At 60.8% G+C, this 54,685-nt stretch carries 58 protein-coding genes and 2 pseudogenes (1 of these 60 cut by a window edge); 16 read left to right on the forward strand and 44 right to left on the reverse strand.

What is annotated here, in order from left to right; translation table 11 throughout:
• A pseudogene (locus D0N36_RS19440) lies at positions 1–131 on the forward strand (IS481 family transposase); the annotation flags it as partial.
• Positions 132–366: 235 nt separating this feature from the next.
• Positions 367–1,542, forward strand: a complete 1,176-nt coding sequence (rffA, locus tag D0N36_RS01150) for a dTDP-4-amino-4,6-dideoxygalactose transaminase (protein ID WP_242478761.1) — start codon at positions 367–369, stop codon at positions 1,540–1,542.
• Positions 1,543–1,564: 22 nt separating this feature from the next.
• Here rffA and D0N36_RS01155 read toward each other — a convergent pair whose 3' ends face one another.
• From D0N36_RS01155 to D0N36_RS01245, 19 genes are all read right to left on the reverse strand, one after another.
• The gene (locus D0N36_RS01155) at positions 1,565–2,698 is read right to left on the reverse strand and encodes a glycosyltransferase family 4 protein (protein ID WP_116939225.1); all 1,134 of its coding nucleotides are present in this window, start codon (positions 2,696–2,698) and stop codon (positions 1,565–1,567) included.
• A complete protein-coding gene (locus tag D0N36_RS01160; RefSeq protein ID WP_116939226.1) occupies positions 2,698–3,948 on the reverse strand; it encodes a glycosyltransferase in 1,251 nt (416 codons plus the stop codon). The genes D0N36_RS01155 and D0N36_RS01160 overlap by 1 nt, the downstream gene beginning before the upstream one ends.
• Positions 3,949–3,950: 2 nt before the next feature.
• Complete coding sequence (locus D0N36_RS01165) at positions 3,951–5,183, reverse strand: glycosyltransferase family 4 protein (RefSeq protein ID WP_116939227.1); 1,233 nt, start codon at positions 5,181–5,183, stop codon at positions 3,951–3,953.
• A 31-nt stretch (positions 5,184–5,214) separates the two neighbouring features.
• Positions 5,215–6,435 (reverse strand): glycosyltransferase family 4 protein, encoded by a 1,221-nt coding sequence (locus D0N36_RS01170; RefSeq protein ID WP_116939228.1) that lies wholly within the window; start codon positions 6,433–6,435, stop codon positions 5,215–5,217.
• A gap of 3 nt (positions 6,436–6,438) precedes the next feature.
• Complete coding sequence (locus tag D0N36_RS01175) at positions 6,439–7,611, reverse strand: glycosyltransferase family 61 protein (RefSeq protein WP_190242466.1); 1,173 nt, start codon at positions 7,609–7,611, stop codon at positions 6,439–6,441.
• A 37-nt stretch (positions 7,612–7,648) separates the two neighbouring features.
• The gene (locus D0N36_RS01180) at positions 7,649–8,263 is read right to left on the reverse strand and encodes a polysaccharide biosynthesis protein (RefSeq protein WP_116939230.1); all 615 of its coding nucleotides are present in this window, start codon (positions 8,261–8,263) and stop codon (positions 7,649–7,651) included.
• Positions 8,260–9,048 (reverse strand): HesA/MoeB/ThiF family protein, encoded by a 789-nt coding sequence (locus D0N36_RS01185; protein ID WP_116939231.1) that lies wholly within the window; start codon positions 9,046–9,048, stop codon positions 8,260–8,262. Before D0N36_RS01185 ends, D0N36_RS01180 begins: the two co-directional genes overlap by 4 nt.
• Before the next feature lie 125 nt (positions 9,049–9,173).
• Positions 9,174–9,593 (reverse strand): hypothetical protein, encoded by a 420-nt coding sequence (locus D0N36_RS01190; RefSeq protein ID WP_116939232.1) that lies wholly within the window; start codon positions 9,591–9,593, stop codon positions 9,174–9,176.
• Positions 9,594–9,916: 323 nt separating this feature from the next.
• On the reverse strand, positions 9,917–10,240 hold the full coding sequence (locus D0N36_RS01195) for a hypothetical protein (RefSeq protein ID WP_116939233.1): 324 nt from the start codon (positions 10,238–10,240) through the stop codon (positions 9,917–9,919).
• Positions 10,241–10,329: 89 nt separating this feature from the next.
• Entirely contained in the window at positions 10,330–11,862 is a 1,533-nt protein-coding gene (locus tag D0N36_RS01200; RefSeq protein WP_116939234.1) for a bifunctional GNAT family N-acetyltransferase/carbon-nitrogen hydrolase family protein, read from the reverse strand.
• A 246-nt stretch (positions 11,863–12,108) separates the two neighbouring features.
• Positions 12,109–12,429, reverse strand: coding sequence for a hypothetical protein (locus tag D0N36_RS01205; protein WP_116939235.1), 321 nt, complete (start codon positions 12,427–12,429; stop codon positions 12,109–12,111).
• 227 nt (positions 12,430–12,656) lie between these two features.
• Complete coding sequence (locus D0N36_RS01210) at positions 12,657–13,076, reverse strand: hypothetical protein (RefSeq protein ID WP_116939236.1); 420 nt, start codon at positions 13,074–13,076, stop codon at positions 12,657–12,659.
• 95 nt (positions 13,077–13,171) lie between these two features.
• Positions 13,172–13,456, reverse strand: coding sequence for a hypothetical protein (locus D0N36_RS01215; RefSeq protein ID WP_147320703.1), 285 nt, complete (start codon positions 13,454–13,456; stop codon positions 13,172–13,174).
• A 77-nt stretch (positions 13,457–13,533) separates the two neighbouring features.
• A complete protein-coding gene (locus D0N36_RS01220; RefSeq protein WP_147320704.1) occupies positions 13,534–13,917 on the reverse strand; it encodes a hypothetical protein in 384 nt (127 codons plus the stop codon).
• 278 nt (positions 13,918–14,195) lie between these two features.
• Positions 14,196–15,776, reverse strand: a complete 1,581-nt coding sequence (locus tag D0N36_RS01225; protein WP_116939239.1) for a M56 family metallopeptidase — start codon at positions 15,774–15,776, stop codon at positions 14,196–14,198.
• Positions 15,773–16,138: a BlaI/MecI/CopY family transcriptional regulator gene (locus D0N36_RS01230; RefSeq protein ID WP_116939240.1), complete on the reverse strand. Its 366-nt coding sequence runs from the start codon at positions 16,136–16,138 to the stop codon at positions 15,773–15,775. The genes D0N36_RS01225 and D0N36_RS01230 overlap by 4 nt, the downstream gene beginning before the upstream one ends.
• Before the next feature lie 163 nt (positions 16,139–16,301).
• The gene (locus D0N36_RS20030; protein WP_116939241.1) at positions 16,302–17,891 is read right to left on the reverse strand and encodes an OmpA family protein; all 1,590 of its coding nucleotides are present in this window, start codon (positions 17,889–17,891) and stop codon (positions 16,302–16,304) included.
• A 186-nt stretch (positions 17,892–18,077) separates the two neighbouring features.
• A complete protein-coding gene (locus tag D0N36_RS01240) occupies positions 18,078–18,407 on the reverse strand; it encodes a chaperone modulator CbpM (protein ID WP_116939242.1) in 330 nt (109 codons plus the stop codon).
• A 75-nt stretch (positions 18,408–18,482) separates the two neighbouring features.
• Positions 18,483–19,415 carry a DnaJ C-terminal domain-containing protein gene (locus D0N36_RS01245; protein ID WP_116939243.1) on the reverse strand — a complete coding sequence of 311 codons (933 nt, stop codon included), beginning with the start codon at positions 19,413–19,415 and terminating at the stop codon, positions 18,483–18,485.
• Positions 19,416–19,567: 152 nt separating this feature from the next.
• On the opposite strand from D0N36_RS01245, the gene D0N36_RS01250 reads away from it, so the two are divergent.
• Complete coding sequence (locus D0N36_RS01250) at positions 19,568–19,969, forward strand: DUF6799 domain-containing protein (RefSeq protein WP_147320705.1); 402 nt, start codon at positions 19,568–19,570, stop codon at positions 19,967–19,969.
• A gap of 113 nt (positions 19,970–20,082) precedes the next feature.
• Here the strand turns inward: D0N36_RS01250 and D0N36_RS01255 are convergent, their stop codons facing one another.
• From D0N36_RS01255 to D0N36_RS01265, 3 genes are read right to left on the reverse strand one after another with little or no spacing between them, the layout of a single operon-like run.
• The gene (locus tag D0N36_RS01255; RefSeq protein WP_116939245.1) at positions 20,083–20,274 is read right to left on the reverse strand and encodes a hypothetical protein; all 192 of its coding nucleotides are present in this window, start codon (positions 20,272–20,274) and stop codon (positions 20,083–20,085) included.
• Positions 20,275–20,301: 27 nt separating this feature from the next.
• A complete protein-coding gene (locus D0N36_RS01260; protein ID WP_116939246.1) occupies positions 20,302–20,676 on the reverse strand; it encodes a septal ring lytic transglycosylase RlpA family protein in 375 nt (124 codons plus the stop codon).
• A gap of 41 nt (positions 20,677–20,717) precedes the next feature.
• Positions 20,718–21,554: a glycoside hydrolase family 25 protein gene (locus D0N36_RS01265; protein ID WP_116939247.1), complete on the reverse strand. Its 837-nt coding sequence runs from the start codon at positions 21,552–21,554 to the stop codon at positions 20,718–20,720.
• Positions 21,555–21,684: 130 nt separating this feature from the next.
• On the opposite strand from D0N36_RS01265, the gene D0N36_RS01270 reads away from it, so the two are divergent.
• Together D0N36_RS01270 and D0N36_RS01275 are read left to right on the forward strand one after the other, a co-directional pair.
• Positions 21,685–21,963 carry a VF530 family protein gene (locus tag D0N36_RS01270; RefSeq protein ID WP_116939248.1) on the forward strand — a complete coding sequence of 93 codons (279 nt, stop codon included), beginning with the start codon at positions 21,685–21,687 and terminating at the stop codon, positions 21,961–21,963.
• Between the two features lie 152 nt (positions 21,964–22,115).
• Complete coding sequence (locus tag D0N36_RS01275; RefSeq protein ID WP_116939249.1) at positions 22,116–22,439, forward strand: hypothetical protein; 324 nt, start codon at positions 22,116–22,118, stop codon at positions 22,437–22,439.
• Between the two features lie 289 nt (positions 22,440–22,728).
• Here D0N36_RS01275 and D0N36_RS01280 read toward each other — a convergent pair whose 3' ends face one another.
• Entirely contained in the window at positions 22,729–23,109 is a 381-nt protein-coding gene (locus D0N36_RS01280; RefSeq protein ID WP_116939250.1) for an Hsp20/alpha crystallin family protein, read from the reverse strand.
• A gap of 233 nt (positions 23,110–23,342) precedes the next feature.
• On the opposite strand from D0N36_RS01280, the gene D0N36_RS01285 reads away from it, so the two are divergent.
• Positions 23,343–23,990, forward strand: coding sequence for an alpha/beta hydrolase (locus D0N36_RS01285; protein WP_116939251.1), 648 nt, complete (start codon positions 23,343–23,345; stop codon positions 23,988–23,990).
• A 32-nt stretch (positions 23,991–24,022) separates the two neighbouring features.
• Entirely contained in the window at positions 24,023–24,781 is a 759-nt protein-coding gene (locus tag D0N36_RS01290; protein WP_116939252.1) for a PPK2 family polyphosphate kinase, read from the forward strand.
• Positions 24,782–24,955: 174 nt separating this feature from the next.
• Here the strand turns inward: D0N36_RS01290 and D0N36_RS01295 are convergent, their stop codons facing one another.
• From D0N36_RS01295 to D0N36_RS20040, 6 genes are all read right to left on the reverse strand, one after another.
• Complete coding sequence (locus tag D0N36_RS01295) at positions 24,956–25,528, reverse strand: GNAT family N-acetyltransferase (RefSeq protein WP_116939253.1); 573 nt, start codon at positions 25,526–25,528, stop codon at positions 24,956–24,958.
• Between the two features lie 90 nt (positions 25,529–25,618).
• Positions 25,619–25,891: a phosphopantetheine-binding protein gene (locus D0N36_RS01300; RefSeq protein ID WP_116939254.1), complete on the reverse strand. Its 273-nt coding sequence runs from the start codon at positions 25,889–25,891 to the stop codon at positions 25,619–25,621.
• A 38-nt stretch (positions 25,892–25,929) separates the two neighbouring features.
• Complete coding sequence (locus D0N36_RS01305; RefSeq protein ID WP_116939255.1) at positions 25,930–26,490, reverse strand: efflux RND transporter periplasmic adaptor subunit; 561 nt, start codon at positions 26,488–26,490, stop codon at positions 25,930–25,932.
• Between the two features lie 248 nt (positions 26,491–26,738).
• Complete coding sequence (locus D0N36_RS01310) at positions 26,739–27,188, reverse strand: Rrf2 family transcriptional regulator (protein WP_116939256.1); 450 nt, start codon at positions 27,186–27,188, stop codon at positions 26,739–26,741.
• Positions 27,189–27,289: 101 nt separating this feature from the next.
• A complete protein-coding gene (locus D0N36_RS20035) occupies positions 27,290–27,754 on the reverse strand; it encodes a pirin family protein (RefSeq protein ID WP_317191423.1) in 465 nt (154 codons plus the stop codon).
• Positions 27,755–28,147 carry a pirin family protein gene (locus D0N36_RS20040; RefSeq protein ID WP_317191424.1) on the reverse strand — a complete coding sequence of 131 codons (393 nt, stop codon included), beginning with the start codon at positions 28,145–28,147 and terminating at the stop codon, positions 27,755–27,757.
• A gap of 146 nt (positions 28,148–28,293) precedes the next feature.
• On the opposite strand from D0N36_RS20040, the gene D0N36_RS01320 reads away from it, so the two are divergent.
• From D0N36_RS01320 to D0N36_RS01330, 3 genes and pseudogenes are all read left to right on the forward strand, one after another.
• The gene (locus D0N36_RS01320) at positions 28,294–29,364 is read left to right on the forward strand and encodes an NADH:flavin oxidoreductase/NADH oxidase (protein ID WP_116939257.1); all 1,071 of its coding nucleotides are present in this window, start codon (positions 28,294–28,296) and stop codon (positions 29,362–29,364) included.
• 238 nt (positions 29,365–29,602) lie between these two features.
• Positions 29,603–31,717, forward strand: a complete 2,115-nt coding sequence (locus D0N36_RS01325) for a M13 family metallopeptidase (protein ID WP_116939258.1) — start codon at positions 29,603–29,605, stop codon at positions 31,715–31,717.
• Between the two features lie 321 nt (positions 31,718–32,038).
• Positions 32,039–34,008: pseudogene (locus tag D0N36_RS01330) on the forward strand (M13 family metallopeptidase).
• 169 nt (positions 34,009–34,177) lie between these two features.
• On the opposite strand, the gene D0N36_RS01335 reads toward D0N36_RS01330, so the two are convergent.
• The 7 genes from D0N36_RS01335 to D0N36_RS01365 form a co-directional block, all read right to left on the reverse strand.
• Positions 34,178–34,918, reverse strand: coding sequence for a ZIP family metal transporter (locus tag D0N36_RS01335; RefSeq protein WP_116939259.1), 741 nt, complete (start codon positions 34,916–34,918; stop codon positions 34,178–34,180).
• Positions 34,919–34,964: 46 nt separating this feature from the next.
• Positions 34,965–35,705 (reverse strand): class I SAM-dependent methyltransferase, encoded by a 741-nt coding sequence (locus D0N36_RS01340; protein WP_116939260.1) that lies wholly within the window; start codon positions 35,703–35,705, stop codon positions 34,965–34,967.
• Positions 35,706–35,804: 99 nt separating this feature from the next.
• Positions 35,805–36,089 carry a heavy metal-binding domain-containing protein gene (locus D0N36_RS01345; RefSeq protein WP_116939261.1) on the reverse strand — a complete coding sequence of 95 codons (285 nt, stop codon included), beginning with the start codon at positions 36,087–36,089 and terminating at the stop codon, positions 35,805–35,807.
• A gap of 21 nt (positions 36,090–36,110) precedes the next feature.
• On the reverse strand, positions 36,111–36,482 hold the full coding sequence (locus D0N36_RS01350) for a hypothetical protein (RefSeq protein WP_116939262.1): 372 nt from the start codon (positions 36,480–36,482) through the stop codon (positions 36,111–36,113).
• Positions 36,483–36,613: 131 nt separating this feature from the next.
• Entirely contained in the window at positions 36,614–37,207 is a 594-nt protein-coding gene (locus D0N36_RS01355) for a hypothetical protein (protein WP_116939263.1), read from the reverse strand.
• A 135-nt stretch (positions 37,208–37,342) separates the two neighbouring features.
• On the reverse strand, positions 37,343–38,203 hold the full coding sequence (gene nadC / locus D0N36_RS01360; protein ID WP_116939264.1) for a carboxylating nicotinate-nucleotide diphosphorylase: 861 nt from the start codon (positions 38,201–38,203) through the stop codon (positions 37,343–37,345).
• 166 nt (positions 38,204–38,369) lie between these two features.
• Positions 38,370–38,768: a DUF4783 domain-containing protein gene (locus tag D0N36_RS01365; protein WP_116939265.1), complete on the reverse strand. Its 399-nt coding sequence runs from the start codon at positions 38,766–38,768 to the stop codon at positions 38,370–38,372.
• Positions 38,769–38,915: 147 nt separating this feature from the next.
• On the opposite strand from D0N36_RS01365, the gene gpmI reads away from it, so the two are divergent.
• Both gpmI and D0N36_RS01375 read left to right on the forward strand, forming a co-directional pair.
• A complete protein-coding gene (gpmI, locus tag D0N36_RS01370; RefSeq protein WP_116939266.1) occupies positions 38,916–40,466 on the forward strand; it encodes a 2,3-bisphosphoglycerate-independent phosphoglycerate mutase in 1,551 nt (516 codons plus the stop codon).
• Entirely contained in the window at positions 40,459–41,046 is a 588-nt protein-coding gene (locus tag D0N36_RS01375; RefSeq protein ID WP_116939267.1) for a hypothetical protein, read from the forward strand. Before gpmI ends, D0N36_RS01375 begins: the two co-directional genes overlap by 8 nt.
• A gap of 124 nt (positions 41,047–41,170) precedes the next feature.
• Here D0N36_RS01375 and D0N36_RS01380 read toward each other — a convergent pair whose 3' ends face one another.
• From D0N36_RS01380 to prfA, 3 genes are all read right to left on the reverse strand, one after another.
• Entirely contained in the window at positions 41,171–41,593 is a 423-nt protein-coding gene (locus D0N36_RS01380) for a secondary thiamine-phosphate synthase enzyme YjbQ (RefSeq protein ID WP_116939268.1), read from the reverse strand.
• Positions 41,594–41,689: 96 nt separating this feature from the next.
• Complete coding sequence (locus tag D0N36_RS01385) at positions 41,690–43,213, reverse strand: right-handed parallel beta-helix repeat-containing protein (protein WP_116939269.1); 1,524 nt, start codon at positions 43,211–43,213, stop codon at positions 41,690–41,692.
• Between the two features lie 197 nt (positions 43,214–43,410).
• The gene (prfA, locus tag D0N36_RS01390; protein ID WP_116939270.1) at positions 43,411–44,481 is read right to left on the reverse strand and encodes a peptide chain release factor 1; all 1,071 of its coding nucleotides are present in this window, start codon (positions 44,479–44,481) and stop codon (positions 43,411–43,413) included.
• 240 nt (positions 44,482–44,721) lie between these two features.
• Between prfA and D0N36_RS01395 the strand changes: the two genes are divergently transcribed.
• Both D0N36_RS01395 and D0N36_RS01400 read left to right on the forward strand, forming a co-directional pair.
• The gene (locus D0N36_RS01395; RefSeq protein WP_116939271.1) at positions 44,722–45,399 is read left to right on the forward strand and encodes a c-type heme family protein; all 678 of its coding nucleotides are present in this window, start codon (positions 44,722–44,724) and stop codon (positions 45,397–45,399) included.
• A gap of 110 nt (positions 45,400–45,509) precedes the next feature.
• Complete coding sequence (locus D0N36_RS01400) at positions 45,510–46,805, forward strand: protoporphyrinogen/coproporphyrinogen oxidase (RefSeq protein ID WP_116939272.1); 1,296 nt, start codon at positions 45,510–45,512, stop codon at positions 46,803–46,805.
• Positions 46,806–46,855: 50 nt separating this feature from the next.
• Here the strand turns inward: D0N36_RS01400 and D0N36_RS01405 are convergent, their stop codons facing one another.
• The 3 genes from D0N36_RS01405 to D0N36_RS01415 all read right to left on the reverse strand — a co-directional run bounded on the left by D0N36_RS01405 (position 46,856) and on the right by D0N36_RS01415 (position 48,571).
• On the reverse strand, positions 46,856–47,629 hold the full coding sequence (locus D0N36_RS01405) for an exodeoxyribonuclease III (RefSeq protein WP_116939273.1): 774 nt from the start codon (positions 47,627–47,629) through the stop codon (positions 46,856–46,858).
• A gap of 199 nt (positions 47,630–47,828) precedes the next feature.
• The gene (locus tag D0N36_RS01410) at positions 47,829–48,191 is read right to left on the reverse strand and encodes a hypothetical protein (protein ID WP_116939274.1); all 363 of its coding nucleotides are present in this window, start codon (positions 48,189–48,191) and stop codon (positions 47,829–47,831) included.
• Positions 48,192–48,193: 2 nt separating this feature from the next.
• Positions 48,194–48,571 carry a carboxymuconolactone decarboxylase family protein gene (locus D0N36_RS01415; protein WP_116939275.1) on the reverse strand — a complete coding sequence of 126 codons (378 nt, stop codon included), beginning with the start codon at positions 48,569–48,571 and terminating at the stop codon, positions 48,194–48,196.
• 188 nt (positions 48,572–48,759) lie between these two features.
• On the opposite strand from D0N36_RS01415, the gene D0N36_RS01420 reads away from it, so the two are divergent.
• The gene (locus tag D0N36_RS01420) at positions 48,760–49,458 is read left to right on the forward strand and encodes a ComF family protein (RefSeq protein ID WP_116939276.1); all 699 of its coding nucleotides are present in this window, start codon (positions 48,760–48,762) and stop codon (positions 49,456–49,458) included.
• Positions 49,459–49,661: 203 nt separating this feature from the next.
• On the opposite strand, the gene D0N36_RS01425 is transcribed toward D0N36_RS01420, so the two are convergent.
• Positions 49,662–50,915, reverse strand: coding sequence for an SUMF1/EgtB/PvdO family nonheme iron enzyme (locus tag D0N36_RS01425; protein ID WP_116939277.1), 1,254 nt, complete (start codon positions 50,913–50,915; stop codon positions 49,662–49,664).
• 68 nt (positions 50,916–50,983) lie between these two features.
• Positions 50,984–52,051 (reverse strand): PorP/SprF family type IX secretion system membrane protein, encoded by a 1,068-nt coding sequence (locus D0N36_RS01430; protein WP_116939278.1) that lies wholly within the window; start codon positions 52,049–52,051, stop codon positions 50,984–50,986.
• 300 nt (positions 52,052–52,351) lie between these two features.
• Here D0N36_RS01430 and D0N36_RS01435 point away from each other — a divergent pair, with 300 nt between their 5' ends.
• Positions 52,352–54,685: the 5' portion of an AsmA family protein gene (locus tag D0N36_RS01435; RefSeq protein ID WP_116939279.1), read on the forward strand. The gene runs 783 nt beyond the window's last position; 2,334 of the gene's 3,117 nt are visible here — the first part of the coding sequence; it begins with the start codon at positions 52,352–52,354; its stop codon lies beyond the right edge, outside the window.

The following is a 54,685-nucleotide window of genomic DNA, read 5'->3' on the forward strand; positions in this document are numbered from 1 at the left end:
ACAACCACGCCAAACGGCTTAAGACCTTGCGCGGCCTCACGCCACATGAATTTGTCTGTGCCGAGTGGCAGAAAAACCCCGTTAACTTTACCCAGGACCCGACCCACCTCACGCTGGGACTATACACCTAGACTGATAGCAACCTAACGTCGCAACTTAGAAAACGACTTTTCCGCTCCCGGTTTGCTCTGGTAACTTCGGGCCAAAGCACCTGCTTGGCTAGAAGTTACCTCTCTATCTTAAATGGCTTTCGGCTGCCACAGCAACTTCTGATTCGTCTCTTTTAGTCTCGAATGCGCCACTGCTGGATGGGTGCATTTTGCTGCGGATTTGGCGTGACCTTACATCAGTAATTGCTAAGGCAGTATGGAAAATCAAAAGACCATCATGATAACCTCTGATTTGCCTCCCGATTTCATTCCGTTCAACCGTCCGCATCTGGCCGGCCCGGAGTTGGAGTATATCCGGCAGGCGGCAGCATCCGGCAAGCTCTCCGGAAACGGCATGTTTACTCAACGCTGCCAGCAGTTTTTCGAGCAGGACTATGGCATCCCTAAAGTACTGCTAACCACCAGCGGTACCGACGCGCTAGAAATGGCCGCTCTGTTACTCAACCTGCAGCCTGGCGATGAAGTAATTGTCCCCAGCTACACCTTCACTTCCACCGCCAACGCCTTCGTACTGCGCGGGGCTCGTATTGTATTTGCCGACAGCCTCTCCGACCATCCGAACTTGGATGTCGCGCGGTTGGAGGCTCTCATCACCCCGCGTACCCGCGTCATCGTGCCTGTGCACTACGGCGGTCAGCCCTGCAACATGGTCGCTTTACTGTCTCTGGCTCGCCAATACAAACTGTGGGTAGTAGAAGACGCTGCGCAGGCCATAGAGGCCCGCTTCCTGAATCGGCCTTTAGGCACCTTCGGCCATTTAGCAGCTTTTTCCTTCCACGAAACAAAAAACCTCAGTGCTGGTGAGGGTGGTATGCTGGCCATAAATGACGCGGACCTAGCTACCCGTGCCGAAATAATCTGGGAGAAAGGCACCAACCGCGCTGCTTTTGCCAGGGGTGAGTCCGCCCGCTACGAATGGGTAGATATAGGGTCCTCCTTTCTGCCCTCAGAACTGAACGCAGCCTATCTGTGGGCGCAGGTAGAAGCCCGGACCATCATTCAGCAGCAAAGGCAGCAGCTTTGGGAAACGTATGCCAAGGCACTCGCGCCGCTGGCTGCCGCCGGCGCTTTTGGATTACTGCCCGCACTGCCCGACAGTCAGCCTAATTGGCACATTTTTGCGCTGCTATGTAATTCACAAACCGAGCGCGACGACCTGCTGGCCCATTTGCGGGAGCAACACATTCTGGCCGTTTTCCACTACCTACCCCTACACCGCAGCCCCTACTACACCCCCCGCCATGATGGCCGTCCCCTCCCCCACGCCGACCGTTTCGGCCAGACATTGGTGCGGTTGCCACTTTATCACGAATTGCAACCCGAACAGCAGGAACGGATAATCGAGGCCATCCGGACATTTTACGAAGCCTAACGCCGGAAGTCGGGGCTACGAGCTACGCCAATAACTCGTCGTATAGCTGGCCCAGCTGCTCGTAGCTAGCGGCCGCCCGAAACTTGTGGCGCACGAATTCCCGACCCGCCGCCGCAAACTCCTGCCGCAGATCAGCATCAGCGGCCAGCCGGAGCAACGCCTGGGTCATGGCGGGCACGTCGCGGTTGGGCACCAGAAGGCCCGAGCGGCCCGATTCAAATAGCTCAGCCGGGCCACCGCAATCTGTAGCAATAAGGGGCGTACCGAAGTAAAGCGCGTCGAGACAGGTGAGAGAAAAGGATTCTGATTCGGAGAAATTCAGTACTATATCGGCCTGCTTAATGGCCGCTTCCACATCATGTACGAAGTTGCCGAAAGTGACAACCTCACGCAACCCGGCTGTTTCCACGGCAGCTTCGAGTTGTCGTCGATAGATACGGTTTTTATCCAGACCCATGTCACCGCCAGCAAAGTGCAGGCGTAGGTTGGGCTGCTGTAAGTACGCGGTCTTGAATGCCTGCACGGCGAAATTCTGACCTTTCCCCGGGATATAATTACCCAGAAACAGCACCCGTACGGTACCGTCGATTCGGGGAGCCAAGCTAGTGGCCGGGTACTTTTCGCCTTCCGGAATCGGGTCGAAAATGACCTTTATATGAGATAGTGGTTGAAAGTACGAGTATACCGCCTGCGATACGCACACCACCCGTTGGGCAAGATGCTCGGCCACCCAGCGCCAGGTGCGGGCCAAGGGCTGCATCTGGGTATGAGGAAGGAACCGCACATGCGTTACCAGCGGCCGGCCAGTGAGCAGCCGCGCTACTACACCCGTTAGGTTGTAGAAGTCATTCATATGTACCGCGGCGGCCTGCTCCTGTCGTATTAGTGCCGCCAATCGCCAACCATTAAGTAGCAGCATCGGTCCGTATAGCAGCAGGTTGCGTACCCGCTTGCTTATTTCCACGAAGGGAAGCTCGTACACCCGATAGCCTGCTGTTTCCAGCACTGCCCGCCCCCGACTCCCGCTCGGTAGTACGTATACAAACTCATACCGACCGCGCAGCCGGTCAGTGGCGTTACGAATGGCCATCAGAGCCCCGGTTACGGCCGTGGAGTTATCAGCAATCAGAATGACGGGCTTGGTTGGCTGGGGCATTATTTTGCTAATACATCTTCGAGCACGGCCACCCACTGACGGAAAATCTTTTCCCGGGTGAAATCCTGCATGCGTTGGCTGGCGAGCTTACCCAGCCGCTCCCGCTCGGCCGCATCGCCAAGCAATTGATCGAGCGTTTCCGTCCATACCTGCTGGTCGGCCGCCAAGCTGGCTGGCTGGTTGAGCATAGGCATCAGCATCCCGAACTCAGCCCGTTCGGCCGCCCGGATTGCGGTACTAGGGGTGGTAGTACTGGGAGCCAGGATTTCGCGGGGGCCCGTCGGACAGTCGGTGGTTACGGCCGGTACGCCGCAAATCATAGCCTCGCCCAAGGCCATCGGGAAACCTTCCCAAGCCGAAGGGAACACAAACAGCGAAGCCGGCCGGATATACTTAAACGGATTCTGTTGGAGGCCCAGAAAATACACGTCGAACTCGGTGGTCAGCAACTCCCCGCTCCAGGCCTCATACACCCGCAGGCCTAACTGGCGGGCGTGGCGGGTAAGGTCGTCGCGCAGTTCCCCATCACCCACGAAAACCAGCTTAGCTGGCCGCCGCTTAATAAGGGCAGCTAAGGAATCAAGCAACGGAGCCTGGTTTTTCTGGATGGTGAGGCGCCCCGAAGTCACAAGCACTGGAGCCGAATCGTACACGGCCTGCTCCTGCGGCGTCAACGGCTCCCGGGACTTCTCTTCAATCTGGGCTACTTCAAAGAAGTTGTTGATAGTTACCAGCTTCTCCGGCTTCACTCCAAAGCCCTCAATCAGTTCGGGGTTGATGTCACGGCTTACCGTCACGATTTTATCGGCGCGGTTATAGAGGCCCGGCATCAGTACTTTCTTGCGCAGCCAGCCCACTAAGCCCGTAATATTACCGTCGTGTAGCTTAGAACCGTGAATGCAGAGCACCACCTTCTCAGGCCCCTTGCTCAACAGATTCACGTAGTCGGCCCCTTCCAGATGGCTCACGCACACATCAGTATGCAGGCGGCGCTTGAGGGCCCGCAGGCGCCCGATACGACGGCCAAAGTTGCGGATCTTGTCTAACGGACTCCCTCCCCCCGCCACTTCTAGGCTCCGCACTTCGTTGCCGCTGGGGTACATGTCGCCGCCGTCTAGGTTGAACACCGCTTCCGTTACGACGTAATACTTGGCCAGCTCCACGCTATGGTCGTGGAAGACGCGCTGCGCACCACCCAGGCCCAGGTTGGAAATCAGTAACAGGAGGTTGCGGGGAGTAGAAGAGAACATAATTACTGGTGTAGCGCGTTGATACTCTCCTGGTACAGTTGGGTGTAGGCGGCTATGCAACGGCTCATATCAAATTTGGTGAAGGCCTGCCGAGCCAGTTGTTGATGCTGGGCTAGCAGTACTGCATTGGTAGCATACTGGTGCATCGCTTGATATAACAGATCCATATCGGCCAGCCCTTCTTGCGGGAACTCAATCAACAAACCAGCCTCATGCCCCTCATCAGTGCGAATCATTTGCCGAATTTCTCCCACATCGGTAGAGATAACCGCTTTCCCGCAGAACAAATACTCGGCAATGGAATTGGGCAGACTTTCTTTGAGGGACGAAGCCAGAATCCCCACATCGAGACTCCCCACGCAGTCGATAGGGTTGTTCACGAACCCCAGAAAGCGCAGACTTTTATCGCCTTGATATTTTTCGCTTAACTGCGTCAAAAAGGGACTAGCTCCAACTAAGAGTAGATTTGTTGGACGGGATATTTCGGCACTTAACCGCTGATAGGCTTGGATAACTGGCTCCCACCCCTTTTCCGGTACACCGCGCGCAACCATTCCGAACACCAGCGCTTCAGAAGGTATGCTCAACTGCTGGCGGGTGTATTTAGGAGCTTCAGCTGATACGCGGCCTTCCAAACCGTTGTATATCTGGCGTAGTAAAATCTTACCGGATAGCGTGTGATTGAGGTGAATAGCTTCCAGGTTCTGCTCCGAAAGATAGGCGACCCCATTCGTACGGGCAATGGTACTGGCCAGTTTCGTAAGATACCCCGGAATAACGTACTGCTGCTGCTGCCGGTAAAACGCCAGAAACTGCTCGTAATCACCGTGCATAGTCACAATCAATGGAACGCGCGGGAAATCTTTTACTACTTCCGCCAGCAAAGCATCCGCCTTGAACGTATTACTGCTCACGACTTCAATATGCTTATCCCACAATACCTGGCGCAGGTGGCCCACCAGTGCTCGGCGGCGTAAGCTTATTGCATAGCCGTGCCGTTGGAACCAGTCATCGGCACGCAGCAGTAAGGTATCCATGCTGCTTGCGGCCGGACGGTACTCTACTAGTTCTACGTCCGGGGCCAGCCTTTTTACCAAGTCATGCTCCGTGTACTGCCAATACATAGCGTATAGGTACACGCGGTGCCCGGCTTCATGTAAGGCCTGTGCCAACCGGAGCGCGAACGTCTGAGCGCCTCCAATTCGTAATTCTTCAACAGCAACGAGTATATTCATGTCTTATTTTCAGCTTCAACTACTTAGCCAGTTAGCCAACCTGATTCTGTTTCAATGGCCGAACCACCTGCTGGAACACCTCCTCATATTGTCGCAGGCAGTGGGACATTCGGAATTTCTCAAACGCCAGGGTTGCCCGCTGCTGATGCTCTTCCAGCAAGGCCGGCTGCGTCAGGTACGCACGCATCGCTTCCGTCAGATGCCTAGGGTCGGTGAGCTGCCAGTTAGCCTGCTCCAGCAACACGCTTGCTAGGCCCGCTTTGGAAGCAAGCATGGCCGGCACTTCCCCAATACGGCTGGCAATAACCGGCTTGCCGCACGACAGGTATTCGGTAATGGAGTTGGGCAGACTCTCGGCGTGGAAATAGCTAGGCAGCAGCCCCACGTCGAAGATATCCACCCAGTCGATGGGGTTGCGGGAAAAGCCGGTAAAGTGTAGGCGCGGATGCGGATGCTGCCGGCGCAACTCCGTGAGGTAGTCGCTCTCCCCTACCAGCACTAGGTGCAGCTCCGGGTGCGCCGCTTCAAGAGCCAGAAACGAATTCACGGCGTAGCCCCATCCCTTTTCAGGAATCCCGCGCGCCACCATGCCAAATACCCGGGCATCGGCCGGAACGCACAGGGCAGCCTGGGTATGCGTCAGCTTCTCCGCCGAAAATTGCCCGTCGAAGCCGCTGTAGATTTTCCTGTTGAGCACTGAGTGCAGGGGCCGGACCCCGCGCTGCCCAAAAATCTCCAAGTTCTTGCTGGTCAGGCACACTACGGCGGCCGCCTGTTGCAGAGCAAAATTACCCTTGGGCGTTACTTCGGGCGCATCGGCCTTGTGCAGAAACAGCTCGTAGCAGCCGTGCATGGTAATCACCAGAAGAATGCCGAGCCCCTGCAACGCCTTAGCGGCGGCATAGTCAGCATTGATGGTGTGGCTAATTACCACATCGGGGGCTAGGCGCTCAATTGTCTGGCGCAGGTAGCGGATCATCAGCGCCTCGCGCAGCCAATCAGGGCAGCCCAGGCGGCGGCCCAACCCGACAGCTTTGCGCAGCATCGCATCCAACTTCGGCGACAGCAAGCCATAGGAAATCACTGACACCCCAAGAGCAAGCTGCTGGATTAGATTCTGATTTACCAGGTGCGCATGCTGGTCATACAGGTGTACCGTGTGACCCACTACCTGCAAGGCCTGCGCCAGGCGCAGGGCAAACTTTTGGGCGCCGCCCGTGCGCAGATCCTCCAGAACAATCAGAATTTTCACGCTTTAGGAAACGGCTGGAACGGGTGGGAGTTCCGTGAGTCCGTACACGCGGCCGGGGTACTGGTTGGTTAGCATGCGTTCCACGGCAGCTTCCAGCACGGTTACATCTACTGGGTACTCCTGGCCGTCACGCATGTTGCCGCCCACTACCACGTCATAATAGCGGATTCCCATAGCATATGCCTGCCAGTAATATAGCGGCATAAGGTAATTACGAGGCATAATCTCGATAACATGGCTTTGGGCGTAGTTCATGAAAAACTGCTGAATCATGCCAGCCCCGTGTAGCGCCACCAGATATTCGGTTTCCTGAAACAACTGGGCCTGCTGCTCGATGGTGAGGTTTTCGGCAAACATCTCCTCGAAGCCGTGGCGCTTGAGCATGGCTACTACCTCGGCCTCATTGTCGAGGTAGCGGCCGTAGCGGTTCCGGTCCCGGTTCAGGAATACCTTGCGCCATGGCTTCACATAAGGCATCGCGTACAGCTCGCGCATGGTGCGCCAGGCAGCGGGGCTAAAGGAGGCCGTTTGCAGCTTGTAGAGCTTCTTTACCTGCACCCACTCCACGTCGCCCACCACGTACCAGTCCAACTGCCGCACTTGCGGGCTACCCTGATATAGGTACTGGAAGTACACCGTATCGTACATCTTTTTGGTGATGAGGATAGGCGTGTCCCGGGGCAGGCCGCTCCGCTCCCACTGTTGCAGGCTAATGAGCGCATCGACCAAGTGGTGATAGTAATTGCGTGTGGCCGAGCCGTCGTACCAGATGGCCATATCCAACTGCGTAACGCTGGAGGGGCGCATCAGATAGGGCAGAATGTACGGGTACTGCCGGTCGTGTTTGTACACCACGGTTTGCTCCACCAGTTCCCGCCCGGCTCGGATGCCGAGCAGGCGCTCCGGTTCCAGTAATACATCTTCCACTTCCACCACAAAGCTTTCCTGCATGGTCCAGCGCTTGTTGTCTTCGGCCACGAACTCGCTGAATACCGGGTCGGCGAATTCGGTGGGAACATCGGCAAAAATCTCGTCGGTCTGGCGGTACAGGTAGCGAAAGCCGGGGCCATCCTGGCGGTTTTTCCAGTAGCCGGCCGCCGCTTTGCGACCCAGGCCGGTACGCCAGAGCAGCGTGCGGGTGGCTTTGTTGAGGAAGCTGGTAACGGAGGTCGTCATGGCAGGCAAAAAAACGGCCGCATCGGCGGCCGCGAAACTAGGATTGAACGAGCAGGTAGCGACGGAAACGCAGTGGCACATATTCGCCCAAGGTCTTGCGCAGATACACCACCCAGACGAAGATGCCCATCAGCAAAGATACAACGGCTCCGATGGGCAGGAACCACAGCCAGTGATTGAACACGGGGATGGTGTCCAGCTTCTGCACCAGTAAGTAAAGGCCGATTCCAACCGCGCTAATGCCCAGCGTGGGTCCTATGATAGGCCGCACCAGCGAGTCCATCCATGAAATTTCCAGGTGCTTACGTAGCAGGAAGGGCACGTACCAGAACGACGTAAGCATCGCCGCAATGATGGTACCGAGCAAGATTCCGCTCATGCCCAGCTTGTAGCCCAGCCAGATGGAAAGCGTCAGGTTCAGGCCCGCCTCCACCATGGCGGCAAAGCTCAAGGGCCGGGCAATACCCTTGGCATTGAGGAAGAAAACACCGGTCCTCGTAATGGTTTGCTGCACCATAATAATGAGGGCCAGGATCAGTACCTGCTGACCAGCGAAGAAATCCGGCCCTACCCACAGCCGGATAAACCACTCATCCAGGGTCAGCATCAGCCAGAACGCCGCTAGGCTCATCACCACAATCAGTAGCATCATACGGTGGAAATACAGGCGGCCCGGGCCGGACCTTCGTGCACCACAATTTCGGCTACCGCCTCGGGGCGGCGGGCGAAGCGCAGGGTGCGCGTCTGGAAGGTGAGGGCGTCGAACAGCCAGAGCCGGCCACTCAGCACCTCGCCCAGGCCCAGCAGTACCTTCAGCGTTTCGGTGGCCTGGGCCGTGCCCACCACGCCGGGCAGCACCCCCAGCACCCCGGTAGCCGAGCAGTTCGGAGCCTCGTCGGCCCCCGGCGGCACCGGGAACAAGCAGCGGTACGTGGGCCCGCCCGCGTAATTGAACACCGACACCTGCCCCTCGAACTTGTAGATGGCCCCCGACACGAGGGGCCGCCCCAGCAGCACGCAGGCGTCGTTGAGCAGGTAGCGGGTGGCGAAGTTGTCGGTGCCGTCTACCACCACGTCGTAGGCTTCCACCAGCGCCCGCACGTTGCCCAAATCCAGCCGCAGCGCGTGTACTTCGGTCCGCACCAGCGGGTTCAGCCGGGCCAGCACCTTGGCGGCGGTTTCGGCCTTGCTGCGCCCCACATCGGCCGGCCCGAACAGGATCTGGCGGTGCAGGTTGCTCTCGTCCACCACGTCGGCATCCACGATGCCCAGCGTGCCCACCCCCGCGGCGGCCAGGTACTGCAACACGGGGCAGCCCAGCCCGCCCGCGCCCACCACCAGCACCCGGGCCGCCTTGAGCTTCAGCTGGCCGGCCTCGCCAATCTCGGCCAGCTGCAAGTGGCGGCGGTAGCGGCAGGTTTCTTCGGGGGTGAGCATGGGCAGGTTGGGGTTGGTAGAACGGCGTAGCGACGCAACAGCTGGAGTCTCGACATTGAACGATGTGATACAGGACGAACAACATTGACACCATCAGCAACGACGAAACTCCAACTGTTGTGTCGCTACGGCGTGCTGACACCCTCGCGTAACCACGTCACCGCTGCGCCCTCGTCGCCGAAGAAGCGCACCTTGTAGGGCTTGTCGGCGTAATACGCCTCATCCTGGAAGCTGGGGTCGGCGGTAATGCGGGCCAGCAGGGCGGGGCCGGTGAGGTAGGCCACGCGCAGGCCCCCGAAGCGGCGGGCCATGTCGGGGAAGTACTCGGTTAGTAGCCAGCGGGTGATGGCGGGGTCGTTGACGACGCGGTGGCGGATATCCTGGAGCCAGTAGCGGCAGTTGCTGGCCAGGGCCTCGCGGCTCAGCTGCTGGTAAGCGGCGGGCAGCAGGGCAGGGTCGGGCTGATGCGTCCAGCGCCCCACCAGCAGGTCGAGGTCGGCGCGGTGGGTTATCTGGAGCAGTTCGGCGGGAGTATCGGGGGCCATGGCGGAGGGCTAGAAAGCAAAGCTACAGAAAGCGCGGTGCCGGAAGCAGAGGCACCGCACCCGGCCCTGACCAACGCGGCTACCGCCCATCGCGTAGCAGGGGCACGGCGGCCCCGCTGGCTTTCGTTGCTCATCAACCCCCACCGCCATGCAACGCGTTTCCCCGCTCCTGAGTGCCGCCAGCCTGCTGCTATTAGGTGCCTGCTCGCAAACCAACCAGCAGCCCGCCACCGACATAGTACTACCGAAGCCACCGAAACCCCCGTGAAGCGCACGGCTTCGGGCTTTTTAGGCGGCAGCGGGTGCTACCGGGCAACGGGCGTTTACTGGCGCGGGCGGCGTTTCTGCTTGCGCACGGGCGGCTCGGGGGCCGGCGGGGCCGGCTGCATCTGCACCGAGTCGGCACTTACCTGCCCGAACTGCACTTTGGGCATGGGTAGCTGGGCATTGGGCTCGACGGCAGGTACGGGCAGCGGCTCGGCGCTACCCTGGCCGACGCCAGTGGGCAGTACCACGCCCGGCACCGGGCTGATGCGTTCGGTAGGCTGATGGCGGGTAGGTGTAACGGGGGTGCGGTTCTGGGCACGGGCACCGAACGGGGCACTCAGGCCGCCCAGCAGCAGGGCAATGGTCAGGAAACGAAACATGCGGTAGGAAGTTAAGTGGAAGCAGGGCACCGGGCCTTTTCTACCTGTTACGGCAGCCCGGTGGCCGGCGTTGGTCTGGCGGCCGGGTGTCAGTGTTTGGGCATCAGTTCGGCCGAGCTGAGCGAATACACGTCGTGGCGGCGGCTGCGCAGGTTCTGCACGCTGCCCTGCTGGCGCAGCTTGTCGAGAATGGACAAATCCACGTCAGTCACCAGAATCATCTCGGTGTTGGGCGTGGCCTCGCTCTTAACCCCGGTAGTCGGAAACGAGAAGTCGCACGGCGTCAGCACGGCCGACTGGGCGTACTGGATGTCCATGTTTTTTACGCGGGGCAGGTTGCCCACCGAGCCGGCAATGGCTACGTAGCACTCGTTTTCGATGGCCCGGGCCTGGGCGCAGTGCCGCACCCGCGAGTAGGCAGTCTGGGTGTCGGTGAGGAAGGGGACGAACAGGATGTCCATGCCCTGATCGGCCAGCAGGCGGGCCAACTCCGGAAATTCGGAGTCGTAGCAGATGAGAACACCCACCCGGCCGCTGTCGGTGTCGAAGGTCTGGAGGCGGCTACCGCCCTTCAGGGCCCAGTACTTGGCTTCGTTGGGCGTTACATGAATTTTCTCGTAGCGCTCCGTAGTGCCGTTGCGGCGGCACAGGTAGCCCACATTCATCAGCTGCCCGTCGGAACCCAGCTCGGGCATCGAGCCGGTAATGATGTTGATGTGGTACTTGACGGCCAGTAGGGTGAAGCGGTGCAGGATTTCGGGCGAAAACTGACTGAGCTTGCGGATGGCATCGATTTCGGCCAGCTCATTGGTTTCGGCCATTAGCGGGCCATGGAACAGCTCCGGAAACAGGGCAAAGTCGGCCCGGTACGCCGACAGCGCATCCACAAAGTATTCCACCTGCTGAAACAGGTCGTCGAAGCTGTCGTAGAGGCGCATCTGCCACTGCACCAGGCCCAGGCGGACCTGGGTTTTGGGGGCTACGGCGGTAGCGGGGCGCTGGCTGTACAGCATGTTGTCCCACTCCATAAGCAGGGCATAGTTGCCCGAGGCCTCGTCGCCGGGCAGGTAGCCCCGAATCACGCGCACCGGGTGAAAGTCGTTGGAAAGCTGGAAGTTGAGGGCCGGGTCCACGATTTCGCGGTTTTTTACCCGCTGCACGTATTCCTTGGGCGTCATGGCTTCCTGGTGCTCACGGTAGCCGGCAATGCGGGCCCCGAACGTGATGGCCCGCAGGTTGAGCCGCTCACAGAGTTCCTTGCGCGCTTCGTAGAGCCGCCGCGCCAGCCGCCGCCCGCGGTAATCGGGGTCCACAAATACCTCGATACCATAGAGCGTGTCGCCGGCCGGGTCGTGGGTGCTAAAAGTGTACTCGCCGGTAATCTGGCGGTAGGTATGCTCGTCGGGGTACTTGGCGCGCACCACAATAATGGCCAGCGCGGCCGCCACCACCGCCCCGTTTATCGTTACCACCAGCTGCCCCATCGGAAACAGCTCCCGTAGCCGCGCCAACGACTCGGCAGGCCAATAGCTGCCCATTTCGGGGTAGGCCCGTCGCATGGCCGCGTCAAATGATTCGTAGTCGTCGGCCTGTAGGTGGCGGATTTCAATTACTTCGTTCATGCAAATGTGGGTTAAAAGGGGCTCCGGCGCGGCCACCGCTGGCCGCGCAAGGGCCCAGGCCAACCGCCGTCGGGCGGTGGCAGCCAGCGGCCGGAAGGGTGGGTTGCGCAGGGTGAGTTTTGGAAGTGCCTCTGCTGGCTAAACGCGCATCGTGGCGTTTGGTTGGCCGGCATTGGCTGCGTCGCTACCGCAAAAAAGCCGCTTCCCGAACAGGAAGCGGCTTTGGCAGCCCAGCAGAAAGGCTGGCTATTTCTTCATCACCCGGGTCGGGACGCCAGCTTTCACGCTTGGGCCTTGGGTGCGGCGCTTGGCCTGGGCCTTGCGCCGCAGTTTCCAGCGACGCACGGGGCCGAGCTTCTTCATTTTTTTGCGGGCACCGCCCTTGTAACTCATGTAGTTGGGACGGCCCTTGCGTGGGGTACGCCGGAAAAAGCCAGCTTCGGCCGCGGCAGGGGCAAGCAGCGTAGTGCCGGCTGCAACGGCATGGGCTTCGGCAGTAGCACGGGCTGGCGCCGGCTCCAGCATCATGGCAAAAGCCAGCAAAAGGAAAAGTAGCGTTTTGAACATACAGAAGAAGGAAAGAGTGGATGGAAGTGGCTGATAGAATTGATTTCGTCTTTTCGTTTGCGAAGTACTTAGCTCACAATGAAGATAAACGAAAAGCAGCCACTATAAAAATTCATCTTTCCACGAATCTTTTGCACGGTCGGTTAGGGCGTTAAATAATTGTCTTTTTTCAGGTTTACTGAATAGCTGCAATGGCCGGAGTGCAAAAAGTTGTTGTAGCCAGCCGTCTATCGGCGCGAGCGAAGCCAGCGTACTGCTTCCCCCTCATCAGTGAACTGTTGCACTGAGCAATAGTCGCTGTGGGTGTGGGGCATGGCGGGTAGCGTATCGTCCTCGGCATCTTCGAGCTGGTAGGGGGCCACCAGAAATGCCAGAAACACATGGTGGCCCAATTGCTCCCGTAGCGTCGGGTAAAATTGCTCGGTCAGCCAATGTACATCGCTCAAATCAACCCGAACGCGGCGGCGGGCATCAATTAGCCAGCAGTTGCAGGCGTTGCAGGTGCCCGCGTGGCGCAGCAGCAACTGGTAACCCGCCCGCAACTCGCCCGAAGTAGTGGGCCGCAGCCAGCGGGCGGCTATAATGCCCAGATCGGGCCGGTGGCTGAGGTCAAGAAAGTCGGCGAGCGAGGCGGTGTCGATAGTCATGCAGGCGGAAACAGATGAGCCCGGCCAGACAGCCGGGTTGTTGCCATACGCGGCCACCGGGCCCGGCGTTGGCCGGCATACTGCCGATGGCCCATTTAAGGCCGGCGCGGTGGTGTAGCAGCCGGCTTGCGCGGCTCATCCGAAGTAATCGTTGTCGACTTGCTTTTCGGGGTTTTTGCCCGCTTGAGCGGCTGGTTATCGTAGTCGGTAGTCACTCGCTGCTTAGGAGCCCCGGTTATCCCAGGGGCCACATAAATGCCTTCCACTCGGTTTGTAGTGTCGGAAGGCGCCAGGTGGGTTTCGACTTTAGTGGCCTGGGCCGTGGCGGCAGAAACCGTACTACCGGCCAGTAGCACGGTCAGAATAAGATAGCGAAGCATGGCATTATAGCTCAGAAGGTTGAATCCTTTCATGCGCTACCGGTAGCCGAAATGATACCCCAGACCTCGCTGCTTGGTTAGTGCTGCACGCGCGGGGCCGGCGGCATAGGGGTTGCCGGCACCTCCACGGGCCGGATGTCGTAGCGGCGGTTGAACTCGGCTACGCCCGCCGAAGCCACGTTGCGCTTGGTTACCACAATCATCACGCCTTCGCCGGCCGTGTCCCCGAAAATCCGGACCGCTTCTGCGCCCTTCACCACGTTCACCGACGCGATGGTGCGGCGGTTGAGCTCATCAATAGTTTTTTTGTTCGTGAGCTGCCCATCCAGAAAATAAAGGCTGGGCGCGGCCACAACACGGGTTTCGGCCGCGCCAGTTGGCTGGCCCTGGCCCCGGGCAACGCCGGCCAGACTGAGGGCGGCCGTTACAAGCACCGCGCCGACTAATAAGGAGAACGACATAGATAAACGCTAAAAATGAGGACTATACCAGCAGGATACCAACGCCAGCGTCCCGGTTGCACAAGGCCCCGGGACGCTGGGATAAACTCCAAAAACGGCAGTTTATTTTGTATGGTCCTTAATCCCTACGAAAATCAGGCCCTTTTGGACGCGCTCCTTCTTTTTAGTGCTATCTGATATGAAACCAATAGCGCCGATAATGCGTTGGCAGCCGCGTCTAAACCCTGAAGCCTTCCTGTCAGAAGGCTTCAGGGCCAAGTTTGGCAAAGGCTAAATGGCTACTTGGTTTGGATTATTACAGCACCCTTAGCACCCTTGGCACCGTACTTCTTAGTGGCCTGCTCAGCATCCATTACAAACACGCTCTGCAGTTGGCCCGTTGCTACCTTCGACTTCTCAACTGATGCTTCCTGGCCGTTTACCAGCAGTAGTCGCCCCTGCAGGTCGTTGGTCGACAGCCCCTGACCAGAAACGACCAGTTGCGTAAGTTGCTCAACTGCGGGACTAGCCGGGGTATTTACAATGCCGTACTTGCGCATAAAGTCCCGCACTTCCGGTGAATCCTTGTTCTGCTTTGTAATAATCAGAATGGTCCCGTTGGCAGCTTCTTGGCCAAAGGCCTTCAGGGCTACATCACGCTTAAGCACGCTCATGCTCTCAATCTGCTTGGGGTCCAGTTTATCAAGCGCTGTTTTGCTTATGCGCTTACCATCGAGGAAAGTCAGCGGATCACCGGTCTGTATTGGCTGGCCCTTTTCGTCGAATAACACATCGGTCGGGCGGCGGCCGACGGCAATCTGAACTTTATAGCGAAGGTTGCGGCCATCGTTGGCCCGCACCTCAGTCAGGCCGATAAGCCGATAGCCGGGGTACTGCTGAACGATGTAGGCCAGCGCAGCCGGCGGCAAGGCGCTTATAGGAACCTCCTTTTCTACATCAATTATTGAAGCGCTCAAACCAGCAACCGGAGCTACTGTGGGCGCGGCATTGGTGGCAGCAGTAGCAAACAGCAGGCCGGCGGCCAATGGCAAAACGGCTATGTAGCGCAGTAGCTGGCGGCGCGCAGAAGGCTTGGTATTCATCATGGCAATGCGGGTTTTAAGAAGGTGGAAGTTGAAATGACAGACTATTTCGTTGGTGGGGCCGCGTTCGATACTTTGGTGAAGCAACGAATACTGGTAGGCCTTAGCATCGTGCGGCCGGGCTTGCAGCACCCGGTAATCGGCCTGGAACTCCAGGTTCTCGTGCAGGGCCCGGCGCAGCAGCCAGCCACCCGGGTTGAACCAGTAGAACACGAGGCTCAGCTGGGCCAGCAGGATATCAATCGTGTGCCACTGGCGCACATGCTCATGCTCGTGGGCCAGAATGGCGGGCATCTCGGCGGCCGGGTGCCGGTTGGGGTTCAGATACACGGTTTGCCAGAACGCGAAAGGCATCACCGACCCGCTCAGGCGGCGGAAGGACCAGCCGTGCAACTCCTGCGGCCGGGATTGGCCATGTAAGCGGCGCACGGCCAGCAGCTGTATCAGCAGCCGTAGCCCAAATACTACCACGCCGGTCCAGTAAGCCACCAGCAGCCAGTCGGTAGCAGCCGGAGCGGCCGTTGTGGCGGGCAGCGCCAGCCCAGACCACTCGGCCGGGAGGCGTAGCAGTTCTGCAGGGCGTGGCGCGGTGCGGGCCAGCCAGCCGCTGAAATCCAGTAGGGGGTAGGTGGGCGCAAACAGCAGCGCGAAGAGCAGGAAGGCCCGGTTCAGCCCGAAAAACGTGAGCCGCCGCAGCCCCAGATAATACACGGCACAGAACAGCACCAGCGCCCCATTTACCTTCAGCAGGTAGGGCAACAGCTCGGACGCACTCATTTCGGCGGGCCGTTTTCAATCATGCGCACTATTTCCTTCAGCTCCTCGGCGCTGATTTTCTGCTCCTTCGCAAAGAAGGAAACCAGCTCCTTGTAGGAGTCGCGGAAGTAGTCGCCCACGAAAGTGCCCAGAAACCGCTTCCGATACTCTTCAGCAGCAATGGCGGGCGTGAAGCGAAAGGTGTTGCCCAGCTTCTCGGCGCTAAGGTAGCCCTTGCGCTCCAGGTTGCGCACTGTGGAGGCCAGCGTGGTGTAGGGCGGCCGGGGGTCGGGCAGTTGCTCCAGCACATCCTTGATAAAGCCGCCCTGAAGTTCCCAGAAAACGCGCATGGCATCTTCTTCGGGTTGGGTAAGTCGTTCCATAAGAGCCAGTACGATTGTTTCGTAATGGTACGAATAATTCGTAGTAATAGATAATGTTCTGCTGAATTATTTTTTTATCAGCCTTTATCACCCTTCCCAATACCCCACAAAAAAGCAGCCCACTCAAACGAGCGGGCTGCTTTTTACTTTACCGAAACCGGAATTACTTGCGGCGCGGGGCAGGCCGGCGAACCGGCGCTTTCTTCTTCACCGGAGCAGCTTTGGGAGCTACGGCCGGGGCCTCCATTATTTCGGGGGCCTGGCCATACTTCTCTACAGCTGGGTTCGGGTCGCCGGGCAGGTACACATCGAACTCGACGCGACGGTTGAGGGCGCGGCCGGCATCGGTGGTGTTGCTGGCAATCGGCTTAGCCTCGCCGTAGCCCTTCGACACGATACGGTCGGCGGGTACACCTTTGCTCAGCATGTAAGCGCGGGCCGAGGCAGCACGATCATCCGACAGACGCAGGTTGTAGTTGTCCTCACCCTTGCTGTCGGCGTGGGCCGAAATGCTCAGGAAATAGTCGGGGTAGTCCTGCATGATTTTCGACAGGGCATCAAGCGTCGGGTACGACGAAGGCTTCAGGGCCGCCTTGTTGAACTCGAACTGGATGAACTTGGTGGCTTCCTCCAGACGCTTCTTCTCCTCTACTTTCATCTCGGGGCAGCCTTTGTTCGAGGCTGGACCCGGACGGGCAGGGCAACGGTCGAGGTAATCCGGAACGCCGTCGCCATCACCATCAAGTGGGCAACCGGTCGCATCAACCTGCACGCCGCTCGGGGTGTCGGGGCACTTGTCTGCGCTATCGATTACACCGTCGTTATCGGCGTCGGGGCAACCCTGCAGGGCTGCTTTGCCGGGGGTATCGGGGCATTTGTCTTCGCTGTCGCGTACACCGTCACCGTCGCGGTCGGGGCAGCCTTCGAGGGCTGCTACGCCGGCTTCGGTCGGGCACTTATCCTGGTAGTCCGGAACGCCATCCTTGTCGCCGTCGAGCGGGCAGCCGGTCAGGTCAACCGCCACACCAGCCGGCGTGCCGGGGCACTTGTCCTTCTTGTCCGATACACCGTCACCATCCTCATCGGCCATTTTGCCGAGGTTGAAGCTCAGGCCCAGCTTGTGCTGCAGGTACCGGTCGTTGAGGTCGCCAACATTGGTAATACCGTCCACCTGATCGGTGAGCGGGTAGTGCTGGCCGGTCTGAATGAACAGGCCAACAGCGGGCGAGAAGTTGAACTTGATGCCGGCAGCCGCCTGAATGTCAAACGCGTACACGTCTGAGTTGCTGATTAGCCGGTCGTTGATGTCGTACAGGTCGGGGCTGGCGAAGAATACGCCGGGCTGCACCACCAGGTAAGGCGCGATGAACGCGTCCTCTTTCAGGGCCCAGCCATTGTTGAGCTTCAGCTTAATGGGAATACCCACGTTTACCACGTTGGCATCGAAACGCCGAACCCGGTACTGCGTGTTCTTGGGGTAGTCGGCCGAGAACTTCATGTCGCCGTAGCTCAGGTCCAGACCAATGTCGAGGCCCGGAGCGATGTAGCGGCTTACCGTCAGGCCGAGGCCGTACTCTACTTTGTCCTGCTTGAACCACTCCGACCCAAGGTCGCCGTGGTACTGCAGCCAGTTGTAGTAGACGCTGATGTTGGTCTTGCGGTCCGAGGTTTGGGCCTGGGACAGTTGGGGGGCCAGGGTACAGGCCGCTATACCCAACGCCAACACCTTCGGAAAGGGGATGCGTGGAAGCATATAGAAGGGGAAAAAGTGACGGGAGAGCGTTCTGCGGACGCAGAATGAGTTTCTATACTTACCTAGAGACGAAAAAGTTGTCTATCTATAGATGAGCTTGTATATAATCAAGATTAGCCTGGCAATGTACTGTAAATCAGCATGTATTGTGCGGTTTGTGTCGCTGTCCAAACCAATCTCCTGTCCCTACCAGTCAAAGTCGAGCAGGGGGGCTCTGCCCCCCAGAAAGGTTTCCAGCTGCTGCACCCGGGCCCGCTGCTGGCGTACTTCCTGCTGTAGCTGCTCCAGTTGCCGGTGCATGTGCAGCACTACGTCGAGGCTGGCTTTGCTCAGGCCCAGCTCCTGGTGCAGGCGAGCCAGGCGGGCTATATGCTCGGGTTCTTCGCGCACCGCGTCGGGTACGTCGGGGGCCTGATGCAGCAGTCCGAACTGCACAAACTCGCGCACTTCGGTTTCGCTCAACCCATAGCGCATCCCGCACTCGCGGAAGGTAATCGTAACAATAGCCGCTTCCATAGTTTTGGGGCTTTTAGCTGACAGCTGTTAGCCGTTAGCTTCTGTTATGGATGATTTTCTCGCTTGAAAAGGCTATCAGCTGGCAGCTTGACTACGCAGCTCTGCCAGCTGGCGGAACAGCGTTTTCTCCTGCTCCGTCAGGTGCTGGGGCAGGCTGATGGAGAGGCGCAGGTACAGGTCGCCGAACTGGTCTTGCTGCCGGTATACCGGGAACCCTTTGCCCCGCAGGCGCAGGCGGGTGCCATTCTGGGTTTCGGGCTTAATATTGATTTTGACGGCCCCCGACAGCGTTTCCACCGTTTGCTCGCCTCCCAGCAGAGCCGTGTACAGGTCTACCGGTACGTCTATGGTCAGGTCGTTGCCGGTGCGGGCGTAGCGGGGGTCGGGCCGGATGTGGAGCGTGATGTAGAGCGAGCCCGCCGGTCCTCCGCTGCGGCCCGGTCCGCCCTGGTCGCGCAGCCGGATAACCTGTCCATCCTCGACGCCCGGCTGAATGGTGAGGCGCAGGTTTTTGCCATTGACGGTGAGCGTGCGCGGCCCGCCACGGTAGGCGTCTTCCAGCGTCAGCTCCAGTTCGGCCTGGTAGTCCTGGCCGGCGCGGGGGCGGCTGCCACCCGCACCACCGCTGCCCCCCATACCCCCGAACATAGAGCCGAAAAAGTCGGAGAAGTCGGCCCCGCCAAATGGGTCGGCACCACCCGCGCCGCCACCACCCTGGGAGTACTGCGACCAGTCGAAGCCGCCGCCACCACCTCCGCCGGGGCGGCCACCAGCCTGCTGGTAGCGTTGGTAGTCGGCGCCCAGCTGGTCGTATTTCTGGCGTTTTTCGGGGTCGCTAAGCACTTCGTTGGCCTCGTTGGCCTCCTTGAATTTCTGCTCGGCTTCGGCGTTGTTCGGGTTCACATCAGGATGATACTGACGGGCCAGCTTGCGGTAGGCCTTTTTTATCTGGTCCTGTGTGGCCTTTTTTTCGACGCCCAGCGTCTTGTAGTAGTCTTTATAATCCACGAGCGGGTAGGGCGGAAGGACAGAGGAAAAATCGGCCCGAATTTGGTAGAGGGTGGGCCAGTCAATACTTTAGAACGAACCCAACACGTTGCGGGTTACCGTAACATTGCCGGCGCGGCCGGTCTTTCCTCCACCCTAATAATGCTTGCTTTATGAAATTTCTCGCTACCCTCGCGGCTGTTATGCTGCTGGCCGGGACGCTTGCCGCTCAGGCTCAAACCAAAGTCCCAGCCGCCCGCCGCGGTGCGCAGCCCAAGGCCCGCGTGGTGTCCAATGGCGCCACCATGAAGGACGGCTTCCTGATGAAAGACGGCAAGGTGCTCGAAACGCGCAATGCCCACACCGGAGCCATTACTGCCGAGTCGGCCCTGGTAAACGGCACTAAAGTGCAGCCCGATGGCACGATTATGATGGCCGACGGCACCACCGTTCGTCTGCAGGAAGGCGACTACATGTCGCTGACTGGCCGCATGACCACCCGCGCCATGAAGGCCGAGCAGGACAGCCTGAAGCAGGTGCAGGTAATGAAGGCCAAAGGCAAAAAGAAGCGGTAATCAGCGATTCGAAACGCTGACTTTCTAAACAGCTCCATCGTAACAGAAAGAAGGGGCCGGCTTTGCTTACGCATTGCCGGCCCCTTCTTTCTGTTAAGGATTGATTCCGGACGCTAGTGGCTGTAATCCTGGAAGATGAGGGCCACCTCGGCCTCATTGGGTGCTTCCACGATTTCGTTGATGACAAACTGCACCTCGTCTTCGCTCCAGCCCTCGTCTTCGGCCGCCTGAATGAAGGAGCTGAGCTGCGTGAAACGGTCGGCCCCAGCGGGGGCCATCCAGCGGATTTTTTTGCGGATGCGCATAGTGATGAGTGGTAAGGCTGGACCTGGTTAGCGGGCTTTGCGAATGACTTTAAGCGTTACCGGGGCCACGCCGGCGTCGATGATGTCGATTTTGCGGGCCGCTTTTTTCGATAAATCAATGATGCGGCCCTTGGCGTGCGGGCCCCGGTCGGTTACGACCACTTTCACCGAGCGGTTGTTGCGCGGGTTGGTCACGCGTACTTGGGTGCCGAAGGGCAGCGTGTTGTGGGCCGCTGTGAGCTGGCCGGAGCGGTACACGGTGCCGCTGGCCGTGCGCCGGCCTTCGAACTTGTCGGCGTAGAAGGAGGCCTTGCCGGACTCGGTGAAGGCCCCGGTGCCCGCGCAGCCAGCCAGCAGCAGTCCGGCCCCGCAACACAATCCAAGTCGGAAAAAGCAGCGCATAGCAGTGGAGTTAAAGGCGGAATGATCGGCTGGCCGGGGCGCTATGGCCGTTTCGGCGGAATCCGTAGGGCCCGCAGCCGCTCAAAGCTACCCTGAAACACGTTGAAATCGACCGGACCGCGGATGCCGGGCACATACGACTCGTCGGAGTGCTGCCAGATAATCCAGCGGCTGGCCGGCAGCCGGGGCTGGTCGACTTCATAATGGGCCAGCCAGAGCGGATATTTATCGAAGTGACCCGCCAGGTGGCGCTGGTAGAAGCCGTAATTGGAGTACAGAATGGGCCGCACGCCATAGTGGCGCTCCACCAGCCGCAGCCACAGCGCCACCCCCCGCCGCATCTGGGCCACATCGTGGAAGTTGGCGTGCTCCACGTCGAGCACCGGGGGCAGGTCGCCGGGGCCGAGGGGCACGGTGCGCGTGAACAGGCTGGCCTGTTTGGTCGGGTCGGAGTTGGGGTGGAAGTAGTGGTAGGCCCCGCGGAAAACACCAGCCGCCCGCGCCCCGCGCCAGTTGCGCCCGAAGCGCGGGTCGCGCAGGGTGCCGCCTTCGGTCGCCTTAATGAAGGCAAACCGCACCTGGTGGCTGGCCACTACCGGCCAGTCAATGCGCCCCTGATAAGACGATACATCGATACCATGCACCGCATAACCGGCCCGCAGGGGCGTTTTCTCGTGGCCCGTGAGCGAGCCGGTCCGGAGGGTGGCATAGGCCCGGCGGGCATAGCGGTTCAGCTGCGTCGAGTAGCGTCCGTAGAGGCCGAGGGCCACCAGCAGCAGTCCGGCCAGCAGCCAGCCTACCCACCGCCGCCCGGGTTTGCGCCGCCGGGTAGGGCGGGGCGGGCGCGAGCGGGCCGACGAGGAGGACGTAAGGGGCATAGAACCGACGGTACGTGAGCAAAGGTAACGCCCGTTCCCGGCCGGTTGGTGCCCCGGCGGCGGAAAAGACCCGGCAAACCGGGCGCAACCGCCGGTTTTTTCGCACCTTCGGCTTCTCAATTTCATTGCCATGTCCCAACCATCCCGCCCTTCCGCCCACGACGCCCGCGACGAATCGGGCCACTTGATTCGGGAGCTGCACGGCATTACGCTGGCCCAGATTCTAGAGTACCTGGTGGCGGCCTACGGCTGGCCCGGGCTGGACAGCCGCATCCGCATCAACTGTTTTTCGGTGGATCCGAGCATCAAATCCAGCCTCACCTTCCTGCGCCGCACGCCCTGGGCCCGCGCCAAAGTCGAGGAACTCTACATCGAAACCCGCACGGCAGAGTTGCGCAAGGCACAGTAGCGAGTTGGTGAAATGGGGCGTTGATGTTGCGCGACTTGACGGCGTCAATGGTGCCCCGCTATTCCTGATTTGCCTCAAAACCCTTTCTCCCGCTCCGCCTGCGAAAGTAACGCAGTCCGGCTGCCGAAACAGCAAATTACCAATTCACCTTCATGGCTGAAATCAAGCAGAAAACCGGGGCGCTGGCTTTTTTAGTGGGGGCAGGCCTGTTCGTGGCTTTCGAAATAGCCGCATATTATCTGCTGAAGTTTGCCACTTCGGGTCTGGGCATGGCCGACCAGATGCAGCCCGAAAACACGATTGTGAGCAATTGGGTGAAGACGGTCGTGTTTCTGCTGCTGCACCTGACGCTGGTGGTGGTGGCGGTGCTGGTGCTCAGCAACCGGCTGCCGCGCCGCCTGCGGGGCCAGCTCATGGGCTGGTTCTACCTTTCGCTGCTCATCGGTTTCCTGCTGCTAATTCCGCTCTTTTCCTGAGATGTTTTGCGGGTGCCAGATAGAGAAGCTGTTTAGAAAGTAGTCGGAATCAATCAGAACATCATGCTGAGCGTAGTCGAAGCATCTCTACCGCTTCGGTGAACGACTGCTACGAAGCGGTAGAGATGCTTTGGCTGCGCTCAGCATGACGTTCTTTTGACTTTCTAAATAGCTTCAGAAGTTGATCGTTACATCGTAAACCCAAAGCTCATGAAAAAAGCCACTGCAGAGGCAGTGGCCAAGTGAGACATGGGCCGGTCGGTCCCGGCGTTATGGAGTAGTGCGCGGCTTAGCGCTGCTTGATGTCGATTTCGCGCGGCTCGTCGTTGGCAGCGTAGGGAATACGGACGAGGAGCTCCGAGCCTTCGAACACGGCATCGATGCGACTGGCGTTGAGGCCGGCGGGCAGGCTGAGCGTGTGGCTGAAGAGCGGCGCGGCCAGCTTATCGTCGGGCGTGTGCCGGAACTCGGCATACACGGTCAGCGTGTTTTCGTTGAGTACGACGTGGAAGTTCTGCGGATTAACCGAAGGAAGGGCCACGCGGACAATGACGCCTTTCTCCCGCTTATCAACCCGCATCTGGGCCTGCGCAATGCCGCCACCCAAGGTGTTGAGCAGGTCGAGCTGGGGCGCAATGTTGCGGATAAATTCTTTGCTGATCAGGTTCATAAGATAGGTCCTTACAGATGATGTGACTGGCTTATTTCAAAAGTTGTACCAAGCCCCCAAAGCTGGCGCTGTTGCCTCTGCAGTGTCATAAAGTCTGGTTGGCACGAGGTGTTTTAAGCTGTTTCGGCCATTGTGTCGGGCGCTAATGCGGGTAGCTTGCCCGCATGTAGGCAGCGGAAAGCCCGGCCCTTGCGTACACAGGGGCAGACATTCTACTTCAGTCCCTTCGTGTTATGGAGCTTAAAACCATTTCCACGGCCCGCACGGCCCGCTATATCAGCCTCGGCGAGCCGGGCGCCGATATTCAGCATGTGTTATTCTGCTTGCACGGCGAAAGCCAGCCGCTGGCCGACTTCGCGGCCCAACTCATTAATTTCGACACGCCCGAGCGGCTGTTGGTGTTACCCGAGGGCCTTTCGCGCTACGCCCTGCCGGCCGGCCCTACCGAAACACCTGCTACGGTAGCCTCCTGGTTCGCCCCCGATTCGCTGCTGGCCGACCTGGCCGACCTGACCACTTACCTCGATGAGCTGGCCGTTACCGTGCTGGCCGGCTGCCCCGCCGACGTGCCCGTTACAGTGCTCGGCTACGGCCATGGCGCGGCGGCGGCCTGCCGCTGGCTGGCTGGGGGCCGCACCCGCTACAACCGGTTGCTACTCTACGCGCCCGTTTTCCCGCCCTCCATCGACCGGCGTGCCACGCTGGTTGGCTTGCCGGAGCGCCCCGTTACGCTGATTTCAACCACCACCGACGCCTTCACCCCCGAAGCTGCCGGTGCCGGCCTGCTCCAGGATTTGCAGGATGTGGGCCTGAGCGTTCAGCACCGCTACGTATCCGAAGGCCCGCTCACACTCGCCGCCCTGGGTACGGTAGGGAAGTAGGCGTTTATCAACCGATTATTTAGCAAAGCGTTATGGCTGACTTCGACCTTACCCAACTGCCCACCCGTGCGCCGGCCAGTGCCCGCAAAGCGGCCACCAAGCGTGCCAACAAAAAGCTCCGACAGGAGCTGGTGGAGTTGCAAGACCGCCTGTACGCCGAGGGCCGCCACAGCGTGCTCATCATTCTGCAGGGTATGGATGCCAGCGGCAAAGACGGCCTGATCCGGCGCGTGTTCAGCGGGATTAACCCCCAAGGCGTGCGGGTATATTCGTTTAAGGAGCCCACCGAAACCGAGCTGGCCCACGATTTCCTGTGGCGCATTCACCAGCAAACGCCCGCCCGGGGCATGATGCAGGTGTTCAACCGTTCGCAGTATGAAGACGTGCTCATTACCCGCGTGGAAGGGTTGATTGACGATGCCGAGGCCCGGCGGCGCTTCACGGCCATCAACAACTTCGAAAAGCTGCTGCAGCAGGCCGGTACTACGGTGCTGAAATTCTACCTGCACGTATCGGAAGAAGAGCAGCTCGGACGGCTGCAGGAGCGCGTCACCGACCCCGACAAGCGGTGGAAATATGAGGCCGGTGACGAGAAGAAAGCCAGTCAGCGGCCCGCCTACCGAGCTATGTACGAAGACGTATTCCGCCACTGTAGTCCCGCCAGCTGCCCCTGGCACATCGTTCCCGCCGACCAGAACTGGTACAAAGCCCACGTAGTTGCCCAAACCCTCCGCGATACGCTCGTTGCCCTCGACATGCAGTATCCTACCATCAAAAAGGCGAAGAAGTAGAAGGTCAAACTATCTGCCCCGGCATGCTTACCACACCAAGTGCTGATGCGAATATGCCCGTCATGCTGAGCGCAGCCGAAGTATCTCTACTGATTTGTTGCAATGGTGTTGATTAGCGTTGCGGTAGAGATGCTCGGCTGCGCTCAGCATGACGTTCTATGTAGTAGCAAGCTGTTACTTCTTCTCTTTGACCTCGTTCTTGTCTGCCTCCGTTACATTTCGGCCAAACAGGTGCCGGCCTTCGGTGTCGGGGGCCTCGCTGATTTGGTGGAAGCCGTTGGCTTCGAGCGCGCGCCGGGCGGGGGCGTTGGCGGGGGCTATGCGGGCGGTTAGGTAGCGCACCATATCCGTGTCGGCGGCGTGGCGCACGAGGCCAACTACCAGCTCGGTGCCCAAGCCCTGGCCCTGCCAGTCGGTGGCCACGGCAAACCCGATTTCGGCCGTCTCATCGACGGGTGGGCCGTGGAAGCCGCCGGTACCGATAAGCGTATTGACGGGAGCTTCGGAGCCGGCCCGCAACAGGGCGTACCAGCCGTACCAGCCCGCCGCCTCGCGGCCGCCGACCGTAAGCTGCTCCAGCGCGTGCTGCTGCACCTCGGCATCGTATTCGGGCGGGGGCCAGTGCTGGGGCAGCTGGGCCCCCAGCAGCACCGGGAAGTACTGCGGTTTGGCTGTTTCAGCAATCAGCAAGGCCCGGCTGGCAGCAACCAGCGTCAGGCGGGGCGTGTAGGTAATGAGTGGAATCATGAAAAAAGATACGCAGCCAAGCCGGATTAGGGTGTAGCTGGATTTCGGTGGGGGCCTTTGCGGGCCGCTGCACCGGCTTGTGGCAAACGACTATCTGCCGCCCGCCGCTACGGCCATCGTAGTCTCGGTCAGGTGGTGTTCTACGCAGTCGAGCACGTTCTGCACGGTGCGCAGGGCCTCCATTTCGGCATCGGTTATTTCGATGTGAAAGCGGTGCTCCAGGTTGATAGCCAGCTCCACCAGGTCAATGGAATCCAAGCCGATGTCCTGCTGCAGGCGGGTGCCGGGGCGCATCACCAGGGCCGGGTTGCGGCCTTTGCGCAGCAGCATCCGCTCTACCTGATAACGAATGATATTTTCCATGAGAGAATCAAAAAGCAAAAAAACAGACTATCGGGGCCCTACTCAACGTGGCTGAGTAGCGTCGTAGTATTGGGAGCGGGCAGCGAGGCCAGCTGCGCCACCGGCGAATCGGGCCGGAGCTGGTCGCCGGCTTGGGCGGTAGGGGTCAGCACTATGCCATCGGCCGGGGCCGTAACGAACACGAAACCAATCATGGGCACGGCCCGCGCCAGCAGCTCGTGGGTGGCGGCCAACTGGGCTTGCGCTGCCGACAGCTGCCGGGCCGGGGCCGCCTGGCGTAGCAGGGCCGCGTAGGCCTGCTGCTGCCGCTCCAGCCGAAGCTGCAACTGCTGCTGCTGCACGCTGGGCTGCTTCTGCAGCAGCTTCAGCAGCAACTGCCCCCGCCGCACATGCTGGCCCGCGTGGTAGAACACCTCGTGTACCCGGCCGCTCTGGCCAGCCAGTAGCGGCTCACCCGCCACTGGTACCGAGGCAGTTGTCGGCGGAGGCACCACAACAGAAATCGGATTTGGGTGGGAAGGAGCAAGCCAGCGGGGCACTACAGTGCCGCCGGCTGCGAAGGCAAACAGGAGTAGCCCTGCGCCAATTGATTTTTTCATGAGTTGAAACCGGCTGGCCCAGCTAGGGCAGCCTGCCCTAGCTGGGCCAGCCACCAGTAAAAAGAGGCGCTTCTGCAAAAAAGGCCGAAAGCCGGCAGAAGCAAAATGGAGAAAAGTCTAAAACCGTTTAGGCTGCGGACAATGCCAAGCAAGCGAGGTGCTTGGTCAGAAGTAGCGGCCGTGGAATCGACAGTAGGTTATTGTAACACAGAAGAATAGCAATAATCTGACTGTTAATGGCTTAATGTTCAGGCCGAGCTTTGGGGGCAGCGTCCGGCCAGTCGCTGATGCAGCTGCTGCTGCAGCTGGGCCACCGAAACGGCCGCCAACGCGGTGCACATGGCCTCAATGGCCGGGCCGAACAGCTGATCGAGGGTCTGCTGCATCACCCGGCCCAGGTCGCACGCTTGGTTGGGTGTGGTGCTGCCTACCTGAAACAGGTCGGGCTCGGCCTGCTGCATGGCCCGGTACACATCGAGCAACGAAATATCGGCGGGCGGGCGGGCCAGCAGCGTGCCGCCGCCGGTGCCGCGCTGGCTGCGCACCAACCCGGCCGCGCCCAGCGTGCCCAGCAACCGCCGCACCACCACCGGGTGCGTGCCGGCGCTGCCAGCTAGCACATCCGACGAAACCGGCTGCCCCGGCGAGTGCGCCAGGTAAGCCAGAATATGGGTTGCAACGGCAAAACGGGTGTTCATGACTAGGTAAGTAACAGATTTGGTTACAAATGTACGACGTAAAAAGGTTGTGCGCAATCTTTTTTACTTTTAACCGGCGTTAGCTCGACTACTCTGCTTATTTATTCGATCCAAGTACCGAAAAGGCCCGCCTGATAATCCTGGTAAGCCTGCCGGATTTCGGCTTCGGAGTTCATTACGAAGGGGCCGGCGGCTACGATGGGTTCCCCGAACAGCGCGGCGTGGCCCAGTAGTAGCACGGCGTCGTCGGTCAGCGCTTGGGCTTCCAGCTCGTTGCCGTCGGGGTTGAACTCCAGCAGCTGCCGGGCTTCGGCTTCCTGCCCGTTCACGCGTACCCGGCCCCGAATCACGTAGCAGAAAATCGTGCGCCCGGCCGCAATGGGCAGGCGCAGGTGGCCATCCTGCCGGAAGTTGACGGTGGCCAGCGCCATGTCGGTGAGCGGCTGCACGGCCCCGGCCGTACCAGCCCACTCGCCCGACACGGCGTGGATGGTCACGCGCTCCTCGTCGAGCGTTACGGCCGGAATTTCGGGCTGCTGCAGGCCGATGCAGCGTGGATCGGTCATTTAGAGGCGGGCTGGCAGGTTTATCCAGAGCTGCAGGATTTCCAGCGGGCCGCCGGTCTGCTTGAACTCGTCGGACGATATTTCGGAGTGAATCAGGCCGCGGCCGGCCGTCATCCATTGTATGCCGCCCGGCCCGATAACGCTGCGGTGCCCGCCCGAATCCTGGTGCATAATGTCGCCTTCCAGAATAAACGTAACGGTTTCGAAGCCGCGGTGCGGATGCGGGCCGAAGGGCAGGCCCCGGTTGTGGGCCGGATAGGTTTGCGGGCCGTGGTGGTTGAGAAACAGGAACGGGTCGAGGTGCTGCAACGAGCTCGTGGGCAGGGCCCGGTAGGTCGCCAGGTCGTCAACGGGGGCGTTTTGGGCCTGGTGAACGGCTTTGATGGTGCGCATCGGGGAAGGAAATTAGGGAGGCCAATTGATTGCCGGGGCCGATTGGCCGTAGGAAGGGCGGCGAATAAAACGTTTACGACCCGTTTTGTTATACCACCGGCTTCGGCCCGTTTCTTCTCAGCCTGACTTCCCTACAAATACTCCTAATGATTCATCTGTTTCAGCCCTTTACCCAGCGCGGCGTTACGCTCCGCAACCGCCTCGTCATTTCGCCCATGTGTCAGTACAGCTCCGTCGACGGCTTCAGCACCGACTGGCATCTGGTGCATCTGGGCTCGCGGGCCGTGGGCGGCGCCGGGCTGGTGCTGCTCGAAGCCGCCGCCGTAACGCCCATCGGCCGCATCACCCCCGACGATTTGGGCATCTGGCAGGACGAACACGTATCCGGCCTGCGCCGCATCACCGATTTCATCCGCACCCAGGGCGGCGCTTCGGGCATTCAGCTGGCCCACGCCGGCCGCAAAGCCAGCCACAACAGCCCCTGGAAGGGTGGCAAAGCCCTAAGCCTAAACGAGGGCGGCTGGCTGCCCGTGGGCCCCAGCGCCCTGGCGTTCAGCCCCGAATATCCCACCCCGCAGGCCCTGGATAAAGCCGGAATCGAAGAGGTTATTGAGGACTTCCGGCAGGGAGCCCGCCGGGCGGTAGAGGCGGGTTTCGAGGTGATTGAGCTGCACGCGGCCCACGGCTACCTGTTGCACGAGTTTATGTCGCCCCTGAGCAACGAGCGTACCGACGAGTACGGCGGCTCGTTTGAGAACCGCGTGCGGCTGCTGCTGGAAGTGGTGGCGGCCACCCGCGCCGAAATGCCCGACGACCGGCCGCTGTGGGTGCGTATTTCGGCCACCGACTGGACCGAGGGCGGCTGGACCGGCGACGACTCGGTGCGCTTGGCCCGCCTGCTGAAGGATTCCGGCGTGGACCTACTCGACTGCTCGACGGCTGCCAACGTGCCCAAGGCCGACATTCCGGTGGGCCCCGGCTACCAGGTGCGCTTCGCCGAGCAGGTGCGCCGCGAAACCGGCCTGGCCACCGGCGCCGTCGGCCTCATCACCGATGCCCAGCAGGCCGAGGAAATTGTGGCCGCCGGCAAGGCCGATGTGGTGCTGCTGGGCCGCGAGTCGCTACGCGACGCTTACTTCCCGCTGCACGCCGCCCACGAGCTGGGCGCCGATGTGCAGTGGCCGGAGCAGTACGAACGCGCCAAGCCCAAGCTGTAAGTCTGGAGTCGTAAGCCTCACTAAAAGAACGGTCATTCAGAGCATGTGGCGCATAGAGCCAGGGACGAAGAATCTCGCGTGCCAAAGCAATCCTGCTGTCAGGAGTTAGCGTGGCACGCGAGATTCTTCGTCCCTGGCTCTATGCGCCACATGCTCGGAATGACCGTTCTTGTATTCAGCCTGCAGCTTGTGGCTCAATTTCACGACCTTGTTGTAAGCCTTGTCTTTATCTTCCTGCATGAACAACCTTTCCGCTCCTCACCGAGCCGGGGCGGCGGCGGCCCTGCTGCTGGCGCTGGCCGGCTGCACAACCTCCCGGCCCACGGCCGTTGCGCCTGCTGCTTCCTCGTCCGATTCCGCGCCCGCGGCCGCCCAAGATCTGGGTCCTGGCCGGAGCATCAGTCTGGCCGATGTTGACCGTTCGGTTTCTCCCTGCGAGGACTTTTTCCAGTTTTCGGGTGGCAACTGGCTGCGCAACAACCCGGTGCCGGGCTACGCCTCCAGCTGGGGGCCGCGCAACCTGCTCAACGACCGAACCCAGGCCCGCCTGCGCCAGCTGCTAGACGATGCCGCCGCCGACCAAAGCGCCGCCCCGGGCAGCAACCGCCAGAAAGTGGGCGACTTCTACGCCTCGGGCATGGACTCGGTAGGCCTGGAACAAGCCGGCCTGAAGTATCTCAAGCCCGAGCTGGCCCGCATTGCCGCCATTAGCAACCTGGCCGGCGTGCGCACCGAAATTGCCCGCCAGCAGACGCTGGGCACCGGCGCGTTTTTTCGGGCCGGCGTAACGCCCGACCGCAAGAACAGCAGCCAGTATGTAGTGAGCATGAGCCAGGGCGGCCTGAGCATGCCCGACCGCGACTATTACCTGAAGAGCGACGCCCGCTCGCTGGCCGTGCGCACCGCTTACGTGCAGTACCTGACCAACACGTTTAAGCTGCTGGGTGAAAGCCCTACGGCCGCCGCGGCCAAGGCCACCGCCGTGCTGCGCCTCGAAACCCGCTTGGCCAAAGCCAGCAAAGACCGGGTTTCGCTGCGCGACCCCTACGCCAGCTACAATAAAATGACGGTGGCCGAGGCCAACCAGCGCTTCCCCAATATGGGGCTGCCCGCGATGCTGAAAACCAACGGTTTGGGCGCGGCCGCCGAGGTAATCGTGGGCCAGCCGGAGTTCTTCCAGGAGATGAGCGAGGTACTAAAGCAGACGCCGGTGGCCGAGCTCAAAACCTACCTCGACTGGCAGCTGGTATCGTCGCTAACCTCGGCGCTGCCCAAGGCGTTTGGCGACGAGGCGTTCCGGTTTGCCCAGGTGCAGAGCGGCGCCCGCCAGCAGCCCACGCGCTGGAAACGCATGCTGAGCGCCACCGATAACACGTTGGGCGAGGCCTTCGGGCAGCTGTACGTGGATGAGGCCTTCCCGCCCGCCGCCAAGCAGAAGGCGCTGGATATGCTGGCCAACATCCGCGAATCGATGGCCGAGCACATTAAGACCAACACCTGGATGAGCGAGCCGACCAAGCAGGAGGCCCTGAAAAAGCTGTCCGCGCTGCGGGTGAAAATCGGCTACCCCGACCAGTGGAAGGATTATTCGGCCCTGAGCATCTCGCGCGAATCGTACCTGAAAAACGTGCTGGCGGCCCGGCAGTGGAGCTTCCGGCAGAACGTGCAGAAGTTCGGCGGGCCGATTGACCGCACCGAGTGGGGCATGACGCCGCCCACCATCAACGCCTACTACAGCCCGCCGCTGAACGAAATCGTGTTTCCGGCCGGCTACCTGCAGCCGCCCTTCTTCGACCCCGCCGCCGACGACGCGGTGAACTACGGCGCCATTGGCGGGGTAATGGGCCACGAAATCACCCACGGCTTCGACGACTCGGGCCGTCAGTACGACTCGCAGGGCAACCTGCGCGACTGGTGGACGCCGGCCGACGCGGCCGAATTCACGAAGCGCGTCGGCATCGTTGGCACCCAGTACTCGGCCTTCTCGCCGCTGGATTCGGTGTATGTGAACGGCAAGCTGACCATGGGCGAGAACCTGGCCGATTTCGCCGGCCTGACCATCGTGTACGCCGCCCTCCAGAAACAGCTCGACAAGACCTACGGCAAAGGCAAGCGCCCGCTCATCGACGGTTTCACGCCCGAGCAGCGCTTTTTCCTGAGCTGGGCCCAGCTGCGGCGCACCAACATCCGCCCCGAAGCTCTGCGCCAGCAAATCCTCACCGACCCGCACTCGCCCGGCCAGTACCGCACCATCGGCCCGCTCATGAACATGCCCGAGTTCTACCAGGCCTTCGGCTGCCAGCCCGGCCAGAAAATGGTCCGGGCAGAAGCCGAGCGGGCTAAGATTTGGTAATGAAACGAATGATAAAGAACAGTCATGCTGAGCGAAGCCGGAGGCGTAGCCGAAGCATCTCTACCGCAGTGGTAATCCCATTGGGTGCAAGGAAGCGGTAGAGATGCTTCGGCTACGCTCCGCTTCGCTCAGCATGACGTTCTTATTCCACAATTCAACTCACAACCATCCAATTCCCACAACCCCATGACACCACAACGGACCCTGCTACTTACCCTCGGCACTGCCGCCGGCCTGGCTTTGGGCGGCTGCGCGACCAGCAAGCCGGCTACGACTGCCAGCACTACTACCGCCGACGCGGCCCCGCAGCTCGGCCCCATCATGCCCGGCATCGGCCTCGACCCGGCTAATATCGACCCGTCGGTTTCGGCTTGTGAGGACTTTTTTCAGTATGCTTCGGGAACCTGGCTGAAGAACAATCCGGTGCCGGCGGCCGAGTCGCGCTGGAGCTCCTGGAACGGGCTTATCAACCAGAATGAGGCCGTGATGCGCCAGATTCTGGAGGAGTCGGCGGCCAATACGACGGCGGCGCGGGGCTCGAACCTGCAGAAGGTGGGCGACTACTACGCCTCGGCCATGGACTCGACGACCATCGAAACGGCCGGCCTCAAGTACCTCAATCCAGAGCTGAACCGCATCAGCAGCATCAAAAGCCTGAAGGACCTGCAGATGGGCCTCGTGCGGGCTCAGCAGCTACAAACCCGCTCGGTGTTCGGGCTGGGCGTGTCGCAGGACCGCAAGAAGAGCGACGAATACGCCCTCTACCTCAGCCAGGGCGGCCTGAGCCTGCCCGACCGCGACTATTACCTCAAGGACGATTCGCGCTCCAAAACCATCCGGGCGGCCTACACGGTGTACCTCAACAACACCTTTAAAATGCTGGGCGACACGCCGGCCGCGGCGGCCAAGCACGCTGCCACGGTGCTGCGCCTCGAAACCCGCCTGGCCAAAGCCAGCAAAGACCGCGTAGCCCTGCGCGACCCCTACGCTAACTACAACAAGATGAGCGTGGCCGAGGCCAGCAAGCAGTTCCCGAACCTGAACCTGCCCGCCATGCTGCCCGCCCTCAACCTGGCCGCGGCCCAGGAGGTGATTATTGGCCAGCCCGAGTTCCTGAAGGAGGCCAACGCGGCCCTGACGCAGGAGCCGCTGCAGGACTGGAAAACCTATCTGCGCTGGCACTTGGTGTCGTCGGTGGCCTCGGCGCTGCCCCAGGCCTATGTCGATGAGTCGTTCCGCTTTCAGCAGGTGCTGAGTGGCGCCAAGCAGCAGCAGCCCCGCTGGAAGCGCATGCTGCGGGCCACCGACGGCTCGCTTGGCGAGGCGTTCGGCCAGTTGTATGTCGATAAAGCCTTCAAACCCGAAACCAAGGTGAAGGCCCAGCAGATGGTGGCCAACATCAAGGAGGCCATGGGCGAGCATATCCGCGGGCTGGAGTGGATGAGCCCGGCCACCAAGGAGGAAGCCCTCAAGAAGCTGGCATCGTTCACCGTAAAAATCGGCTACCCCGACAAGTGGAAGGACTATTCGGCCCTCAACATTTCGCGCGAGTCGTATCTGCAGAACGTGCTGGCCGCCCGCGAGTGGGAGGGTAAGGACAACGTGAGCCGCTACGGCAAGCCCATCGACCGCTCGGTGTGGGGCATGACGCCGCCCACGGTGAATGCCTACTACAACTCTTCGCTCAACGAAATCGTGTTCCCGGCCGGCATCATGCAGCCGCCGTTCTTCGATCCCAAGGCCGATGACGCGGTAAACTACGGCGGCATGGGCGCGGTCATCGGCCACGAAATCACCCACGGTTTCGACGACCGCGGCCGCAGTCGGATGCCCAGGGCAACCTGCGCGACTGGTGGACTAAGGACGACGCGACCGAGTTCACGAAGCGCGCCGACATGGTGGGCGCCCAGTATTCGGCCTTCTCGCCGCTTGATTCGGTGTTCGTGAATGGCAAGCTGACGATGGGCGAAAACCTGGCCGACTTCGGCGGGCTGGCCCTGGCCTACTCGGCCCTCGAAAAGCAGCTCAAACAGAAGTACGGCAGCACCCCGCCGCCCCGCTACGACGGCTTCACGCCCGAGCAGCGCTTTTTCCTGGCCTGGGCCCAGGTGTGGCGTACCAACGCCCGCCCCGAATACCTGCGTCAGCAGGTGCTCACCGACTCGCACTCGCCGGCCCAGTATCGCACCAACGGCCCGCTGATGAATATGCCCGAGTTCTACGAAGCCTTCGGCTGTAAGGAGCCCGCGAAAATGGTGCGCAACGAGCAGCAGCGCGCCAGAATCTGGTAGCGGTTTCTTAGCTGTTAGCTGACAGCTTTTAGCTAATAGCGCCGTGCAAAAAGGCCGTCCGGGATTCGTCCCGGACCGGCCTTTTTTTAGTCACTTACTGCGGTGCTAACTGTGCAACACAAGTCAGTTCGGCGAAAAGGCTAACGGCTAATAGCTCTTCGCTAACAGCTTAAAAAATATCCACAGCCAAAGCCAGCAGCAGGCCGGCCAGCGTAGCCAGCAGCTTGCGCACGTTGAGGCGGTGGTCGGGGCTGGTTTCGAACAGGATAGTGGTGGAAACGTGCAGGAAGTTGCCGGCTACCAGCCCCAGCAGGGCGGCGTAGAGGCCGGTCCCCAGCAGCTGGTCGAGCACTACGTAGTTGCTGATGATGATGCCGGTCGGGCCAGCCAGCGCGAACAGCAGCAAGTAGGGCAAAGCCCGCCGGAACGAGCCGAGCCGCAGCTGCAGCAGCGCCATAAGGGCGAAGGCGGCTGGAATGTGGTGCAGGGCAATGCCGGTCAGGATGGCGTAGAAATTATGGCTGACGTCGCCGGCTACCGGGTCTTTAATCAAAATGCTGCCCTCCAGAAAAGAGTGGATAGCCAGCGAAAAAAGCAGCATGAACGGCACCCGGCCGGCGTGTTCGGCGGGCTCGGGATGATGGTGCACGTGGCCGTGCTCGACGCCCTGCGAGAACACCTCCAGCAGCATCTGCCCGAAAAAACCCGCCAGCACGAAGTAGCCCACTTGGTGGCCGGGCCGCAGCTGCAGCGCCTCGGGCAGCAGGTGCGTAACGGTGAGCGTAAACAGGTAAGCGCCGCTGAAAGCCAGCAGCGGCTTCATCCAGACGGTGCCGGCCGTGGGCACGAAGCGCGTCAGCCACCCGGCCCCTAGCACCGTCAGAAACAGCGCAAAAACGGCAAACCACATAGATTGATGAGTTGATTATTTGCTCAGGATGACAGGTGGCTACCGCTTATTTCTTCAGCACGAACAGCATGCGGGGGCTGGTGGCCAGGTCGAAGGGGCTAAGCTGGTAGTCGCCCAGCGTTTCGGCCAGGCGCAGGCCCGCCAGCTGGAAGTACTCCTCGAACCGCTCCAGCGTGAGGGCCCGCACCCGCTCCACGAAGTGTTGCGGCTGGCCCTGCTCATCCTCAAACCGGATGTCCTTTACGATGAAGCCGTGCTGGAGGTGGCGGTGCAGCTCGAACGTAACCCCATCAACAGTCTGGGTTTCGTGGGCCACCAGCTGCCGGATGGCCAGATCGGTGTTGAGGAAATCGATAACCAGCTTGCCACCCGGCCGCAACGCGTCGGCGGCATGGCGCAGGGCCACCACGTTCTCGGCCTCTTCGGCAAAGTAGCCGAAGCTCGTAAACAGGTTCAGCACCAGGTCGAAGGGGCCGTAGGGCAGCTCGTCGCGCATGTCGTGCTCGTAGAAGCGCAGGTGCTCGTGCGCAAACTGCTGGGCATGCGCAATGCTTTGGGCCGATAAATCGACGCCTGTTACATCAAAGCCCTGCTCGCTGAGGTAGCGGGCGTGGCGACCTTTCCCGCAGGCTAAATCGAGCAGGCGGGCGCCGGGCTGCGGGTGCAGGTGCTCCAGCAGCCGCCCCAGAAATTGCCGGGCTTCGGCGTAGTCGCGGTGTTGGTAAAGGCGGTGGTAGTAAGGCGAATCGAACCAAGTGCTAAACCATTCGGCAGCAGCAGCAGACATAGGCAGGGGCGGAAAAACGAAAAAGGGCGTAGCTACGCCCTTTTTCGCATTCGGGAAAGCAGATTGGCCGCCGCCCGCAGGCGGGGTACGGGCCGGTCGTTACAGCGTGGTGGCCGGCTGGGCCGCGGGGTTAGGCTCCAGATCCATATTGCAGACCGGGCACTTGCCGGGCTTGTCGCTGGCGCTGCCCTCGCATTTCATGGGGCAGATGTAGGCGGCGGTGGCCACGGGCGTCGCTTCGGTACCGGCAGCGGCGGGGGCTTCGGTTGCGGCGGGCGCTTCGGTGGCCGTGGCCTCGGTCGTAGCGGCCTTCTGCTCGCAGCTGGTTAAGGCCAGCACGGGCAACAGGCACAATGCCAGGGCAACTTGCTTGAAATAGGTCATGAGCTTACAGGTAGCGGGCAATTACTTCTTAGGGCCCTTCAGGGCCTTGGTCGCCGTGGTGTCAGAGGCCTTTTTCACGCTCTGCATTGCCTCGGGGCTGTTGGTGAGCGGGGCAGTAGGGTCGTTGGCAGTGCGCGACTCTTCGGCGTTGGTCCGTTTGCGGATGTTGGGCTCGTCGAGCGTTACGCCCGAGCTAACGGGTTCGGCAATGGCACCACTTTTTTCGTTGTTCACCAGCTCATCATGGTCGTAGTTCTCGCTGGAGCGGCTGCCGGGGGCTACCATGTCCAGCGACACTTTCTTGTCGGGCCGCCAATCCGACGGTTCGGCGCTGCATCCACCCAGGGCCAGCGCAGCCAGGGCAAAAGCGGAAATAACGAGTTGCTTGCTCATAAAGGAAAACTTAGAGGTGAGATGGGGGAGATGAGAAGTGAGACGGGCGGAATAAGGAATGAGCAAAACGTTAGCCGGACGGCAGCAGTTGGCTCACTTCTCACCCCTAGCATCTCACCTCTGCTAAACAGCTATACCAAGAGGCTTTTACGGCGTAGCATGGCTTCGAACAGCTTCTGGTCGTTGCCGGAGTTGAAAATACGGTCGGGTACTTCCACAAAGATAGGCGCATCAAAGGTGCGGGCCATCCAACGCTTAAATCCTTTGATTTCGTCCGGTAGTTCGGGCGTCTTGAGCAGCAGCAGGTAGCCGGCCGGCTCGCGCTTCACCTCGCCAATCATGTCCCAGGTCAGGCGCATGCCCTCCTTTTCGTTGCGCCGCAGCACAATCTGCTTGTTATCGAATTCGTAAGCCATCTTCTCGAACAGCGGCTTGCTCTGCTCCACCTGCGTCATGCCCGTTACCTGGGCCGAGCGGAAGAGAACGTAAAGCAGCGTGAGGCCCACCGAAAGGGCCAGCCACCACCACGAATGCCAGATAATGGCCGGCAGCAGCCCCACCGCAAACGGAATAAGGGCATACCACCACTCGCGCCGCCACACCCGGCCCATGGCTATGCGGGTGTAGGTGTTGGTATCGAGCTGGTGCTTTTTGGTACGGATGGCCATCGGTGAGGGGCCCTGCTGTTGCTGCCGGTAGCTCCCGCGCTGGTTGGGTTGTTGCATTGGTTGTCAGGTCTTAGGTCTTAAGTGCTCAGGGCTTGGAGTTTAAGGCTTACCGGGATTCTTTCCACTATCAGCTTGCTTGTGCAGAACAACCGACGAGCCCAAAAACCTGCGTCCTAACAGCTAAGACCTCATTTAAAATGCTTTCAGGCTCATGTCCAGGCTGCGGACGGAGTGGGTGAGGGCCCCGACTGAGATGTAGTCGACGCCGGTGGCGGCTACATCGGCAATGGTTTCCTCGGTGATGCCGCCGCTGGCTTCGAGCGGGAAGCGGCCTGCCACCAGGGCTACGGCCTCGCGAAGCTGGGCCGGCGCCATGTTGTCGAGCATGATGCGGTCGATGCCGCCGGCGTCGAGGGCCTGCTGCACTTCGGCCAGCGAGCGGGTTTCAATTTCGATGGGCAGCTGCCGGCCCGTTTGGGCCAGGTAAGCCCGCGAGGCTTCGATGGCTTGGCGCACACCCCCGGCGTAATCCACATGGTTGTCCTTGAGGATAATCATGTCGAAGAGGCCGTAGCGGTGGTTAACGCCGCCGCCAATCAGCACGGCCCATTTTTCGGGCAGCCGGAAGTTGGGCGTGGTTTTACGGGTGTCAAGCAGGCGGGCCTTGGTGCCGGCCAGCAAACTCACGAGGTGGGCCGTGTGGGTGGCAATGCCACTCATGCGCTGCATACAGTTGAGCACCAGCCGCTCGGCCGTGAGGATGCTGCGCGCCCGGCCTTCTACTATGAGGGCCACGTCGCCGTAGCTTACGCGGGTGCCGTCCTGGAGGCGCACGTCCAGCACTAGGTCGGCATCCACAAAGGTGAAAATGTGGCGGGCCAGCTCCACCCCGGCCAGCACGCCGGCATCTTTGATGAGCAGGTGGGCCCGGTTGCGGGCTTCGGCCGGAATGGACGAAAGCGCCGAATGGTCGCCGTCGCCCACGTCTTCAGCCAGGGCCGCTTGGATGAAGGCCGTCAGGGCTTCAGGAGTAAGGTAGGAAGGCGTTTGCACGGGACAAAAATAGCAAAAACGGCCCGGTTCCGGGCCTTATAGTTGAAGTCTCTACGATTCCGCCCGAATAGAGCCTATTGGCTTACCATATTGCGTTGCTTATCGCACAAAAAAATACCGCGCCCCAAGGCACGGTATGAGTAGGTGAGGCGGCCGGAGCCGGGCGTTATTCCTTCTTGAAGTCGATGGTGGCAATTTTGAGGCCGCCGTCTGCTGTTTTCATCTTCACAAACATAGAGTAGACGCCTTCTTTGTCGGTGTAAAGGCCGGCGGCATAGGGGGTGCCCTGGTTGCTGCCGCCGTAATGGTTGAAATCGAAGGACGTGGGCGGGTGCTTGGCGAAGAAATCCTTCATCACGAATTCGGCCTGGGTGGCGCTATAGGTCTGCTTGTCGCCGTTGAAGCTCAACTCCACGCTGGGCGCAAAAAGCTGGGCCAACTCTCGGGCATTGCTGTTCCGAATAGCGCTGCGCACCGGCCCGAATGAATCGGCCTGGGCCATCACACCGACAGCCAGCAGCAACCCCAGTACCAGCACCGAAGCAAAAGAAATAAGACGTTTCATGTAAAAACAGAAAGAGTTTGGTCGGCAAGGTGCGAAAATAGTGCCAAGGTGCCGCCATGCGAAGCCCGATTTAACTAAATGGCCCGGCCGGCCGGTAAGTTACGGATGAGCCGGCCTTTATGCCGGGGCTGCCGTATCTTTGCGGGCATGAACAAACAGGTACTGCTGGTGATTCTGGACGGGTGGGGCCTGGCTCAGGATAAGACGGTTTCGGCCATTGACCAGGCGCACACCCCCTATGTTGATTCGTTGTTCGCGCGTTTTCCGCATAGCAAGCTCCAGGCCTCGGGCGAGGCCGTGGGCCTGCCCGATGGGCAGATGGGCAATTCGGAGGTCGGCCACATGAACATCGGCGCCGGCCGGGTGGTGTACCAGGACCTGGTGCGCATCAACAAGGCCGTGCGCGAGCGGAAACTGACCGCCGTGCCCGCCCTGCAGCAAGCCTTTGCCTACGCTCGCGAGCACCGCAAGCCCGTGCACCTGATGGGTCTGCTCTCCGATGGCGGCGTGCATTCCCACATCGACCACCTCAAGGCCCTGTGCTCCATCGCCCACGATGAGGACGTGCACAACGTGTTTATCCACGCCTTCACCGACGGCCGCGACACCGACCCCAAGGGGGGAGTGAGCTACGTGAACGACCTGGAGCAGCATCTGCAGCGCGGCGCCAGCGGCAAAATTGCCTCCGTGGTGGGCCGCTACTTTGCCATGGACCGCGACAACCGCTGGGAGCGGGTGAAGGTGGCGTACGACGTGCTGGTGAACGGCATCGGCACGCCCTCGCAGAACCTGATTCAGAGCATGCTCGACTCGTATAAGGAGGGCGCTACGGATGAGTTCATGAAGCCCATCGTGAAGGTGGACGCCGATGGCACGCCGCTGGCCACCATTCGTGAGGGCGACGTGGTTATCTGCTTTAACTTCCGCACCGACCGGGGCCGCGAAATAACCGAGGCCCTCACTCAGCAGGATTTCCACGCCTTCCAGATGCAGCGCCTGAACCTGCATTACCTGACCATGACCAACTACGACGCCACCTTCACCGGCGTCATTCCCATCTTCGAGAAGGACAACCTGGAGCACACGCTGGGCCAGGTGCTGGCCGAGCACGGCAAGCGGCAGATTCGCATTGCCGAGACCGAGAAGTACCCGCACGTCACGTTTTTCTTTTCGGGCGGGCAGGAAGTGGAGTTTCCCGGTGAAAGCCGCATTATGCGCAACTCGCCCAAGGTGGCCACCTACGACCTGCAGCCCGAAATGAGCGCCTACGAGCTGCGCGACGCGCTGGTACCGGAGCTGCTGGCCAAGTCGGCCGATTTTGTAGTGCTCAACTTCGCCAACACCGACATGGTGGGCCACACTGGCATCTTTGCCGCCGCCGTGAAGGCCGCCGAAGCCGCCGACGAGTGCACCCGCGGCGTAGTGGAAGCCGCGCTGGCCGCCGATTACGCCTGCATCATCATTGCCGACCACGGCAACGCCGACATGATGGTGAACCCCGACGGCTCGCCCAACACGGCCCACACCACCAACCTGGTGCCCTGCATTCTGGCCAGCAACGACTACCACGGCCTGCTGGCCGACGGCAAGCTCGCCGACATTGCACCCACCGTGCTCGAACTGATGGGCCTGCCCCAGCCCGTCATCATGACCAGCCTGAGCCTGTTGCGGCCCCCAATCCTCGCCCCGAATGCGTAAGCGTGGGCTCGTGTTGCCGGTTGCCCTGGCTATGCTGCTCACGGCCTGCGGACCGGAGAACGATGTGCCGGCGCCCAACGAGGCCCTGCGCCAGCATACCAGCTACTTCAACCTGCCGGCTTTCCTGAGCGAGCAGAGCACCGAACTCAACCGCCGCAAGCCTGCCGTGGAAAAGCAGGTGCTGCTACGCGATGGCGGCCTGGAAACCGAACGCCTCACGCCCACCGACTGGGCCAGGGAGCTCCAGATTTTCCAGCAGGCCGATATCGACAAGCCCGCCCTGCGCGGCCTCTACCTGGTAGATTCGGTGGCCACGCCCGACGGGCTGTTGCGGCGCACCTACCGCCGCCGCCCCGGCGTGGAGCAGCCGGTGCGCCAGCTCTTGGTCGTCAGCCGCAACGGGCAGGTGCAGCAGGTGCGCGCCACCGTTTCGCAGGACAACCCGTTGGTGTACTCCTCCAAAACCCTGGAGCTCGATAGCCCGAACGGCCAGCTTAGCACCTACCGCGTGCAGGGCGTACAGAAGCTGATTTTGTTCGACTCGGTGCGCTACGCGGTTCGTGGAACGATAGGGCAGTAGCGCAGAACGTCATTCAGAGCGAAGCGAAGAATCTCGCGTGAATCGTTACAACAGTTGTTGTTCAACGATTCATGCGAGATTCTTCGCTTCGCTCTGAATGACGTTCTGTACTACTGCCTAATCCTTAACTGCCCATCAACGTGGCTACTACCCAGCGGCGGCCGCCGTGGGTGCGGTGCTCACCTAAATAAATGCCCTGCCAGGTGCCCAGCAGCAGTTCGCCCCGGCTGATGGGGATGCTGACGGCGTGGCCCAGCAGGCTGGCTTTGAGGTGAGCCGGCATATCGTCGGGGCCTTCCTGGGTGTGCTGGAAGTAGGGGGCGTTTTCGGGCACCAGCCGGCGGAAGAAATGCTCGAAATCGGCCCGTACGGTGGGGTCGGCGTTTTCGTTGAGGCTGAGGCTGGCGGAGGTGTGCTGGATGAAGAAGTGCGCCGTGCCCACCTGCAGCTGCTCCAGCTCGGGTAGCTCGGCCACCAGCAAATCGGTAATCAGATGAAAGCCCCGGCTAAGTGCCGGCAGCCGCAGCCGTTTCTGGAAGCAGTGCATAGAAAGGGAATTCAAAGCGAAAAAGTCAAAAGTAAAAGTACGCTCAGGATACCGGAGCGCACTTTTACTTTTGACTTTTTCGCTTTGAATTCCCTATTAGGGATTCACCCGCTCGTAGGCGCCGATGTCGGGCGTGGTGGGGTTGCGGGGGCGGTTGAGCAGGTCGGTGGGCAGGCCCAGCAGGGGCAGGGCCCGGTTGCTGGCCGACGAGAGGCTATCTAATTCAAAGCTAAGCGAAGTGCCCCGAAAGCGCAGAGGCGTGCTTTTGAAGATCGAGGCGGCAAACTCGTCGGGGTTGAGTACGTTGCCGTTTTTCTGCTGGCCCAGTGGCCCCGTGTTGTCGTACTTCTTGGTTTTGAGCAGGCTGTTGCGGATGCTGATATTGCCCGCATACTGCTCACCGGCCACGAACTCCAGCTCATCCCCGTCGCGGATACTGCCCCAGATAATGGAGTTGCGCACCGTCAGGCCACGAGGCGCAACTGCGGGCAGTGGCTGGTCATTAATGGTTTCAAAGGGTGCCCGGGGCGAAATCAGGACCGAGGGCTGGTCGCGGGTGCCGAGGCTGTAGTTGGCGATGGTGCAGTAGTCGAGCCGGACCTGGCTGCTTTGCACGGCGTATACCGCGTACTGCTCGCAATTGCTGATGAGCGTGTTGCTGGCCGTCAGGTCGCCGCTCAGGCTCAGCAGCGCGGCCCCATCGAAACCCAGGCCGCTGTTGAGGGTAGAAATATTGCGCAGCTCCACATTCTCGATTCGCACCTGCGGGCGCGGCTGCTCATCAAAAGGATTGAAGAGGTAGATGCCCAGCGTGCTGTTCTTTATTTCGGTGTAGCGCAGCACGTTGCCCTGGCTGCCCAGGTCGAACTCGATACCGCCCCATTGGCCGGGCCGCTCGGCGTACTCGGCCTCGCGCCGGTCGCCCTGGAAGCGCACGATGTTGGGGTCGGTGGGCTTGATGGGGCCGGTAGGCTGATAATCGGGGTTGCACAGCAGGCGGCCTTTTACCACCAGATAGGAGCGGAAGTGCGAGTAGATGCGTGCGCCGGCCGCAATAGTCAGTGTGATGCCCGGCTTCACGAGCACCGAGTTGTAGATAACGTGCGGCTTGTCGGCCTTCCAGACGGTGTTACTGGTGATGGTTTCGGCATCGTGGAAGTAGGCGTTCTGGCCGTAGCTGAGCACCTTCACGGCCTGCGCGTTGCCATTGGTTACAAAACGCAGGTCGTCTTCTACCAGAAACGGCTTGCCATCGGCCGGCGTGGGGTCGATGGTGGCCCGCACCAGTACCAGCAGGCTGTCTTTACCCCTGATTTCCACATTGCGGGCGCTGGGGCCGGCGTCGCCGTTTATCAGCAGGTTGTAGGTTACGGCCGGCCGGCTTTGCAGGCTTATTTCGGCCACCCGCACGGCCCGGGCGTTGCGGTTGTACACCCACAGGCGCTTGGTTACGGTGCCAGTGGCCACAAACACCGTATCGAACTTCACCGTGTCGAGCGAGAATTCCAGCCGGGCACTGCTGTCGGTCGTTATCAAATCCTCCTTCGGCTCACAGCCTGGCAGCAGCACCGTTGTGGTCAGGGCTGAAAGCAGGAGCAGCAGCGGAAGCAGGAAGCGCATTGGTTAGTGGTTTTAGAAGAAAAAGAGCGTCATGCTGAGCGAAGCCGGAGGCATAGTCGAAGCATCTCTACCGCTTCGTTGCTAAACTAACCCGATGTCAGGATTGCTACTGCGGTAGGGATGCTTCGACTACGCCTCCGGCTTCGCTCAGCATGACGTTCTGCTTTCTTCACCCAACGTCCAAGCCACTCCGAAAATTATCCGACGCCTTCCTGCAGGCGCGCGGCGCTTTCGGCGAGGCGGAGCTGCTCCACGAAATCGTCGATGTTGCCGTCCATCACGCTGGCCAGGTTATGCACCGTGAAGCCAATGCGGTGGTCGGTTACGCGGCCCTGGGGGTAGTTGTAGGTGCGGATTTTGTCCGACCGGTCGCCGCTGCCAATCATGCTCTTGCGCTGGGCACCTTCAGCTTCGTTCTTTTTGGCCAGCTCGATTTCGTAAATCCGCGAGCGAAGCACGCCGAGGGCCTTATCGAAGTTCTTGAGCTGCGACTTCTGGTCCTGGCACTGGGCCACGAGGCCGGTGGGCAGGTGGGTGAGGCGCACGGCCGAGTAGGTCGTGTTTACCGACTGTCCGCCGGGGCCCGACGACATGAACAGGTCCTTGCGCACGTCGTTCATGTCGATCTGTACGTCGAGCTCCTCGGCTTCGGGCATCACCACAATGGAAGCCACGGAGGTGTGGATGCGGCCCTGGGTTTCGGTGGCCGGCACCCGCTGCACCCGGTGCACGCCGCTCTCAAACTTGAGTTTGCCGTACACGTCCTCACCTTTCATGGCCAGAATGATTTCTTTGTAGCCGCCCGAAGTGCCTTCGGTGGCGTCAATCAGATCCATTTTGAGGTTGTGCTTTTCGGCGTAGCGCATGTACATGCGCTGCAGGTCGCCGGCAAAAATAGCCGCCTCGTCGCCCCCAGCCCCAGCCCGGATTTCCATGATAACGTCCTTGCTGTCGTTGGGGTCCTTCGGAATCAGCAGCTCCTTGATAACGGCTTCGAGGCGCTCCTCTTCGGGGTAAAGCCCTTCGAGCTCGTCCTTGGCCATCTGGCGGAAGTCCTCGTCCTTTTCGGTAGAAATGACCTGCTTGGAACTGGCAATGTTGGCCAGCACGTTCTGGTAGGCCTTGTACTCGACCATAATCTTGCCCAGGTCTTTGTATTCTTTGTTGAGGGCCTTGAAGCGCTTCATGTCGCTCATGGCTTCGGGCTGGGTCAGCTCCTCGCTCACGTCCTCGTAGCGCCGTTGAATGGCCTCTAGTTTATCTAGCATCTTGCCTTCTGAAATTTGTAGTAGGGTTGCAAAGATACGGAAACGAAGCGGGCTGGAAATACCTCTCTTGGCGCCGGCAGGCTGTACCTTTAGCCAGTTCGTAAGAACGATGTAGGGGCGGGGCTTGCCCCCGCCCGCCGTTTAACGGGAACAACGCGGTGCGTTGGATGTATATCGTTTAAGCGGCGGGCAGGGGCAGCCGCCCCTACCTCGTTTGCCTAGCCTTTATACCCCTTACTCATGCACCCGCTCCTGCCTTTTGCTTCCCTGCTGCTTCTGCTCACTGCCTGCCGTCCCGATCAGGTCGAGCACCTGAGCAACACCAAGGAGCTGGCCAAGGAGGCCGTTAACTGGGAAGTGAAGCGCATTATGCCCAAAGATTTGCTGCGGGCCACGGCCTGGGCCGGCGACTCGCTCACGCGCACCGCCGAGCGGGAGTTGCGCCAGGCGCTGGCCGATAAGCTGGCCGCGGGCGGCGTGGCGGCGGCCCTGTCGTTCTGCCATCCCGAGCGCCTGCCCCGCACCGATTCGCTGGCTAAAACGCTGCAGGCTACGCTAACCCGCGTGAGCAACCGCCCGCGCAACCCCCTCAACCAGGCCACGCTGAGTGCCGCCGAGCTGAACCCGGCCGACACCGCCCGCCAGGTGGCCCGCCCGAGCCAGGAGGTGTTCACCTACCAGCGCCCCCTGGTGCTGAATGACCAGCTTTGCCTGCGCTGCCACGGCGAAGTGGGCAAGGACATTACGGCCGCTGATTACGCGCTCATCAGGCAGCAGTACCCGCAGGACCAGGCTACCGGCTACCAGTTGGGCCAGGCCATGGGTGTGTGGCGCGTCAGCCTCAGCCGCAGCGGCGCAGCCGAGTTCTGGACGATGAAAACCCGGAAGGTGATGAAGCCGCGCAAGCCTTTGTTTTAGGGAAGCAAGAAGTCAGAAGAGAACGTCATTCTTCGCTTCGCGCTGAATGACGTTCTCTTCTGACCCTCTCAAAAACAACCTTCGGCCTGTCTTTGCAGTTTGCCTTTTCTATGACGACTACCGTTTCTTCCGCCCAACTGCCCGTTATCATTGTTGGAGCCGGCATGGCCGGGCTGGCTTGCGCCAACTACCTGCACCGCGCCGGCCGCCCCGTGCTGCTGCTCGAAGCCGCCGACGCCGTTGGTGGCCGCGTGCGTACCGACGTAACGCCCGAGGGCTTCCGCCTCGACCGGGGTTTTCAGGTGCTGCTCACGCGCTACCCCGAGGTCGAGCGGCTGATCGACTATGGCGCGCTGGACCTGAAGGCCTTTAGCTCGGGAGCCGTTATCCGGCTGCCCGACGGCAAGGAAACGACCCTGCAGAACCCGCTGCAACGGCCCATGGCTGCGTTTTCGGCCCTCACTTCGCGCATCGGCACGCTGCCCGACAAGCTGCGGATTCTGAGCCTGGTGAAGCACGTACACGGCTACACCAGCGGGCAGCTGATAAGCCGCAACTCCACCAACAGGCAAAGCACGCTCGAATTTCTGCGCCATTACGGCTGGAGTGAGCAAATCATCGACAACTTCTTCCGGCCCTTCTTTGGGGGCGTATTTCTCGACCGGAGTCTGAGCACGGCGGCCAACTTCTTCGAGTTCGTGTTCCAGCAGTTTGTGCAAGGTGAGGCCGTGGTGCCGGCTCTGGGCATGCAGCAGATACCCGAGCAGCTGGCCGCTCGCCTGCCTGCCGGCACCGTCCGCCTGAACAGCCCGGTAGCCGCCGTGGAGGGCCTCACCGTCCGGCTGGCCAGTGGCGAAACCATTGAAGCCGCCGCCGTAGTAGTGGCCGTCGATGGCGAAGCCGCCGGCCGCCTGCTGCCCACCGCCACCGACGAGGCACTCGTTTCTACCCCCGCGTCTTTGCAGTGGCGGCGCACTACCTGCACCTATTTTGCCGCCCCGGCTTCAACCAGCCGCCCCGATAGGCTGCTGCGGCTCAACGCCTCGCCCACCGGGCAGGCGCACAACGTGGCCTTCCCTTCGGATGTGGCCCCGGCCTACGCCCCAGCCGGGCAGCGACTAGTATCGGTGAGCACCCACGGCGAGCATGGCCTCTCGGAAGCCGGCCTGACGGCCCAGCTGCGCCGGGAGCTGACTATTTGGTTCGGCCCCGAAGCCACCGGCTGGCCCCACCTGCGCACCTATAATCTGCCCTTTGCCCTGCCCGAATACCCCGCCGGCCAGCCGGCGCGCCAGTCGCTGCGGCTCGGTGCCCACCTCTACCGCTGTGGCGACTATGCTGCTTACCCCTCGCTAAACGCCGCCCTGGCTGCGGGCCGCGAGGTAGCGGAAATGATTTTGATTTAGCATTCTCAAGCCCCGCACCCTACGCCGTGCTGCGCGACCTGGGTTACTCACTACCAATTACCCAATACTAAAGAAGCCGGGCAATGGTCGGAGTGGATGACGTCGGGCAGCAGGTCGGCGTGGCGGATGTGAGGCACGAGGTGGTTGTCGACCAGCAGGTGGTCGAGGCGCCAGCCGACGTTGCGGGCGCGCGAGCCGGCGCGGTAGCTCCACCAGGAGTAGCGCTGCGGCGCGTCGCCGTGGTGGTGGCGGAAGGAGTCGGTAAAGCCGTCGGCCAAGAAGTCGCGGAACCACTGGCGCTCCTCGGGCGTGAAGCCGGGGCTTTTCTGGTTGGCCTTGGGGTTGTGCAGGTCCAGCTCGCGCTGGCAGCAGTTGAAGTCGCCGGCAATAACCAGCGGTGGTACCCCGGCCGCTTGCAGCCCGGCCACGTAGCGCCGGAAAAAGTGCAGCCACTCCACCTTAAACGCCTGCCGCTCGGGCCCGCTCGTGCCCGAGGGCATGTAGGTGTTCAGCACTGCGCAGTGCTCGAAATCGAGCCGAAGCACCCGGCCTTCGGTGTCGTAGCGCTCCTGGCCGCAGCCTTCGGTTACCGCCAGCGGCTTTTCCTTGGAGAAGATGGCCACGCCGCTGTAGCCGGGTTTCTGGGCCGGATGCAGGTAGGCATGGTAGCCCAAATCCGTCAGCCGCGATACGTCGAGCGGCTCGCGGCCGGCCTTTATTTCCTGCACGCACAGCACATCGGGCCGGGCCGTGGCCATCCAGTCGGCCAGGCCCTTGCTCAAGGCCGAGCGCAAGCCGTTGACGTTGTAAGAAACGATGTTCAAAGCAGTGATTTGTGTGGGGAGATGGAAAGTAGAACGGCAGAAAAGAACCGTGTCATGCTGAGCGAAGGCGCAGCCGCAGTCGAAGCCGCAGTCGAAGCATCTCTACCGCAGTAGCAATTTCTAACGTCAGGGTTAGCATTGCAGTAGAGATGCTTGACTGCGGCTGCGCCTTCGCTCAGCATGACAACGTACTGCTTCTCTATTCCTCCTGATTCTGCTCGTCGAAGTATTCCAGCACGTGCCATTTCAGCATGCGCTCCTGCTCTTTGAGGTTGGAGAAGGGCAGCGCCTGCAGCAGCCGGTAGTGGGGCCAGCCCTCCTCGTCCACGTTTTCGCGCTCGTAGTAGCCCGAAATACTGAACAGCCGGCAGGTGGCAATGTGCATTAGGTCCTGCTTCTGCTCCTTGGTAAAAGGCCCTGCGCCCTGGCCCAGTTCCTGCACACCAATAAGCAGCAGCAGAGCGTTCATGTCGGGCTTTTTACCGAAGCGGGTCTTCATCTCCGTCATCAGCTCCCACCAGCGGTGCTCGAACTGGGCTTCGGTTTCCTGAGGATCGAGCATGTTTAAGCGGCGTGCGGATGAACGGGCGGCGGGGTTACCGTTTCTTCCTTGAGGGCCTCCCAGTACTCCACGGCACGCCGGAAGTGCGGAATCACGATGCTGCCCCCGATGAGGTTGGCAATGGCGAACAGCTCATAGATTTCCTCCTCGCTCACCTTCTCCTCGTAGCATTTGCCCAGGTGGTACTTAATGCAGTCGTCGCAGCGCAGCACCATGGAGCAGGCCAGGCCCAGCAGCTCCTTGGTTTTCACGTCTAGCGCGCCATCCTGGTAGGTGTTGGTATCGAGGTTGAAAAAACGCTTGATGACCTTGTTGTCGGCCGCCAAGATTTTCTCATTCATGCGCTGGCGGTAATCGTTAAATTCGGTGACGATGCTCATGGACTGGTGGGCTGATGAGTGGATAGGCGGGTGTGCTGATGGCGTTGTTTTGCTGGTGGGCCGGGCTGTAGCTCGCCGGTATGCACAAGCTTAGCCAACGCTCCAAAAAAACAAGCGCGCGCAAATTTCAGCATTAAGCGCTAAAATTAAGGAGAAGTTTCCCCAGGCCTACCAGTTGCCCCGCCGCTATGCCGCTGCCCACTGTGCTTTCCGATTTCGTGAGCCTGCTGTTTCCGCGGGTGTGCCTAGCCTGCCAGGAGCCGCTGGCCCGCGGCGAGGACGACCTGTGCACCGACTGCCGCGCCCAGTTGCCCTACACTGATTACCACCGCCTGCTCCCGGCCGATAACCCGCTGGCCCGCCGCTTTTGGGGCAAGCTGCCGGTTACGCACGTGCTGGGCTACCTCACGTTCCAGAAGCATGGCCGGGTGCAACACCTGCTGCACGAGCTCAAATACCGCAACCAGCAGCAGGTAGGCAGGGTGCTGGGTCGCCACTTCGGCCAGGAGCTGGCTGAGGCTAGCTACGCCGACACCTTCGCGCTGGTAGTGCCCGTACCGCTGCACCCGCGCAAGCTGGCCCGCCGTGGCTACAACCAGGCCGATAGTTTCGCCGAAGGCCTGGCCACTGGCCTGAGTTGCCCCTGGCATCCCGAGGCCCTGTGCCGGACCGCCGCCACCGAATCACAAACCCGCAAAAACCGCCTCCAGCGCTGGCAAAACGTAGCCGCCGTTTTCGAAGTAGCTCGCCCCGACCTCATCGAAGGTCAGCATGTGCTGGTAGTCGACGATGTGCTGACCACCGGCGCCACGCTCGAAGCCTGCTGCGCCGTGCTGCTCGCCGCCGGGGCCCGCGAAGTCAGCGTAGCCACCATCGCCGTCGCCTAGAACCACAGATGCTGCAGATGCTGCAGATGAAAAGGATTTGTTCTGGTAGCAGATTAATTACTGGTGTTGTCGATTTGTGCTGAACGACAGTTCGTTTAATCAGCAAAACAGCCACCCCGTATGGGGTGGCTGCTTTAGTAACTGGAGTGTCTTACATGTTGCTGAGTCAGAACGAATCCTCGTCATCTGCAGCATCTGTGATGTTATTTGTTCGAGCCGGCGTTGATCATGGCGCAGCGGAAACCGATAGTGGCCGTAGCCGAATCTTCGGCCATGAAGCGGCGGGTGCCGGGCGAGAGCCAGTAGGCTACATCGCGCCACGAGCCGCCTTTGTACACGCGCACGTGGTCGTCGATGAGCGACTGGTAGCCTTTCTTGTCGTACTTCTCCGAGGGGTCGAGGTAGCCGTTGCGGCGGAAGGGGTTCAGATCCTCCACGTCCTCATAGGAAAGCGGACGGTAGATATCCTGCACCCACTCGTTTACGTTGCCGGCCATGTTGTAGAGGCCGTAGTCGTTCGGTGGGTACGAGAACACCTGCTCGGTAATCATGGCGCCATCGTTGAGCGAGCCGGCAATACCAGCGTAGTCGCCGCGGCCACGCTTGAAGTTAGCGAGGAACTGGCCCTGGTTCTTACCGTAGGGGTTCCGTACCTGGCGGCCGTCCCAAGGGTAAATGCGCTTGTTCTCCTGGTTTTCGTTGCCAGTTTCCTGGGTGCCGATGAGGGCCTGCGCAGCGTACTCCCACTCGGCCTCGGTGGGCAGGCGGTAGTTGGGCAGCGTGTTGCCGTTTTCGATGGCGATTTTCACGCCGCCATTATCGGAAGTACCTTCAGCGGCGTCGCCGCCCTTGTTCTTCTTACGGCCGAACAGACCACCCTTGCGGGAGCCGCCGCCATTCTCAGATGCGTCACTGGCCAGCCGCTCGTTCACTTTGGCCGTACGCCAGGTGCAGAAGTCGTTGGCCTGCAGCCAGCTTACGCCCACTACCGGGAAGTAGCGGAAGCCGGGGTAACGCAGATAATAATCCACATACGGGTCGTTGAACGACAGCTCGCGGGCCCACACCGTGGTGTCGGGCAAGGCCGACATATAGAATTCCTCGGCCGAGTCCTTGCGTACGTAGTGCAGGTATTCGAGCCAGTGGATGTTAGCTACTTCCACCTCATCCATGTAGAAGGAGGCCAGCGTAACGGTACGCTCCAGGTTGTCGTGGCTCATGGCTACGTCCTCTTCGGCCGAGCCCAGCACGGTACGGCCGCCTTCGATAAACACCAAACCCGGACCTTCGGGGATGCCCTGATAATCAGACACCTTCATGCCCTCATCGGTGTTGTACTCGATGCCCGTGGTGGAGCTGTATTTGCCGGGGTTAGTAGCCGAGCGTCCGCCCTTGTTACAGGCAGTCAGGGCGCAGACTCCGACGAGGGCCAGGCCCAGGTACTTGGAAATATTCATGATCAAGTTGAAACTACCTGTTTGAAAAGCGTTTAGACGAGGCAAGTCGGGTGCAATAATACAACATTTTAAAAAGCCGGGCAAGGAATTTTCGGGTAATTGCGTCGCTTCAGTCGGCGCCAGGCCGCCTCCAGCGCGTCGAACTCGCGGAGTGTGAGCGAAAGCTCGTGCGCTCCGCCTAAATCGGCGCTGAACTGGCTGAGGCTGACATCGTAGCTATAACCAAGCCGAAAAGTGCCCGCACTGATGCCGGCTACGGCCGTAAGCACCTGCTGGGGCCGGGGTGCGCCGGGCAGCGGCAGGCCCCGGTATACGGCCCCAAGTGTCAGTGGCGTCGTGGTAAAGTACAATCCAAGGTCGGTGCGCTCCGAGCCGCCCTGGCGGGTGTAGCCGGCCGTGGGGCTCAGGCTGACTTCGCGCTGCTCGCGCACGGTGTTCACTTTGGCGAAGTAGAATTTGTAGCCGCCCTGCACGTTCAGGCGCATGGGCAGCTTGCCCTGGCCAGTGAAGCCCAGGTCGGGCTGGTTGAGGTGGTGGGCCGCCACACCCAGCCAGAACTGTGGCCCGAACAGCAACCCGCCCACGCCGGCCGTGAGGTAGTTGACGGGCGCATAGTCGGCGGCTTCCTGGCTCAGGTCGCGCACCTGGCCGTCGTCGGAAAGCTGGTCGCCGAAGATGAGGTTGCTGTAGCCGACGCGCTGGCGGCCGTAGCTGAGCGTGGCCCCACCGCTGAGGCTAAGCTGGCGGTTGAGGCGCACATGGTAAGCGTACACGCCCCCCGCCTGCAGGCGGGTGTAGCCCACGGCGCCCGTGCGGTCTTGGTTGATGAGCAGGCCAAAGGCGCTGCGCTGGTTGAGCAGGCGGTAGTCGGCGGCCAGCTGGGTGGTTTGGAAGGTGCCGGCCAAGGTGGGAAACTGGTTGCGGTAGCTGAGCGTCACGCCATAGTCGTCGAGCAGGCCGGCGTAGGCGGGGTTGAGCTGCATGCGGTTGGCGAACGGCTGCGCGAAGTACAGGTCCTGGGCCTGCGCGGCGTGCCCGGCCAGCCCGAGGCCCAGCCCGGCCATAACCGCCCACCGCCGCCCGGGCCGCCCCGTAGGTGGTGTTGCTGCTGCCGCCGAATTCCTGGTGCTTCGCATACGTGGGCTGCTAACGAGCGGGCCGGCGGGTTTGGTACCCTGAGACCTGGAGAGAACTGCAAAAGTGATGGCGGATGTGGAGACGTCCTATCGGGCGTCTCATAATTGCTGACGTAGCTGACGGGAACCGGGCGGGCAAGGCGTTCGATGACGAGAGGCAAGATAGTACGCCTGTACACCGTTTACTGCAACCGTAGTCCGGTTGAGTTTCTCCTTACTTTTGCCCGGGTCGGCAACCGGGCTGATGGTTCTGATAGTCAGTTCGGCTGCCGGAATTTACCTCTTTTAAGCATTCGTTCTATGCGTAAGTTTTTTATCGGCCTCGGGATTTTCCTGGTGGTGGTCGTGGCCTTCCTGGCCCTGGCCCCGCTGCTGTTCAAAGATAAAATTAAAGCCGCCTTCGATAAGCAGCTCGCCCAGCGGGTGCGGGCCGAGGTGCAGTACGACCCGGCCAACGTCGACGTGACGCTGCTGAGCACTTTCCCCGACCTGGCCCTGCGCATCAGCCAACTACGCATCATCGGCCAGGATTCGTTTGCCCGCGACACGCTGGCCTACCTGCCCCAGACGCGCATCGGCCTGAACCTGATGAGCGTTATCAGCGGCGACCAAATAAAAATCAAGGACATCACCCTCGAAGAGCCCGACATTAATATAAAGGTGCTCAAAAGCGGCCGCGCCAACTGGGACATCTTCGTGTCCGACTCGGCTGCCGCTACCAAGGGGCAGGACACCACGGCGGTTAGCCTGGCCATTAAGGGCTGGCAGATCAACAAGGGCCGCCTGCGCTACGACGACCGCAGCATCCCGTTCGGGATGGAGCTGCGCGGCATTGAGCACACCGGCTCGGGCGACTTCGAGCAGAACATCTTCGATATGGTGAGCCAGACCACAGCGCAGTCGGCCTCGCTGAGCTACGACGGCGTGCAGTACGTGAGCAACAAGAAGCTCGACGCCGACGTGACGATGGCCATGAACCTGGAGAAGATGCTCTTCACCTTCAAGGATAATAAGGTGAAGCTGAACGATTTCCCGGCCACTTTCCAGGGCACCATCGGTCTGCCCAACGCCACTGATATTGTGTACGACCTCACCTTTAAGGCGCTGGAAACTGATTTCAAGAACATCCTGAGTCTGGTGCCGGGTGCGTATACCGAGCAGTTCAAGGATATTAAGGCCGATGGTAAGGTGGCTTTCGACGGGTACTTTAAGGGTGTGCAGAACGACCTGCAGATGCCCGGCTACGGCGTAAACCTGCAGATCAAGGACGGCAGCTTCCAGTACCCGGCCCTGCCCGAGCGCGCCCGCAACATCAACGTGGATATGGTGGTGGATAACCCTTCGGGCTTCACCAACAACGTGAAGGTGAACGTGAAGCAGTTTCACCTGGACCTGGGCAAGAACCCGATTGACGGCAACGTGGCCATCGATGGGCTGGCCCCGATGAAGGTGGATGGCCGCGTGAAAGCCAACGTGGACCTAGCCGAAATGATGAAGGTGTATCCGGTGAAGGATTTGCTGTTGCGCGGCAAGCTGTTCGTGGATGCCACCGCCAAGGGCGTGTATTCGGCTACCCAAATGCCGGTGATTCAGGCCAAAATGAACCTGACCAACGGCTACGTGAAGAGCAAGCAGTTTCCGGCCCCGATTGAAAACCTGACCCTGACCGGCACCGTGACCAACCCCACCGGCCAGCTCAACGATACCAAAGTCAATATCCCACAGTTCAAAATGCTGCTCGACGGTGAGCCGCTGGAAGGCCGCGTGGCCACCCAGGGCGTGGATAAGCTGGCTTTTGACACCGACGTGAAGGGCACAGTGGACCTCACCAAGCTCACCAAAATATTCCCGCTCGAAGGCATGACGGTGGCGGGCCGTCTGAGCGGCAACGTGGCCGCCAAGGGCAACATGGCCGATATTGAGGCCGGCCGCTACCAGTCGGTGGTTGCTTTGGGTACGGTGAATGCCCGCAACATTGATTACAAAAGCCCCGATTTTCCGCAGGGCATGAAGGTGAGCCAGGCCACGGCTACGTTCAACAACGACCAGATTGTGCTGCGCGACATGCAGGGCTTCGTGGGCTCGTCGGACGTGGCGGCCTCGGGTACCATCAGCAACTACCTGGGCTACCTGTTCGTGCCCGGCCAGCCGTTGCGCGGCGACCTGACGGTGAACTCGCGCCGCTTTAATCTGAACGAGTGGATGGTAGACGAGGTAAGTGCCAAGCCCACCGCCGGCGCCAAGGCCGCCACCAAAGCTCCCGCCGCCACCACCCAGGCCGACGGTGTACTCCAGATTCCGAAGGAGTTCGACCTGACGATGAACACCACCGCAGGCCAGGTGCTGTATGACAACCTGAAGCTGAACGACGTGAAAGGCACCGTGACGGTGCGCAACCAGGTGGCCACGCTGCGCAACCTCACCTTCAACACGCTTGGCGGCAGCTTCGCCACCAACGGCTCGTACAGCAGCCAGAACCTGGCGCACCCCAAGTTCGATTTCGGGCTGAACGTGAAGGAGCTGAACTTCCAGCAGGCCTTTTCCGCCTTCAACTCGATTAAAAAGCTGGTGCCGCTGGCGGCCAACCTGGAAGGCATCTTCTCGACCAACTTCAACGTGAGCGGCGAAATGGGC

This window comes from Hymenobacter lapidiphilus (assembly GCF_003417065.2).
GTDB lineage: Bacteria > Bacteroidota > Bacteroidia > Cytophagales > Hymenobacteraceae > Hymenobacter.

Bases quoted from the DNA above. Each gene is read 5' to 3' on its own strand.
- rffA (WP_242478761.1), top strand. From the start codon at position 367: ATGGAAAATCAAAAGACCATCATGATAACCTCTGATTTGCCTCCCGAT.
- D0N36_RS01155 (WP_116939225.1), bottom strand. From the start codon at position 2,698: ATGCCCCAGCCAACCAAGCCCGTCATTCTGATTGCTGATAACTCCACG.
- D0N36_RS01160 (WP_116939226.1), bottom strand. From the start codon at position 3,948: ATGTTCTCTTCTACTCCCCGCAACCTCCTGTTACTGATTTCCAACCTG.
- D0N36_RS01165 (WP_116939227.1), bottom strand. From the start codon at position 5,183: ATGAATATACTCGTTGCTGTTGAAGAATTACGAATTGGAGGCGCTCAG.
- D0N36_RS01175 (WP_190242466.1), bottom strand. From the start codon at position 7,611: ATGACGACCTCCGTTACCAGCTTCCTCAACAAAGCCACCCGCACGCTG.
- D0N36_RS01180 (WP_116939230.1), bottom strand. From the start codon at position 8,263: ATGATGCTACTGATTGTGGTGATGAGCCTAGCGGCGTTCTGGCTGATG.
- D0N36_RS01185 (WP_116939231.1), bottom strand. From the start codon at position 9,048: ATGCTCACCCCCGAAGAAACCTGCCGCTACCGCCGCCACTTGCAGCTG.
- D0N36_RS01190 (WP_116939232.1), bottom strand. From the start codon at position 9,593: ATGGCCCCCGATACTCCCGCCGAACTGCTCCAGATAACCCACCGCGCC.
- D0N36_RS01195 (WP_116939233.1), bottom strand. From the start codon at position 10,240: ATGTTTCGTTTCCTGACCATTGCCCTGCTGCTGGGCGGCCTGAGTGCC.
- D0N36_RS01200 (WP_116939234.1), bottom strand. From the start codon at position 11,862: ATGAACGAAGTAATTGAAATCCGCCACCTACAGGCCGACGACTACGAA.
- D0N36_RS01205 (WP_116939235.1), bottom strand. From the start codon at position 12,429: ATGTTCAAAACGCTACTTTTCCTTTTGCTGGCTTTTGCCATGATGCTG.
- D0N36_RS01210 (WP_116939236.1), bottom strand. From the start codon at position 13,076: ATGACTATCGACACCGCCTCGCTCGCCGACTTTCTTGACCTCAGCCAC.
- D0N36_RS01215 (WP_147320703.1), bottom strand. From the start codon at position 13,456: ATGCTTCGCTATCTTATTCTGACCGTGCTACTGGCCGGTAGTACGGTT.
- D0N36_RS01220 (WP_147320704.1), bottom strand. From the start codon at position 13,917: ATGTCGTTCTCCTTATTAGTCGGCGCGGTGCTTGTAACGGCCGCCCTC.
- D0N36_RS01225 (WP_116939239.1), bottom strand. From the start codon at position 15,776: ATGAGTGCGTCCGAGCTGTTGCCCTACCTGCTGAAGGTAAATGGGGCG.
- D0N36_RS01230 (WP_116939240.1), bottom strand. From the start codon at position 16,138: ATGGAACGACTTACCCAACCCGAAGAAGATGCCATGCGCGTTTTCTGG.
- D0N36_RS20030 (WP_116939241.1), bottom strand. From the start codon at position 17,891: ATGCTTCCACGCATCCCCTTTCCGAAGGTGTTGGCGTTGGGTATAGCG.
- D0N36_RS01240 (WP_116939242.1), bottom strand. From the start codon at position 18,407: ATGGAAGCGGCTATTGTTACGATTACCTTCCGCGAGTGCGGGATGCGC.
- D0N36_RS01250 (WP_147320705.1), top strand. From the start codon at position 19,568: ATGAAATTTCTCGCTACCCTCGCGGCTGTTATGCTGCTGGCCGGGACG.
- D0N36_RS01255 (WP_116939245.1), bottom strand. From the start codon at position 20,274: ATGCGCATCCGCAAAAAAATCCGCTGGATGGCCCCCGCTGGGGCCGAC.
- D0N36_RS01260 (WP_116939246.1), bottom strand. From the start codon at position 20,676: ATGCGCTGCTTTTTCCGACTTGGATTGTGTTGCGGGGCCGGACTGCTG.
- D0N36_RS01265 (WP_116939247.1), bottom strand. From the start codon at position 21,554: ATGCCCCTTACGTCCTCCTCGTCGGCCCGCTCGCGCCCGCCCCGCCCT.
- D0N36_RS01270 (WP_116939248.1), top strand. From the start codon at position 21,685: ATGTCCCAACCATCCCGCCCTTCCGCCCACGACGCCCGCGACGAATCG.
- D0N36_RS01275 (WP_116939249.1), top strand. From the start codon at position 22,116: ATGGCTGAAATCAAGCAGAAAACCGGGGCGCTGGCTTTTTTAGTGGGG.
- D0N36_RS01280 (WP_116939250.1), bottom strand. From the start codon at position 23,109: ATGAACCTGATCAGCAAAGAATTTATCCGCAACATTGCGCCCCAGCTC.
- D0N36_RS01285 (WP_116939251.1), top strand. From the start codon at position 23,343: ATGGAGCTTAAAACCATTTCCACGGCCCGCACGGCCCGCTATATCAGC.
- D0N36_RS01290 (WP_116939252.1), top strand. From the start codon at position 24,023: ATGGCTGACTTCGACCTTACCCAACTGCCCACCCGTGCGCCGGCCAGT.
- D0N36_RS01295 (WP_116939253.1), bottom strand. From the start codon at position 25,528: ATGATTCCACTCATTACCTACACGCCCCGCCTGACGCTGGTTGCTGCC.
- D0N36_RS01300 (WP_116939254.1), bottom strand. From the start codon at position 25,891: ATGGAAAATATCATTCGTTATCAGGTAGAGCGGATGCTGCTGCGCAAA.
- D0N36_RS01305 (WP_116939255.1), bottom strand. From the start codon at position 26,490: ATGAAAAAATCAATTGGCGCAGGGCTACTCCTGTTTGCCTTCGCAGCC.
- D0N36_RS01310 (WP_116939256.1), bottom strand. From the start codon at position 27,188: ATGAACACCCGTTTTGCCGTTGCAACCCATATTCTGGCTTACCTGGCG.
- D0N36_RS20035 (WP_317191423.1), bottom strand. From the start codon at position 27,754: ATGACCGATCCACGCTGCATCGGCCTGCAGCAGCCCGAAATTCCGGCC.
- D0N36_RS20040 (WP_317191424.1), bottom strand. From the start codon at position 28,147: ATGCGCACCATCAAAGCCGTTCACCAGGCCCAAAACGCCCCCGTTGAC.
- D0N36_RS01320 (WP_116939257.1), top strand. From the start codon at position 28,294: ATGATTCATCTGTTTCAGCCCTTTACCCAGCGCGGCGTTACGCTCCGC.
- D0N36_RS01325 (WP_116939258.1), top strand. From the start codon at position 29,603: ATGAACAACCTTTCCGCTCCTCACCGAGCCGGGGCGGCGGCGGCCCTG.
- D0N36_RS01335 (WP_116939259.1), bottom strand. From the start codon at position 34,918: ATGTGGTTTGCCGTTTTTGCGCTGTTTCTGACGGTGCTAGGGGCCGGG.
- D0N36_RS01340 (WP_116939260.1), bottom strand. From the start codon at position 35,705: ATGTCTGCTGCTGCTGCCGAATGGTTTAGCACTTGGTTCGATTCGCCT.
- D0N36_RS01345 (WP_116939261.1), bottom strand. From the start codon at position 36,089: ATGACCTATTTCAAGCAAGTTGCCCTGGCATTGTGCCTGTTGCCCGTG.
- D0N36_RS01350 (WP_116939262.1), bottom strand. From the start codon at position 36,482: ATGAGCAAGCAACTCGTTATTTCCGCTTTTGCCCTGGCTGCGCTGGCC.
- D0N36_RS01355 (WP_116939263.1), bottom strand. From the start codon at position 37,207: ATGCAACAACCCAACCAGCGCGGGAGCTACCGGCAGCAACAGCAGGGC.
- D0N36_RS01365 (WP_116939265.1), bottom strand. From the start codon at position 38,768: ATGAAACGTCTTATTTCTTTTGCTTCGGTGCTGGTACTGGGGTTGCTG.
- gpmI (WP_116939266.1), top strand. From the start codon at position 38,916: ATGAACAAACAGGTACTGCTGGTGATTCTGGACGGGTGGGGCCTGGCT.
- D0N36_RS01375 (WP_116939267.1), top strand. From the start codon at position 40,459: ATGCGTAAGCGTGGGCTCGTGTTGCCGGTTGCCCTGGCTATGCTGCTC.
- D0N36_RS01380 (WP_116939268.1), bottom strand. From the start codon at position 41,593: ATGCACTGCTTCCAGAAACGGCTGCGGCTGCCGGCACTTAGCCGGGGC.
- D0N36_RS01385 (WP_116939269.1), bottom strand. From the start codon at position 43,213: ATGCGCTTCCTGCTTCCGCTGCTGCTCCTGCTTTCAGCCCTGACCACA.
- prfA (WP_116939270.1), bottom strand. From the start codon at position 44,481: ATGCTAGATAAACTAGAGGCCATTCAACGGCGCTACGAGGACGTGAGC.
- D0N36_RS01395 (WP_116939271.1), top strand. From the start codon at position 44,722: ATGCACCCGCTCCTGCCTTTTGCTTCCCTGCTGCTTCTGCTCACTGCC.
- D0N36_RS01400 (WP_116939272.1), top strand. From the start codon at position 45,510: ATGACGACTACCGTTTCTTCCGCCCAACTGCCCGTTATCATTGTTGGA.
- D0N36_RS01410 (WP_116939274.1), bottom strand. From the start codon at position 48,191: ATGCTCGATCCTCAGGAAACCGAAGCCCAGTTCGAGCACCGCTGGTGG.
- D0N36_RS01415 (WP_116939275.1), bottom strand. From the start codon at position 48,571: ATGAGCATCGTCACCGAATTTAACGATTACCGCCAGCGCATGAATGAG.
- D0N36_RS01420 (WP_116939276.1), top strand. From the start codon at position 48,760: ATGCCGCTGCCCACTGTGCTTTCCGATTTCGTGAGCCTGCTGTTTCCG.
- D0N36_RS01425 (WP_116939277.1), bottom strand. From the start codon at position 50,915: ATGAATATTTCCAAGTACCTGGGCCTGGCCCTCGTCGGAGTCTGCGCC.
- D0N36_RS01430 (WP_116939278.1), bottom strand. From the start codon at position 52,051: ATGCGAAGCACCAGGAATTCGGCGGCAGCAGCAACACCACCTACGGGG.